Source organism: Micromonospora sp. CPCC 205546 (assembly GCF_036902715.1).
Classification (GTDB): domain Bacteria; phylum Actinomycetota; class Actinomycetes; order Mycobacteriales; family Micromonosporaceae; genus Micromonospora.
The window spans coordinates 1-46,187 of sequence record NZ_JBAKHL010000052.1; the positions used below are offsets into that span (position 1 = coordinate 1).

The 46,187-nt window shown below is 71.5% G+C and carries 47 protein-coding genes; 21 read left to right on the forward strand and 26 right to left on the reverse strand.

Annotated elements, in window-relative coordinates:
• Positions 1 to 36: 36 nt before the first annotated feature.
• Positions 37 to 888 (reverse strand): DUF4158 domain-containing protein, encoded by an 852-nt coding sequence (locus V6U77_RS22020; RefSeq protein WP_334608438.1) that lies wholly within the window; start codon positions 886 to 888, stop codon positions 37 to 39.
• 105 nt (positions 889 to 993) lie between these two features.
• Here V6U77_RS22020 and V6U77_RS22025 point away from each other — a divergent pair, with 105 nt between their 5' ends.
• On the forward strand, positions 994 to 1,365 hold the full coding sequence (locus tag V6U77_RS22025; RefSeq protein WP_334608440.1) for a hypothetical protein: 372 nt from the start codon (positions 994 to 996) through the stop codon (positions 1,363 to 1,365).
• Positions 1,366 to 1,481: 116 nt separating this feature from the next.
• On the opposite strand, the gene V6U77_RS22030 is transcribed toward V6U77_RS22025, so the two are convergent.
• From V6U77_RS22030 to V6U77_RS22040, 3 genes are all read right to left on the reverse strand, one after another.
• On the reverse strand, positions 1,482 to 1,976 hold the full coding sequence (locus V6U77_RS22030; RefSeq protein WP_334608443.1) for a phosphotransferase: 495 nt from the start codon (positions 1,974 to 1,976) through the stop codon (positions 1,482 to 1,484).
• Between the two features lie 125 nt (positions 1,977 to 2,101).
• The gene (locus V6U77_RS22035) at positions 2,102 to 2,605 is read right to left on the reverse strand and encodes an NUDIX domain-containing protein (RefSeq protein ID WP_334608444.1); all 504 of its coding nucleotides are present in this window, start codon (positions 2,603 to 2,605) and stop codon (positions 2,102 to 2,104) included.
• Positions 2,606 to 2,739: 134 nt separating this feature from the next.
• On the reverse strand, positions 2,740 to 3,108 hold the full coding sequence (locus tag V6U77_RS22040) for a winged helix-turn-helix transcriptional regulator (RefSeq protein ID WP_334608446.1): 369 nt from the start codon (positions 3,106 to 3,108) through the stop codon (positions 2,740 to 2,742).
• 99 nt (positions 3,109 to 3,207) lie between these two features.
• Between V6U77_RS22040 and V6U77_RS22045 the strand changes: the two genes are divergently transcribed.
• A complete protein-coding gene (locus tag V6U77_RS22045) occupies positions 3,208 to 3,819 on the forward strand; it encodes a malonic semialdehyde reductase (protein WP_334608448.1) in 612 nt (203 codons plus the stop codon).
• Between the two features lie 38 nt (positions 3,820 to 3,857).
• On the opposite strand, the gene V6U77_RS22050 is transcribed toward V6U77_RS22045, so the two are convergent.
• Positions 3,858 to 4,631 carry a sulfite exporter TauE/SafE family protein gene (locus V6U77_RS22050; protein WP_442934483.1) on the reverse strand — a complete coding sequence of 258 codons (774 nt, stop codon included), beginning with the start codon at positions 4,629 to 4,631 and terminating at the stop codon, positions 3,858 to 3,860.
• 197 nt (positions 4,632 to 4,828) lie between these two features.
• Here V6U77_RS22050 and V6U77_RS22055 point away from each other — a divergent pair, with 197 nt between their 5' ends.
• Both V6U77_RS22055 and V6U77_RS22060 read left to right on the forward strand, forming a co-directional pair.
• Positions 4,829 to 5,608 (forward strand): endonuclease/exonuclease/phosphatase family protein, encoded by a 780-nt coding sequence (locus tag V6U77_RS22055; protein WP_334608452.1) that lies wholly within the window; start codon positions 4,829 to 4,831, stop codon positions 5,606 to 5,608.
• A 146-nt stretch (positions 5,609 to 5,754) separates the two neighbouring features.
• A complete protein-coding gene (locus tag V6U77_RS22060; RefSeq protein WP_334608454.1) occupies positions 5,755 to 6,621 on the forward strand; it encodes a bifunctional 5,10-methylenetetrahydrofolate dehydrogenase/5,10-methenyltetrahydrofolate cyclohydrolase in 867 nt (288 codons plus the stop codon).
• A gap of 190 nt (positions 6,622 to 6,811) precedes the next feature.
• On the opposite strand, the gene V6U77_RS22065 is transcribed toward V6U77_RS22060, so the two are convergent.
• Positions 6,812 to 7,822 (reverse strand): tyrosine-type recombinase/integrase, encoded by a 1,011-nt coding sequence (locus V6U77_RS22065; RefSeq protein WP_334608455.1) that lies wholly within the window; start codon positions 7,820 to 7,822, stop codon positions 6,812 to 6,814.
• Positions 7,823 to 7,879: 57 nt separating this feature from the next.
• Here V6U77_RS22065 and V6U77_RS22070 point away from each other — a divergent pair, with 57 nt between their 5' ends.
• Positions 7,880 to 8,473 (forward strand): AAA family ATPase, encoded by a 594-nt coding sequence (locus V6U77_RS22070; protein WP_334608456.1) that lies wholly within the window; start codon positions 7,880 to 7,882, stop codon positions 8,471 to 8,473.
• A gap of 363 nt (positions 8,474 to 8,836) precedes the next feature.
• Here V6U77_RS22070 and V6U77_RS22075 read toward each other — a convergent pair whose 3' ends face one another.
• From V6U77_RS22075 to V6U77_RS22095, 5 genes are all read right to left on the reverse strand, one after another.
• Positions 8,837 to 11,215, reverse strand: coding sequence for an excinuclease ABC subunit UvrA (locus V6U77_RS22075; protein WP_334608458.1), 2,379 nt, complete (start codon positions 11,213 to 11,215; stop codon positions 8,837 to 8,839).
• A gap of 74 nt (positions 11,216 to 11,289) precedes the next feature.
• The gene (locus V6U77_RS22080; RefSeq protein WP_334608460.1) at positions 11,290 to 11,700 is read right to left on the reverse strand and encodes a VOC family protein; all 411 of its coding nucleotides are present in this window, start codon (positions 11,698 to 11,700) and stop codon (positions 11,290 to 11,292) included.
• A 5-nt stretch (positions 11,701 to 11,705) separates the two neighbouring features.
• A complete protein-coding gene (locus V6U77_RS22085; RefSeq protein WP_334608507.1) occupies positions 11,706 to 12,155 on the reverse strand; it encodes a helix-turn-helix transcriptional regulator in 450 nt (149 codons plus the stop codon).
• Positions 12,156 to 12,545: 390 nt separating this feature from the next.
• Positions 12,546 to 13,292, reverse strand: a complete 747-nt coding sequence (locus V6U77_RS22090) for a class I SAM-dependent methyltransferase (RefSeq protein WP_334608462.1) — start codon at positions 13,290 to 13,292, stop codon at positions 12,546 to 12,548.
• 50 nt (positions 13,293 to 13,342) lie between these two features.
• On the reverse strand, positions 13,343 to 14,071 hold the full coding sequence (locus tag V6U77_RS22095) for an SDR family NAD(P)-dependent oxidoreductase (RefSeq protein ID WP_334608464.1): 729 nt from the start codon (positions 14,069 to 14,071) through the stop codon (positions 13,343 to 13,345).
• Positions 14,072 to 14,179: 108 nt separating this feature from the next.
• Between V6U77_RS22095 and V6U77_RS22100 the strand changes: the two genes are divergently transcribed.
• Complete coding sequence (locus V6U77_RS22100; RefSeq protein WP_334608466.1) at positions 14,180 to 14,641, forward strand: peroxiredoxin; 462 nt, start codon at positions 14,180 to 14,182, stop codon at positions 14,639 to 14,641.
• Positions 14,642 to 14,712: 71 nt separating this feature from the next.
• The gene (locus tag V6U77_RS22105; protein ID WP_334608467.1) at positions 14,713 to 15,408 is read left to right on the forward strand and encodes a hypothetical protein; all 696 of its coding nucleotides are present in this window, start codon (positions 14,713 to 14,715) and stop codon (positions 15,406 to 15,408) included.
• A gap of 97 nt (positions 15,409 to 15,505) precedes the next feature.
• On the opposite strand, the gene cydB is transcribed toward V6U77_RS22105, so the two are convergent.
• A complete protein-coding gene (gene cydB / locus V6U77_RS22110) occupies positions 15,506 to 16,504 on the reverse strand; it encodes a cytochrome d ubiquinol oxidase subunit II (RefSeq protein WP_334608469.1) in 999 nt (332 codons plus the stop codon).
• A gap of 16 nt (positions 16,505 to 16,520) precedes the next feature.
• Positions 16,521 to 17,936, reverse strand: a complete 1,416-nt coding sequence (locus tag V6U77_RS22115; protein WP_334608471.1) for a cytochrome ubiquinol oxidase subunit I — start codon at positions 17,934 to 17,936, stop codon at positions 16,521 to 16,523.
• A gap of 187 nt (positions 17,937 to 18,123) precedes the next feature.
• On the opposite strand from V6U77_RS22115, the gene V6U77_RS22120 reads away from it, so the two are divergent.
• From V6U77_RS22120 to V6U77_RS22140, 5 genes are read left to right on the forward strand one after another with little or no spacing between them, the layout of a single operon-like run.
• Positions 18,124 to 18,897: a lysophospholipid acyltransferase family protein gene (locus V6U77_RS22120; RefSeq protein ID WP_334608473.1), complete on the forward strand. Its 774-nt coding sequence runs from the start codon at positions 18,124 to 18,126 to the stop codon at positions 18,895 to 18,897.
• Between the two features lie 25 nt (positions 18,898 to 18,922).
• Positions 18,923 to 19,501 carry a hypothetical protein gene (locus V6U77_RS22125; RefSeq protein ID WP_334608475.1) on the forward strand — a complete coding sequence of 193 codons (579 nt, stop codon included), beginning with the start codon at positions 18,923 to 18,925 and terminating at the stop codon, positions 19,499 to 19,501.
• A 58-nt stretch (positions 19,502 to 19,559) separates the two neighbouring features.
• The gene (locus tag V6U77_RS22130; RefSeq protein ID WP_334608476.1) at positions 19,560 to 20,321 is read left to right on the forward strand and encodes a glycerophosphodiester phosphodiesterase; all 762 of its coding nucleotides are present in this window, start codon (positions 19,560 to 19,562) and stop codon (positions 20,319 to 20,321) included.
• Between the two features lie 18 nt (positions 20,322 to 20,339).
• Positions 20,340 to 21,728 (forward strand): MFS transporter, encoded by a 1,389-nt coding sequence (locus V6U77_RS22135; RefSeq protein ID WP_334608477.1) that lies wholly within the window; start codon positions 20,340 to 20,342, stop codon positions 21,726 to 21,728.
• A gap of 56 nt (positions 21,729 to 21,784) precedes the next feature.
• On the forward strand, positions 21,785 to 22,498 hold the full coding sequence (locus V6U77_RS22140) for a thymidine kinase (protein WP_442934482.1): 714 nt from the start codon (positions 21,785 to 21,787) through the stop codon (positions 22,496 to 22,498).
• A gap of 43 nt (positions 22,499 to 22,541) precedes the next feature.
• Here the strand turns inward: V6U77_RS22140 and V6U77_RS22145 are convergent, their stop codons facing one another.
• From V6U77_RS22145 to V6U77_RS22155, 3 genes are all read right to left on the reverse strand, one after another.
• Positions 22,542 to 23,000: an Rv0361 family membrane protein gene (locus tag V6U77_RS22145; RefSeq protein ID WP_334608478.1), complete on the reverse strand. Its 459-nt coding sequence runs from the start codon at positions 22,998 to 23,000 to the stop codon at positions 22,542 to 22,544.
• Positions 23,001 to 23,095: 95 nt separating this feature from the next.
• Entirely contained in the window at positions 23,096 to 23,743 is a 648-nt protein-coding gene (locus V6U77_RS22150) for a response regulator transcription factor (RefSeq protein ID WP_334608480.1), read from the reverse strand.
• Positions 23,740 to 24,696, reverse strand: a complete 957-nt coding sequence (locus V6U77_RS22155; RefSeq protein WP_334608482.1) for a HAMP domain-containing sensor histidine kinase — start codon at positions 24,694 to 24,696, stop codon at positions 23,740 to 23,742. Before V6U77_RS22155 ends, V6U77_RS22150 begins: the two co-directional genes overlap by 4 nt.
• Positions 24,697 to 25,148: 452 nt before the next feature.
• Here V6U77_RS22155 and V6U77_RS22160 point away from each other — a divergent pair, with 452 nt between their 5' ends.
• Together V6U77_RS22160 and V6U77_RS22165 are read left to right on the forward strand one after the other, a co-directional pair.
• A complete protein-coding gene (locus V6U77_RS22160) occupies positions 25,149 to 26,447 on the forward strand; it encodes an ArsB/NhaD family transporter (protein WP_334608483.1) in 1,299 nt (432 codons plus the stop codon).
• Positions 26,448 to 26,484: 37 nt separating this feature from the next.
• A complete protein-coding gene (locus tag V6U77_RS22165) occupies positions 26,485 to 26,970 on the forward strand; it encodes a cation:proton antiporter regulatory subunit (RefSeq protein WP_334608485.1) in 486 nt (161 codons plus the stop codon).
• A gap of 30 nt (positions 26,971 to 27,000) precedes the next feature.
• Here V6U77_RS22165 and V6U77_RS22170 read toward each other — a convergent pair whose 3' ends face one another.
• From V6U77_RS22170 to V6U77_RS22185, 4 genes are all read right to left on the reverse strand, one after another.
• Positions 27,001 to 27,999: a tyrosine-type recombinase/integrase gene (locus V6U77_RS22170; protein WP_334608487.1), complete on the reverse strand. Its 999-nt coding sequence runs from the start codon at positions 27,997 to 27,999 to the stop codon at positions 27,001 to 27,003.
• A gap of 182 nt (positions 28,000 to 28,181) precedes the next feature.
• The gene (locus tag V6U77_RS22175) at positions 28,182 to 28,625 is read right to left on the reverse strand and encodes an Hsp20/alpha crystallin family protein (RefSeq protein ID WP_334608488.1); all 444 of its coding nucleotides are present in this window, start codon (positions 28,623 to 28,625) and stop codon (positions 28,182 to 28,184) included.
• Between the two features lie 96 nt (positions 28,626 to 28,721).
• Positions 28,722 to 28,970: a hypothetical protein gene (locus V6U77_RS22180; protein WP_334608490.1), complete on the reverse strand. Its 249-nt coding sequence runs from the start codon at positions 28,968 to 28,970 to the stop codon at positions 28,722 to 28,724.
• A gap of 69 nt (positions 28,971 to 29,039) precedes the next feature.
• Entirely contained in the window at positions 29,040 to 29,558 is a 519-nt protein-coding gene (locus tag V6U77_RS22185; protein WP_334608491.1) for a DUF2087 domain-containing protein, read from the reverse strand.
• A gap of 292 nt (positions 29,559 to 29,850) precedes the next feature.
• Here V6U77_RS22185 and V6U77_RS22190 point away from each other — a divergent pair, with 292 nt between their 5' ends.
• From V6U77_RS22190 to V6U77_RS22205, 4 genes are all read left to right on the forward strand, one after another.
• Positions 29,851 to 31,404, forward strand: coding sequence for an ArnT family glycosyltransferase (locus V6U77_RS22190; RefSeq protein ID WP_334608492.1), 1,554 nt, complete (start codon positions 29,851 to 29,853; stop codon positions 31,402 to 31,404).
• A 306-nt stretch (positions 31,405 to 31,710) separates the two neighbouring features.
• Positions 31,711 to 32,319: a recombinase family protein gene (locus V6U77_RS22195; protein WP_334608494.1), complete on the forward strand. Its 609-nt coding sequence runs from the start codon at positions 31,711 to 31,713 to the stop codon at positions 32,317 to 32,319.
• 424 nt (positions 32,320 to 32,743) lie between these two features.
• A complete protein-coding gene (locus V6U77_RS22200) occupies positions 32,744 to 33,103 on the forward strand; it encodes a hypothetical protein (protein ID WP_334608496.1) in 360 nt (119 codons plus the stop codon).
• Between the two features lie 74 nt (positions 33,104 to 33,177).
• On the forward strand, positions 33,178 to 33,381 hold the full coding sequence (locus V6U77_RS22205; protein WP_334608510.1) for an ATP-binding cassette domain-containing protein: 204 nt from the start codon (positions 33,178 to 33,180) through the stop codon (positions 33,379 to 33,381).
• Here the strand turns inward: V6U77_RS22205 and V6U77_RS22210 are convergent.
• From V6U77_RS22210 to V6U77_RS22230, 5 genes are all read right to left on the reverse strand, one after another.
• Positions 33,349 to 33,987: a recombinase family protein gene (locus tag V6U77_RS22210; RefSeq protein ID WP_089000378.1), complete on the reverse strand. Its 639-nt coding sequence runs from the start codon at positions 33,985 to 33,987 to the stop codon at positions 33,349 to 33,351. The genes V6U77_RS22205 and V6U77_RS22210 overlap by 33 nt on opposite strands.
• A gap of 221 nt (positions 33,988 to 34,208) precedes the next feature.
• Positions 34,209 to 36,503: an FtsX-like permease family protein gene (locus tag V6U77_RS22215; RefSeq protein ID WP_089000377.1), complete on the reverse strand. Its 2,295-nt coding sequence runs from the start codon at positions 36,501 to 36,503 to the stop codon at positions 34,209 to 34,211.
• On the reverse strand, positions 36,500 to 37,177 hold the full coding sequence (locus tag V6U77_RS22220; protein WP_334608498.1) for an ABC transporter ATP-binding protein: 678 nt from the start codon (positions 37,175 to 37,177) through the stop codon (positions 36,500 to 36,502). Before V6U77_RS22220 ends, V6U77_RS22215 begins: the two co-directional genes overlap by 4 nt.
• Positions 37,178 to 37,270: 93 nt before the next feature.
• The gene (locus tag V6U77_RS22225) at positions 37,271 to 37,657 is read right to left on the reverse strand and encodes a peptidase inhibitor family I36 protein (RefSeq protein WP_157747150.1); all 387 of its coding nucleotides are present in this window, start codon (positions 37,655 to 37,657) and stop codon (positions 37,271 to 37,273) included.
• A gap of 484 nt (positions 37,658 to 38,141) precedes the next feature.
• Complete coding sequence (locus V6U77_RS22230; protein ID WP_334608500.1) at positions 38,142 to 41,195, reverse strand: Tn3 family transposase; 3,054 nt, start codon at positions 41,193 to 41,195, stop codon at positions 38,142 to 38,144.
• Positions 41,196 to 41,291: 96 nt separating this feature from the next.
• Here V6U77_RS22230 and V6U77_RS22235 point away from each other — a divergent pair, with 96 nt between their 5' ends.
• The 3 genes from V6U77_RS22235 to V6U77_RS22245 are packed head-to-tail and all read left to right on the forward strand — an operon-like array spanning position 41,292 to position 44,307.
• A complete protein-coding gene (locus V6U77_RS22235; RefSeq protein WP_334608501.1) occupies positions 41,292 to 42,047 on the forward strand; it encodes a hypothetical protein in 756 nt (251 codons plus the stop codon).
• The gene (locus tag V6U77_RS22240) at positions 42,044 to 43,825 is read left to right on the forward strand and encodes a type IV secretory system conjugative DNA transfer family protein (RefSeq protein ID WP_334608502.1); all 1,782 of its coding nucleotides are present in this window, start codon (positions 42,044 to 42,046) and stop codon (positions 43,823 to 43,825) included. Before V6U77_RS22235 ends, V6U77_RS22240 begins: the two co-directional genes overlap by 4 nt.
• Positions 43,822 to 44,307, forward strand: coding sequence for a DUF4913 domain-containing protein (locus V6U77_RS22245; RefSeq protein ID WP_334608503.1), 486 nt, complete (start codon positions 43,822 to 43,824; stop codon positions 44,305 to 44,307). The genes V6U77_RS22240 and V6U77_RS22245 overlap by 4 nt, the downstream gene beginning before the upstream one ends.
• A gap of 251 nt (positions 44,308 to 44,558) precedes the next feature.
• Here the strand turns inward: V6U77_RS22245 and V6U77_RS22250 are convergent, their stop codons facing one another.
• Entirely contained in the window at positions 44,559 to 45,173 is a 615-nt protein-coding gene (locus V6U77_RS22250) for a hypothetical protein (RefSeq protein WP_334608505.1), read from the reverse strand.
• Positions 45,174 to 46,187: the final 1,014 nt, after the last annotated feature.

Genomic DNA, 46,187 nt, shown 5'->3' on the forward strand with positions numbered 1-46,187 from the left:
CCAGTACCGCACCGACCTACTCGACGGGTTCCTCGCTCACACCGGACTGACACTCGAACCCGACACAACCTGACCATTCAAGATCTGTAGCAGCGTCAGAGACACCTCCGGCGGGTGGTCGCGGCGCAGCGTCGACGGGTACTCCGCCGCCGCCCGCGCCCTCCACCGGGCGACCCGCTTCTCCGCAATGTCGGCGAACAGCCCGGCCGGAAGCCCGATCGCCCGCACCCGGCGCAGCTTCGTGATCTCACCCAGCAGGGTCTCCAGGCCCAGCTTGCCCGGGTCCGCCTTCAACTCGTTGAAGAAACTCACCCCGCCAACGCCGTCGGCGTCCGCCTCGGCGTCCTGGCCGTCGCCGAGGACCGCCCACAACGCCGCCGTCACGTCAGCGGGCAGCCGGCCCACGGTGTCCTCGCAGAACCGGGCGTCAGCGATCCGGTTCGCCGCCCCGACGATCCGGTCCATCCGGCCCGGCGGCTCCACCTTCTCCGCCCGGCACCGGGCCAACACCGCCTCACGCTGCCGGTCCTCGTTCAACTCGCTCGGGCAGACCTGCTCGGCCAACCACGCGATCATCTTGTCCTCGTCGCCCCGAGAGAACATCCGGAACCCGAACGCGTCACGGATCTGAACCCGATACCGTTCAACGCCGCGCCCCGTCACCTCGAACTCGGCGTCCGGCACGCCGAGCTGCCGCACGAGGTAGTCCACCGCGGCCGGCGGGACCTCGCCGACGTGACGCGGGAACCGGCCCTCGATCTCGAAGAACTTCACCATCACCGCGAAGCTCAACCGGCGGCCGCCGTGCAGCCGCGCCATCAGCTCATGATCAGCATCGACCAGCGTCCACGACGCGATCAGGTCATCGAGTTCCCACTCCCGGCGCACCGCAACACCCTGACAGACGACGATCACCGGTTGACGGCGACCCGGAACCCGACGTCGATACGCTGAACGCCGACCCCAACGCCCGGCGAACACGAAGGACAGACCATGCGCAGGTGGGTACGGTACGAAGCTCCGATCATGGTCTGCGTCGACTTCGGCGACGACGGCTACACCGGCAAAGTCGTCACCGTCGCCCTCGGCGACGACCACGACGACGTCCGCCTCGCCCGCGACCACCGTGGTCACTTCCTGGTCTACGACGACACGATGGAACCCGTCTCCAGCGGTGAGCAGCAGGCGATCCGGGCCATCACCATCGCCGAGTACCGCGAATGGCCCGAACGCCTCGACTGGGAAGAAGGCCCCGACGTCCTGCGCTACCCCGACCTCTACGGACCCGCCGAAGCCGCCGACGACCAGGACGAAGACGACGACCTCGAACCACTCGACCTCCACGAGCGCGGTGCCGTCCACTGACGCCCGTACCCCAACAGCTAAACCGGCCCCGCCAGCACGAAACAACGCTGCGCGGGGCCGATCCGTCTCCTACGACACCCGAACACCAAGATCAAGTATTTGTGTTCGTGGGGCAGCTACCCAAGCGTGGGGCCCTCATCGACGGCCACCTGGGCGAGGATCACCGCAGAGAGCGCCACATCCAGGTCTGCAGGCCCCTCCGTGGCGTTTCGCCAGTCGATGACGAGCGGCCCCCGTGACGTCAGCATCACGTTCTCAGGGTGCAGATCGAGGTGCAGTACGCGGACGTCCTCGCGCTTGCTCAGCCTGGGCGGTAGCGCGTGGAGTCGATCGTGAAGATCAGCCAGACAGCGGGCTGCTTCCACGGCGTCGAGTTCACCGGCGATCAACGCCGACAGCATGGTGCGCCCGTGGATCCGTTCCATGACGAGGTCGGCGCCGTGAGCTTCGTACACTGCGGGCACAGGGAAGCCGAGGTCGGCCACGTAGGCCATGACCCTGGCCTCGGCCGCGACGTCGCCGCCAGCGCGGTAGCGGCGAAGGACACGTCGATCGTCGATGGCGTAGACGTCAGCGTCCCGGCCCGACGCCAGCGGGGCCGCAATCACCACCCTGCGACAGTAGCGGAACCCTCGACTGCACGTGTCGAGAGACGCTCGCCCACAGGTGACCTGGTGGCCACCGTCAAAGTGGTGGCCAGCAACTCACCCGTCGCGTTGGCGGTCGCCGCAACTTGCTAGAGGCCGAGTGGGACCGGCTGGTCCGGCGCCCCCGCGGTGAGAAGCGCCCTCAAGGGTGTGCTGAGGTCGCGGGGCGAGAACAGCTCAGGTCCCGAATGAGCAGCGATCTCCGAGAGCTGCCACCACCGGAACGCCGCCAGGTTCTCCGCGGCGAGTTGGGCGTCCGTCAGCTCGCCGCGAGGCTGGAAGTGCTTCGCGCGGATGAGGAAGTAGTCGTTGACGATGCCGTCGAAGCCCGGCGCATGGTCGGCGGCCACGACTTCCTGGTGCCAGACGTGCGGGGGATGGGCGGTGATCGTCAGACCGGTCTCCTCACGCAGTTCACGGCGCAAGGCCGTCAGCCGGTCCTCACCGGGTTCGATGCCGCCGCCCGGGGCCGCCCAAACGGCCTTCGCCTGCGCTGGCACCACCGGATGGGGAAAGACGAGCCGGCAGAGCAGGATGCGGTCGTCCTCATCAAGGATGATCGCGCGCACGGAGTGGCGCAGATTCGGCGTCACGGCAGGTCGTTCGCGGCGGCGAGGCGGATGACGATCGGCACCGCCGCAGGCTATCAACCGCCCGCTCGCACCCCGGTCAGCCGTGGCGGCCGGCACCGGTCGGTGGTCACACACCCGGCCCGCCGCGGCGCTGCTCAGCAACCCGGCGACGCGCCCGCCTGCCGCTCGGCGGGAAGGTTCTCGTGCGCCCACCGACCCAACGCGTCGAGCACCGGCAGCACCGCCGCGCCCGGCCCGGTGAGCTCGTAGCTCACCCCCACCGGGGGCCCCTGCCGGACCGTGCGGCTGACCAACCCCAGCCGCACGAGCTCGCCCAGCCGGTCGGAGAGCACCGACTCGCTGATCCCGGGCAGGGCACGGCTCAGCTCCGCGAAACCGGCCGGCCCGTCGGCGAGGGTGCTCAGGAGCATGCCGTTCCACCGCTTGCCGAGCAGCGCGAAGGCCCTGGCGACGCCCCCGTCGCACATGCGGGGCGTGCCACCCACCTCAGGCCTGACCGTCATGCCCCCAGGATACGGGGGCACCGCCGCGGCAATGGGCTACTAAAAAGCTAGCTGCTACCGTTGCCGAAGCCACGTCAGCCCGAGCATCCGGAGACACCCGTGACCGACGTCCACGCACCCCTGATCGACCTCGACCCCCACGCCCAGGCACTGCTGTTCACCGACGCCCGCACCGCCAACACCTTCACCGACGAACCGGTCACCGACGAACACCTGCGCGCCATCCACGAACTCGCCAAGTACCCGCCCACCGCCGCCAACACCCAACCCCTGCGCATCCTCTACATCCGCCCCGGCGAGGCCCGCACCCGCCTCGTGACCCACATGAGCGAAGGCAACCAGGCCAAGACCGCCACCGCACCCATGGTCGCCGTACTCGCCGCCGACACCGACTTCCACGAACACATCCCGCAGGTGTTCCCCATCCGACCCCAGATGCGCGACGACCTCGCCGCCAACCCCACCGCCCGCGAGCACATGGCCCGCTTCAACGCCACCCTGCAGATCGGCTACTACCTGCTCGCCGTACGCGCCGCCGGCCTCGCCGCCGGCCCCATGGCCGGCTTCGACGCCGACGCCGTCGACCGCGAGTTCTTCGCCGACAGCACCTGGAAGACCCTGCTCGTGGTCAACATCGGCCGCCCCGGCGACAACGCCTGGTTCCCGCGCCTGCCCCGCCTCGACTACACCGACGTCGTCCGGCACGCCTGAACGACCAGCCACCCCCGAGACCAGTGGGTGGCGACCCGTCAGGCCGCCACCCACTGGTCGAAACCCAACTTGCCGACCAACGCCAGCACCACCACCAACAGCACCACCCGCACGAAACCCGAGCCCCGCCGCAACGCCATCCGCGCCCCCAACGCCGCCCCCGCGATGTTGCACACCGCCATCGCCGCCCCCAACAGCCACCACACGTGCCCCGTCGCCGCGAACACCGCCAACGCCCCCAGGTTCGTACCCACGTTCACGACCTTCGCCATCGCCGAACCGTGCACGAAGTCCGCCCCCACCAACGCCGTGAACGCCACCACCAGAAACGTCCCCGTACCCGGCCCCACCAACCCGTCGTACAAGCCGATACCCACCCCCGCCACCACGACCGCCACACCCACCCGCACCCGCGTCCGCCGATGCGGCTGCGCCACCACCCCCAACCGCGGCCGCAACACCACGAACGCCGCCACCGACACCAACACCACCAACACCACCGGCCGGTACGCCGACGCCGGCACCGCCCCCGCCAACGCCGCACCCACCCCCGCACAACACATCGCCAACCCCGCCGCCGGCCCCGCCACCGCCCAATCGATCTTCGTACGGCGCGCATACGTCACCGCCGCCGTCGCCGTACCCGCGATCGCCGTCAACTTGTTCGTGCCCAACGCCGACGCCACCGGCATCCCCGGCACCGCCACCAGCAACACCGGCAACAGCAACAACCCACCACCACCCACCACCGCGTCGATCCAACCGGCCATCGCGGCCGCGGCGAGCAGGGTCGTCAACGACAGGGGATCCACATCCACGGGCCGCCATTCTTCCCACCGCCACCCACCCCACGACCCACCCTGTGGCCAGCCTCACCAGCGCCGCCGCTCACCGCCCCGCATCCGACGCAGCCACAGCCCCACCCCCGCCAACGCCACGAACAACAGCACCGAGCACAACAACACCTTCAACACCCGGCAACCCTCCCACGCCCACGTAGGGTGCAAGCGTGCGCCTGGCCACCTTCAACCTGCTGCACGGCCGGTCCCTCGCCGACGGACTCGTCGACCCCGACCGGCTCACCGCCGCCGTCACCGCCCTCGACGCCGACGTCCTCGCCCTGCAGGAAGTCGACCGCGACCAGAGCCGCAGCGGCAAACTCGACCTCACCGCCATCGCCGCACGCGCCCTCGACGCCGACGAACACCGCTTCGCCGCCGCCGTCGTCGGCACCCCCGGCGAACAGTTCCGACCCCTCACCCACGACGACGACGGACACGGCGAACCCTGCTACGGCGTCGGCCTCGTCACCCGCCACCGCGTCCACACCTGGCAGGTCACCCGACTACAACCCGCCCCCGTACGCTCACCCGTCTACGTCCCCGGCCCCCGCGGCGGACTCATCCTCCTGCGCGACGAACCCCGCGTCGTCCTCGCCGCCGTCATCGACACCCCACACGGCCGGCTCACCGTCGCCGCCACCCACCTGTCCTTCGTCCCCGGCTGGAACGCCCACCAACTCCGCCAGACCGTCCGCGCCCTGCGCACCCTGCCCGCCCCGCGCATCCTCCTCGGCGACCTCAACCTGCCCGCCGGCCCCGCCCGACTCCTCACCGGCTGGCGCCCCCTCGGCCGCCGCCCCACCTACCCCGCCGGGCAGCCCCGCGTCCAACTCGACCACATCCTCGCCGACCGCCACGGCCTCGACCGGCTGCCACCCGTCACCGCCGTACACACCCCGCTGTCCACCATCTCCGACCACCGCCCCCTCCTGGTCGACCTCGGCTGACTGCCCACACACCGGGACACACCGCACCCGCACCACTGTGGCAAGCTGACCCCAGACGCGACTGGCGGCCAGGGGATGGACACCAAACCATCGGGGAGCTCCACGCGCGGGGTCGACCGCCTGGGCCCCGCCGGCAGAGGAGCACCATGCCCACCGCCCGACTCCTGCCCGGCACCCCCGTCGCCGACCGCATCCTCACCGACGTCGCCGCAGGCGTCACCGCGCTACGCGCCACCGGCACCACCCCCGGCCTCGCCACCATCCTCGTCGGCGACGACGACGCCAGCGCCGGCTACATCCGCATCAAGCAACGCCAAGCCACCGAACTCGGCTTCACCTCGCCCCACGTCCACCTGCCCGCCACCGCCACCCAGGCCGACCTGCACCGCGCCATCGCCGACTTCAACACCGCACCCGACGTGCACGGCCTGCTCATCCAGCACCCCATCCCCGCACACCTCGACTACGACCGGGCCCTGCAGACCATGGACCCCGACCTCGACGTCGACGGCATGCACCCGCTCAACATGGGACGCCTCGCCCTCGGCCTGCCCGGCCCCCTGCCCTGCACCCCCGCCGGCATCGAAGCCCTGCTCGCCTTCCACGACATCCCCGTCGCCGGCCGCGACGTCGTCATCCTCGGCCGCGGCGCCACCCTCGGGCGCCCCCTCGCCCTCCTGCTCACCCAGAAACGACCCACCGCCAACGCCGCCGTCACCGTCGTGCACACCGGCGTCCCCGACTGGGCCACCCACACCCGACGCGCCGACATCCTCATCGCCGCCGCCGGCGTGCCCGGCATCATCCAACCCGAACACGTCCGTCCCGGCGCCGTCGTCATCGGCGGCGGCGTCCGCTACGAAGGCCGACGCCTCCTGCCCGACGTCGCCGAAACCTGCGCCGACGTCGCCGGCGCCATCACCCCCCGCGTCGGCGGAGTCGGCCCCACCACCGTCGCCATGCTCTTCCGCAACGCGCTCGACGCCGCCCGTCGCGCCACCGGCCACGCCTGACCGGCCTGGGAGCGGGTGGTCGGCGCGGAGGCGGCCCAGCACAGCCGCCCGGCCCGGCGTCGAGGACCCCGACGCCGGGCCACCCCGACCGCCCCTCGGCGGCCACGCCCGACACCCGCACGGGGGCGGGCCCGATCCGACACGGCCCCCCGCCAGCCAGCCGGGGCGCCGCGCCCCGCCGCGTACCGACTTACGGCCCCGCGTCGCCCCGGGCCGCCACCAACCCCGCCAACGCCCGATTGGTGCGGTTGGACCGCACCGCCGCGCGCTGCTGCCCGGCCGTCACCTCGATGTACGTCTGCGACGACGCCAACGACGCGTGACCCAGCAACCGCATGATCTCCGCCGCACTCGCCCCGTCCTCCGCCAACCGGGTCGCGAAGGTGTGCCGCAGCGCGTGCAACCGCGCCCCGCGCGGCACCCGGTCGGTGATGCCCGCCCGCCGGTAGCAGGACTCCACCAGGTACTGCAGCCCACCCCGGCGCAGCGGCTCACCCTGCCGGTCCACCAGCAGCGGCGCGTCCGGGCGCACCGTGCGCGATCCGAACCGGCGCACCCGGCTGTCCAGGTAGCCCACCAGCACCCCGTCGAGTTCCGGCTCGATCGGCACCACCCGCGGCCGCCCGCCCTTGCCGGCCACGTCGACCCGCCGCTCGCCCGCACGGCCCGTCAACGACCCCACCCGCAGCGCCAGCAGCTCCGACAGCCGCAACCCCGCGCAGAGCGCCAACGCCAGCACCGCCAGGTCGCGCTCGGGCCACGGGTCGCGTTGCCGGCCCTCCTGCCGGGCCACCGAGGCGAGCAGCTGCTCGGGGGTGTCCGCGCCGCGTAGCGGCTTGGGCTGGGGGAGAGGTGCCCGGGGGCGACCGACCGCCGGCATCGGGTTGCCGGCGACCACCCCGTCGGCGACCAGAAAGGAGAAGAAACTGTTCCAGGTGGACCACGCCCGGTGCACCGACGCGGCCGCGCGGGGAGCGGCGTACCGGGCGAATGCCGCGCGCATGACGCGGGCGGTGAGGGAGGCGACGGGCAGCGCGTCGAGGGGGAGGGGAGGGGTGCTCTCCTCGGCCGCCAGTTCGGCGACGGCGCGCAGGTCCCGCCGGTACGCCTCCAGGGTGTGGGGGGAGGGCTTGCGGGTCGCGCGGGCCGTCAGGAACTCCTCGATGAGCTGCCGTACCGATTCGTCCTGTTTGTCATGCATAAGGGATATTATGCAGCATTTTCGGGTTCGCCGGCAACGGCGGGAGAGGGGGAGAGCATGCGGCGGTACGTACTGACAGGTGCGCCGGGGGCGGGCAAGACGACACTCGCCGACGCGCTGCGCCGACGCGGGTGGGACGTCGTCGCCGAGGCGGCCACCGACGTCATCGCGGCCCAGCAGGGGCGGGGTGTCGCCGAACCGTGGCGGGAGGCTGGGTTCGTCGACGCCGTCACGCGGCTCCAGCGGGAGCGCCGCGAGGCGCCCGGGGCGTACGGGTCGGTGCAGATCCACGACCGGTCGCCGCTGTGCACGTTGGCCCTCGCGCAATATCTGGGACGCCCGCCGGGGCGCTTGCTCACCGGGGAGGTGCGGCGGGTGCTGCGCGACGGCGCCTACCAGCGGCAGGTGTTCCTGGTCGAGCCGCTGGGCTTCGTGACACCGAGTGCCGCCCGCCGGATCGGCTACGCCGAGTCGCTGACGTTCGCCCGCGTGCACGAGGAGGTCTACCGGGCGCGCGGGCACCACCTGATCGCGGTGCCGCCCGCGCCGGTACGGGCGCGGGTAGCACTGGTGGAGGCGCACCTGCGTCGCCTCGTCGACCTGCCGTCCGAGCGGGCCGAGGGAGTGCCCGATCCCGCTTACTTGACATAATGTACATTATCGAACCTAGGACGTGAGCGCTGACATCCGTGTAGAGGGCTCTTCGGGCCCCTTGCGACGGGGCGTGCGCGTTCGGTCCGGCGCGCGCACGCCGCTGGCGTCGTGGACGCGCCTCCGCGCCACGGAACGCGTCCGCAGTCGGCGCGCCCACGACGCCAGCGGCACGTGGCGGTGTCCGCGCCTCGGCGGGACGCCTCGTTCTTCAGTGGTGCTCCACGCCGACGAGGGCTCCCGTCGGCAGCGTGGGCCCGTACCTGCGCCGCGCTGTGGCACTCCCCTGGTGTGCCCTGACCGCCCCGGTGCCGCGGGCCTGCTCGCTGTCGCCGAGGTCGCCCGCAGCCGCTGGGCGTCGCGTCAGGCGCCGACGTAGGCGGCTAGGTGCTTGCCGGTGAGGGTGGAGGGGTTGGCGACGAGGTCGGCGGGGGTGCCCTCGAAGACGATGCGGCCGCCGTCGTGGCCCGCGCCGGGGCCGAGGTCGATGATCCAGTCGGCGTGGGCCATGACCGCCTGGTGGTGCTCGATGACGATGACCGACTTGCCGGATTCGACGAGCCGGTCGAGCAGGGCGAGCAGCTGTTCGACGTCGGCGAGGTGCAGGCCGGTGGTCGGCTCGTCGAGCACGTAGACGCCGCCCTTCTCGGCCATGTGGGTGGCCAGCTTGAGCCGCTGCCGTTCGCCGCCGGAGAGTGTGGTGAGGGGCTGGCCGAGGCTGAGGTAGCCGAGGCCGACGTCGGCGAGGCGGGTCAGGATCGTGTGGGCGGCGGGGATGCGGGCGTCGCCGGAGCCGAGGAACTCCTCGGCCTCGGCGACGGACATGGCGAGCACGTCGGCGATGTTGCGGCCACCCAGTGTGTATTCGAGTACGGCTGCCTGGAACCGCTTGCCGCCGCACTCCTCGCACGTGGTCTCGACGGTCGCCATGACGCCCAGGTCGGTGTAGATGACGCCGGCGCCGTTGCAGGTGGGGCAGGCGCCCTCGGAGTTGGCGCTGAACAGTGCCGGTTTCACGCCGTTGGCCTTGGCGAACGCCTTGCGGATCGGGTCGAGCAGGCCGGTGTAGGTGGCCGGGTTGCTGCGTCGCGAGCCGCGGATGGCGCCCTGGTCGATGACGACCACGCCGTCGCGGCCGGCGACGGATCCGTGGATCAGTGAGCTCTTGCCGGAGCCGGCGACGCCGGTGATGGCGCAGAGGACGCCGAGTGGGATGTCGACGTCGACGTCGCGAAGGTTGTGTGCGTCTGCGCCGCGGATCTCCAGGGCGCCGGTGGGGGTGCGTACGGCCTTCTTGACGGTGGCGCGGTCGTCGAGGTGGCGGCCGGTGACGGTGCCGCTGCCCCGCAGTTGCTCCACGGTGCCCTCGAAGCAGATCGTTCCGCCCTGGGTGCCGGCGCCGGGGCCGAGGTCGACGACGTGGTCGGCGATGGTGATGGTCTCGGGTTTGTGTTCGACGACGAGGACGGTGTTGCCCTTGTCCCTGAGTTGCCGCAGCAGGTTGTTCATCCGTGCGATGTCGTGCGGGTGCAGGCCGATGGTGGGTTCGTCGAAGACGTAGGTGACGTCGGTGAGCGACGAGCCGAGGTGGCGGATCATCTTGGTGCGTTGCGCCTCTCCCCCGGACAGGGTGCCTGACGGGCGGTCGAGGGAGAGGTAGCCCAGGCCGATCTCCTCGAAGGAGTCGAGGAGGTGTTGCAGTCCCTTGAGCAGTGGGGCGACGGAGGGTTCGTCGAGGTCGCGTACCCAGCTGGCGAGGTCGCTGATCTGCATGGCGCAGACGTCGGCGATGCTCTTGCCGTTGATCTTCGAGGAGCGGGCTTCGGGGCTGAGGCGGGTGCCGTCGCAGTCCGGGCAGGTCTGGAAGGTGACGGCCCGTTCGACGAAGGCCCGGATGTGGGGTTGCAGGGCGTCGACGTCCTTGGCGAGGAAGGACTTCTGGATCTGCGGGATGAGGCCGGCGTACGTCAGGTTGATGCCGTCGATTTTGATCTTGGTGGGTTCGCGGTGGAGCAGGTCGTGCAGTTCCTTCTTGGTGAACTTGCTGATCGGCTTGTCGGGATCGAAGTAGCCACAGCCGCGGAAGATGCGCCCGTACCAGCCGTCCATGCTGTAGCCGGGGATGGTGATCGCGCCCTCGTTGAGTGACTTGTCGGCGTCGTAGAGGGCGGTCAGGTCGATGTCGTTGACGGTGCCCATGCCCTCGCAGCGGGGGCACATGCCGCCGAGGCGGTGGAAGGTCGCCTTCTCGGCCTTGGTCTTGTTGCCGCGCTCGACGGTGATCGCGCCGCTGGCCCGCACGGTGGGGATGTTGAAGGAGTACGCGTTGGGCGAGCCGATGTGGGGCTGGCCGAGGCGGCTGAACAGGATGCGCAGCATGGCGTTGGCGTCGGTGGCGGTGCCGACGGTGGATCGGGGGTTGGCGCCCATCCGTTCCTGGTCGACGATGATCGCCGTCGTCAGCCCTTCCAGCAGGTCGACCTCGGGTCGGGTGAGCGACGGCATGAAGCCCTGCAGGAAGGCGCTGTAGGTTTCGTTGATCATCCGCTGTGACTCGGCGGCGATGGTGCCGAACACGAGCGAGCTCTTGCCGGAGCCGGAGACGCCGGTGAAGACCGTGAGGCGGCGTTTCGGGATCTCGACGCTGACGTCCTTGAGGTTGTTCACGCGTGCGCCCTGCACGCGGAGCAGGTCGTGGGTGTCGGCGACGTGCGGGGTGTGCGTCCTCGTGGCCGTGCTCATGGTGTCTCCATCTGTTACGCGGGGGCCGGCTGTGCGGTCTCCGTCGGGCGTCCTGCTCTGCTGGTGGCGGGGGCTCAGCGCAGCTCGTTGATGCGGACCAGGTTGCCCGTGGGGTCGCGGAAGGCGCAGTCGCGCACGCCGTACGGCTGTTCGGTCGGTTCCTGGACGACGTCGGCGCCGCTGGCCTGCAGCCGGTCGAAGAGGCCGTCGAGGTCGTCGGTGGCCAGGGTGATGGCGCCGTAGCTGCCCTTGGCGATGAGTTCGAGGATGGTCTGGCGCTCGGCGTCGGTGATGCCGGGGTCGGCGGCCGGCGGGTGCAGGACGATGGAGGTGCCGGGCTGGCCGGGTGGGCCGACGGTGAGCCAGCGCATGCCGTCGTATCCGACGTCGTTGCGGACCTCGAAGCCGAGGGTGTCGCGGTAGAAGGTGAGGGCGGCGTCGGCGTCGGTGTGCGGGAGGAAGGCGTAGTGGATGGTGATGTCCATGGCGGTCACGCTAGTTGTGGCTGGGTGGCCCGTGCTTCTCGATTCCTGATCGGTCTGGTCACCTGTCGGGTGATGCACGACGGCAGCTCCCCCGTGGCGTGGGCGGCGCGGGCGCGGTAGGTGCTCGGTGGGACGCCGACGAGTTCGGTGAAGCGGGTGCTGAAGGTGCCCAGGGAGGAGCAGCCGACGGTGAAGCAGACTTCGGTGACGCTGAGGTCGCCGCGACGCAGCAGGGCCATGGCGCGTTCGATGCGGCGCGTCATGAGGTAGGCGTACGGGGACTCGCCGTAGGCGAGGCGGAACTGGCGGCTGAGGTGCCCGGCGGACATGTTCACGCCGCGGGCGAGGGCCTCGACGTCGAGCGGTTTGGCGTACTCGCGGTCGATGCGGTCGCGGACGCGGCGCAGCCGGGCGAGGTCGCGTAGGTGCTGTTCGGCGGCGGCTCTGCTGGTCACCTGCGCGATCGTGCCACGTGGCGCCGGGGTTGCCCAGCAGGACCGGCGGCGTGCCGTCGCGGCGCCGCGACGGCGCACCGTGCGCCCCAGGTGGGTCCGCCGGCGGACCCGGTAGACCTGGTCGCCGCTGCGGACGGTGGCGGTCGTCGCGTCGGGTTCGACGGCTCCGACGTCGAGCGGCGTCGGGCGGGGGTTGTCGCGTGCGGCGCGGCCCGCGTCGTAGGGCATGTCCCGGAGGAGGTACGCGGCTTCGGAGACGACGTGGCCGATGCGGCCGGCGGTGCCGAGTTGGGCGAGCGCGGCGCGGACGCGGGTCCTGCGTCGAGGCCGGCGGGTCGCGCGGCCCGGCGGGATGCGCCGCTGGGGTGCCGGGCGCGACGGTCGGCGGTATCAGGGTCGGCGGGTGCGGGGGCGGCGGGCGAGGACGAGGGTGGTGCGCAGGCGCAGCACGACGCTGCCGCCGAAGCCGTCCACGAGGGCGCGCATCGCGGTGGCCGCGCGGGTCTGCTGCGCGGCGGTGCGCTGCCGGTACGGGCCGAAGGTCCGCAGCAGGCGCAGGTAGCCGTCGGTGGTGAGGGTGAGGTCGCGGTGCAGGGTGTGGGCGCGTACGTCGGTGAACAGGCCGCTGTCGGTGATGTCCTGGTGAAACCAGTCGGTGCGGCGGCGGGTGGCGGTGGGGTCGACGCCGCGCAGCGTGGTGTCGACGGCGCGGGCGTGTTCGGGGTCGGCGTAGCCGTACTCGTGGCCGAACACGGCGAGGGTGCCGCCGGGGGTGAGCGCGTCGTGGGCGCGTGGGTTGCGGGTGGCCGGGTCGAGCCAGTGCCAGGCCAACGCGCAGGCGAGCAGGGGTACGCCGCGGGTGGGTGGCTGCCACTGCTCGAAGGTGTCGGTGACGGGGTGGATCTGCGGGAAGGTGGCGGTGAGTCGGGCGGTCATGCGGGGGTCGGGTTCGACGCAGGTGACGGGCGCGCCGAGGCGCAGCAGCACGGCGGTGCCCTTGCCGGTGCCGGCGCCGATCTCGGTGACGGCGGCGGGGGTGCCGCCGTGGTAGTCGCGGATGAGGTCGGCGAGGGCGCTCGGGTAGTCGGGACGTGCGTCGTCGTAGAGGTCGGCGACGTCGCCGAAGACACCGGTCACAGCGCGCATCGTCGCATGCACGGCGGTGGTTCGGGGCGCGGCGGGCGGGGTCAGAGGCCGCCGGCGACGCGCAGGACGGTGCCGGTGGTGTAGGTGGCGTCGGGGCCGAGTAGCCAGGCGATGGCGGCGGCGACCTCGTCGGGTTCGCCGGGGCGGCCCAGTGGGATGCGGGCGGCGGCCCGCTCGGGTCGGTCGGGTTGGCCGGAGAGGGCGTGGATGTCGGTGCGGATGATGCCGGGGGCGACGGCGTTGACGCGGATGCCGCGGGGGGCGAGTTCCTTGGCCAGGCCGGTGGTGAGGGTGTCGGTGGCGGCCTTGACGGCGGCGTAGTGGACGTATTCGCCGGGGCCGCCGAGGGTGGCGGCGACGGAGGAGACGTTGACGATGGCGGCGCCGCGGTGCATGCGGCGGGCGGCCTGCTGGGCGCAGAGGACGTAGCCGATGAGGTTGACGTCGACGACGTGGCGCAGGTCGGTGGGGTCGAGGTCGACGAAGGCGCCGATGGGGCTGGTGACGCCGGCGTTGTTGACCAGGCCGGTGATCGGGCCGAGGTCGGCGGCGGCGTCGAACAGGGCGGTGACCTGGTCGGGGTCTCGGGTGTCGGCGGGGACGGCGAGGCCGCGTACGCCGGTGGCTTCGATGTCGGCGAGCACGGCGGTGGCGGCGGTGCGGTCCTGGCGGTAGCTGAAGGCGACGTGGTGTCCGGCGTGGGCGAGGCGGCGGGCGGTGGCGGCGCCGATGCCGCGGCTGCCGCCGGTGATGACGGTGACCGGTTTCACTGTGCCTCTCCCCTGTCGTCCGGCTGCGCCGCCGACGCTACCGGGGCGGGTTCGTGGGGTGGCGCATAGGCTCGGGCGCGTCGGTGGACGGTGACGTGGAGGTGCGCGGTGGCGGGTGTGGGTGTCGGGGACGTGGTGGACGACTTCGAGTTGCCGGACGAGACGGGTACGCCGCGGCGGCTGTCGGAGTTCCTGGCCGTGGGGCCGGTGGTGTTGTTCTTCTATCCGGCGGCGATGACGCGGGGGTGCACGGCGCAGAGCTGCCACTTCCGGGACCTGGCGGCGGAGTTCGCGGCGGTGGGCGCGACCCGGGTGGGCGTCAGCCGGGATCCGGTGGCGAAGCAGGCGGAGTTCTCCCGGCGGCACGGGTTCGACTATCCGCTGCTGTCGGATGTCGACGGTGTGGTGGCGGGGCTGTTCGGGGTGCGGCGGCGGTTGCCGTTGGGTGCGTTGAGCACGCGGCGGATGACGTTCGTGATCGGCGTCGATCGGCGGGTGGTCGAGGTGATCCACAGTGAGCTGGACATGAACGACCACGCGGACGCGGCGTTGCGGGCCCTGGGGGGTTGATCTTCCGCTTGTCGGGGCGGGCTGGTATCAAGGCAGGCATCTGAACAGGTGTACGACGGAAGAGGTTGCTGATGGGTGCCGCTGGCCAGGGTTTGTCCACTGACGAGGTGCAGAGCATCCGGGAGGCGCTGGCGGCGGGCCGCAAGCCGAAGGTGGTGTTCACCGCCTCGGCGGGTCAGATCGCCGGGCAGGTGGGTCAGGTGGTGGAGCTGACCGATCCGGCCGTCTCCGACGAGTTCGTGGTGGTCCGGTTCGGGCGTGACGAGTTGCCCTTCTCCCCCGCCGACGTGGCGGTGGCGCCGCGCGGTGCCGGTCGTAAGGCTCCGGAGCCGCAGCCGCAGCCGCAGCCGCAGGAGCAGGTGGAGGCGGCGCCGGCGGAGCCGGAGTTCGTGCTGGACCAGGTGCCGCAGCAGCGGCGGGAGGAGCCGAAGGTGGAGACGGTGGAGGCGAAGCCGGCGCCGGCGCGCAAGGCGGTGAAGGCCGTGAAGCCGAAGGGTCCGGCGGGGTTGACGGTGACGTTGGCGTACGCCGACGGTGAGTGGACGGTGGCGGCGCAGCAGGGCAGCAAGTCCCTGGCGAAGCCGTACGTGGTGAAGCCGGCGGAGGCGCTGCGGATGGTGGCGCTGGTCGACGTGCCGGGGGTGCAGGAGGCGGTGGAGCAGATCATGGCCGCCGAGCGGGCCGAGGCGGAGCAGCAGGCGGAGAAGCTGCGCGCGGAGCTGGCGGAGATCGAGGCGCGCCTGGCGGAGCTGCGCGAGGCGCACTGACGCGGCGACGGGGCCGGCGCGGCGGGTGTGTCGCGTCGGCCCCGTGGCCGGTGCGGGTGGCGGCGGAGGGGGGCCGCGGCCACCCGGCGGGGGTGGGTCAGTGCCGCGGGATGTGGGCCACCCCGATGCGCTTGCGGAACACCCAGTAGGTCCAGCCCTGGTAGGCCAGCACGATCGGGGTGAACACCACCGCCACCCAGGTCATGATCTTCAGGGTGTAGGGGGTGGAGGCGGCGTTGGTGGCGGTCAGTGTGCCGGCGACGTCGGCGGTGGAGGGCAGCACGTTCGGAAACAGCGCCGCGAAGAGTGTCGCCACGGCCAGCGCGATCGCCGCGGCGGTGCCGGTGAACGCCCAGCCCTCCCGGCGCACCCGGGCGGCGGCCAGGCCGCCGAGCAGGGCGAGGGCCGCGCCGGCGGCGAGCACGACGGCGGCGGTGCTGGAGCGGATGGTCAGCGTCCAGGTCAGGAACGCCACCGCGAGGGTGGCGGCGGCCACGCCCAGGCGTACCGCGAGGGCGGCGGCGCGTTCGCGTACCTCGCCGACGGTCTTGAGGGCGATGAAGAAGGCGCCGTGGGTGAGGAACAGGGCCGCGGTGGTCGCGCCGCCGAGCAGGGCGTACGGGTTGAGCAGGTCGAGCAGGCCGCCGATGTACTCGTGGTCGGCGTCGAGCGGTACGCCGCGCAGGATGTTGGCGAACGCGACGCCCCACAGTACGGCGGGTACGACGGAGCCGACGAAGATGGCGGTGTCCCAGCGGCGTTTCCAGGAGGCCTCGGGGCGCTTGTGTCGGTATTCGAAGGCGACGCCGCGGATGATCAGGGCGAGCAGGATCAGCAGTAGCGGCAGGTAGAAGCCGGAGAACAGGGTGGCGTACCACTCGGGGAACGCGGCGAACATGGCGCCGCCGGCGGTGATGAGCCAGACCTCGTTGCCGTCCCAGACGGGGCCGATGGTGTTGATCAGGACGCGGCGTTCGCGGTCGTCGCGGCCGAGTACGGGCAGCAGCATGCCGACGCCGAAGTCGAATCCCTCGAGGATGAAGTAGCCGGTGAACAGGACCGCGACGAGCAGGAACCAGATGGTGGTGAGTTCCACGGTGTGTCTCCGGTGATCAGTAGGCGAACGCGAGCGGGCGCTCGGCGTCGTCGTGGGTGTCGTCGATGTCGGGGTTCGGGGTGAGGTCGGGTACGCCGGCCTTGGCGTAGCGCAGCAGCAGCTTGACCTCGACGACGGCGAGGGCGGCGTAGATGAGGGTGAAGGCGGTGAACGAGGTGAGCACCTCGGTCAGCGACACGCTGCGGGAGACGCCGTCGCGGGTGAGCATCTCGCCGAAGACGATCCACGGCTGGCGGCCCATCTCGGTGAAGATCCAGCCGAAGGAGTTCGCGGCCAGCGGCAGCAGGGGCATGAGCAGGCCGGCGCGCAGCAGCCACTTGCTGGTGGGGGTGCGGCCCTTGCGTTGGCTCCAGAGCACCAGCAGGGCGATGGCGGCGGCGGCCATCCCGAAGCCGATCATGAAGCGGAAGCTCCAGTAGGTGACGGGGATGATCGGGGTGTAGCTGCCGGCGCCGTACTGGGCGGCGTACTGGGCCTGCAGGTCGTTGATGCCGTGCACGGTGCCGTTCGGGTCGCCGGTGCCGAGCCAGGACAGCAGGTGCGGGATCTTGAGGGCGAACAACTCGCGGCTGCCGTCGAGGCTGCCGACGGTCAGTACGGAGAACGAGGCGGGGCTCTCGGTGGTGTAGAGGCCCTCGGCGGCGGCCATCTTCATGGGCTGCACCTGGGTCATGATCTTGCCTTGGATGTCGCCGGTGATGGCGACGGCGGCGGCGGAGACCAGGGTGACCCAGGAGCCGAACTTCGCGGCGAAGCGGTAGGCGGGGGTGTCGGCGGAGTCGCGGTTGCGTACCAGGTGCCACATGGCGACGGCGACCAGCAGCGAGCCGGCCACGAGGAAGGCGCCGGCGATGGTGTGCGGGAAGGTGATCATGGCGACCTTGTTGGTCAGCACGGCCACGAAGTCGGTGAGTTCGGCGCGGCCGGTGTCGGGGTTGATGCGGTAGCCGACGGGGTTCTGCATGAACGAGTTCGCCGCGAGGATGAAGTACGCGCTGAGGTTGCTGCCGATCGCGGCGGCCCAGATGCTGGCCAGGTGCAGCCGCTTGGGCAGTCGGTCCCAGCCGAAGATCCACAGGCCGATGAAGGTCGACTCCAGGAAGAACGCGACGAGCGCCTCGATGGCCAGGGGGGCGCCGAAGATGTCGCCGACGAAGCGGGAGTAGTCGCTCCAGTTCATGCCGAACTGGAATTCCTGCACGATGCCGGTCACCACGCCCATGGCGAAGTTGATCAGGAAGAGCTTGCCGTAGAACTTGGTGAGCTTGAGGTACTTCTCGTCGCCGGTGCGGTGCCACATGGTCTGCAGGATCGCCACCAGCACGGACAGGCCGATGGTCAGCGGCACGAAGAGAAAGTGGTAGACGGTGGTGACACCGAACTGCCAGCGGGCGACGTCCAACGCGTCCACCAGTAACCCCCAGGGCTGTGCATACTACGAGACGTAGTAAATACTACTGCTCGTCGTAGAGGATCCGGCAGGGGCGAGGGACCCGAAGCCGCCCGGGACCAATGACCCTGATCACCCCCGCCGCAGGGCCCGGCGGCAGAGCCCCGCGCCGCGCGGGCGGGCCCCCGCGTGCGACCATTGCGCGCTGATGGACACCACCCGCCCGACCTGGCAGCCGCCGCTGATCTGGCGTGCCGCGCAACTGTTCGCCCGCCTCGTCGTCGCGCTCCTGGCCCGCCTCGAGGTCAGCGGCGACGTGCCCGAGGCGCTGCGCCGGGGGCCGCTGATCCTGGCCGCCAACCACATCAGCCCGTTCGACCCCGTCGCGCTCGCCGCCGCCTGCCACACCCGGGGCGTCTCCCCCCGGATCATGGCCACCGGCGGGCTGTTCCGTGCCCCCGTCGTCGGCGCCGCGATGCGCCGCGCCGGGCACCTGCGCGTCGACCGGGGCACCGCCGCCGTCGGCCGCGCCCTCGACGACGCCGCCGTGGCGGTCTCCGGCGGCTCCGTGATCCTGGTCTACCCGGAGGGCCGCATCGGACTGGACCCCGGCATGTGGCCCGAACGCGGCAAGACCGGCACCGCCCGCCTCGCCCTGGCCTGCGGCGCCCCGGTGATCCCGGTCGCCCAGTGGGGCTGCCACGAGGTGGTGCCCTACCGCGCGCCCAAGGGCCTGCTGAGGGGCGTCGCCCGCTCCCTGGTGCGTCGGCCTGTCGTGCGGGTGCACTTCGGCGACCCGGTGGACCTCGCCGACCTGACGCCGGCAGCCCCGGGCGCCGCCCTGCGCGCCACCGACCGGATCATCGACGCCATCACCGATGCCCTGGTGCCGTTGCGACCCGACGAGCCCGACAGGCCTCGCCACGTCGACCCGGGTCGACCGGTCGACACCAGTCGCTCCCAGCGCCGTGGGAGAGCCTGACCCCCGGCGCGGGCACAATGGCGAGGTGATCCGCCCCCGGGTGCCGCTGCTCGTCTGCGTCCTGCTCGTCCTCGTCTGCGCAGGCGGGTACGCCGCCCTGCGCTCGGCGCACCACGACGCGAAGGACCGCCGGGATCTCAGCGACCTGACCCGCTCCTCCCCCTGGCCTGCCGACAAGCTGCTGGTCCCCGACGACCTGCCCCCATCCGGCACCGTCGGCTGGCTGGACCGGCTCGGTCTCGACATCTCCTACCGGCTGCGCACCCGCGACGGCCGTGAGGTGCCCGTGGTGTGGCAGCAGCACCACCCGGCCCCCGACGGGTCGCTGGCCGACGGGGTCGACTGCGGCGTCCGGACGATCCACGTCTGCACCGACGCCGGCGACGGTCTCACCCTCGTCGTGACCCGGGACACCGACAACAGCGACCCCGCCACCGCGCTGTACCTCTTCGCCCGTGACCAGGTGCTCAGCGTCAGCGTTCAGGGTCCGGATCCGGTGACCGTCGACGACCTGCGTGCTGCGCTCACCCGCACCCACCACCCCTCCGACGGCGAGCTGCTCGCCCTGCTGCGCCGGCCCGGTCACCAGACGGACTGGAGTTGACCCGGTCCCGCCGCCGGCCGGTCACACGCCGGCCACCGCGCCCCGGCATACTCCCCGCGTGACCCACGCCTACCTCGACGGGCCCGCACCGCTGGCGTTCGCGCACCGCGGCGGCGCCGCCGAGGGCGACGAGAACACCGCCGCGGCGTTCGAACGCGCGATCGGGCTCGGCTACCGGTACGTCGAGACCGACGTGCACGCCACCGCCGACGGCGTCGCGGTGGTCTTCCACGACGCCACGCTGGCCCGCCTCACCGGCGAGCCGGGGCGCATCGCCGACCTGCGCTGGGCCGACCTGGCGTCGGTACGCGTCGGCGGCGCCGCCGTGGTCCCCCGCCTCGACGAGACCCTCGACGCCTGGCCGCAGGTGCGGTTCAACGTCGACGTCAAGGCCGACGGCGGCGTCGAGCCGACCGTGTCCACCATCGCCCGCGCCCGCGCCGGCGACCGGGTGCTGCTGGCCTCCTTCAGCGACGCCCGGCTGGCCCGGCTACGCGCCCTCACGCAGGGGCGCGTCGCCAGCAGCCTCGGCATGCGCGCGGTGGCGCGGCTGCGCATGGCCTCCCTGACCGGGCGGGCGCTGCGGCTGCCCCCGTCGGTGGTCGCCGCGCAGGTGCCGGTGCGCTACGGCCGTGTGCGGGTGGTGGACCGCCGGTTCCTGCGTCACGCCCACCGACTCGGACTGCACGTGCATGTCTGGACGATCGACGAACCTGCCGAGATGCACGAGTTACTCGACCTCGGAGTGGATGGCATCATGACCGATCACGTCGGCGTGCTGCGCGACGTCTACCGCAGCCGCGGCCACTGGGCCGCCTGAACCGTTCGAAGGACCCCGATGGCCGAGACCGTCACCCCCGCGACGGACGACACCCCCGCCCCGGCGAGCACCCGCCGCGAACGCAGCGGCTGGTACTTCTACGACTGGGCGATGTCCGCCTTCTCCACCACCGTCATCACCGTCTTCCTCGGCCCGTTCCTGACCACCGTCACCGAACTCGCCGCCGGCTGCGAACTCGGCGCCGACACCTGCGACGGCTACGTCTACCCGCTGGGCGTCAAGGTCGCCGCCGGCTCGTACTTCCCGTACCTGGTGTCGCTGTCGGTGTTCCTCACCGTGTTCGCGCTGCCGGTCGTCGGGGCGATCGCCGACCGGTCGGCACACAAGAAGCGGCTGCTCGCCGTCGCCGCCTTCATCGGCGCCGGCGCGACCGTCGGGATGCTCTTCGTCACCGGCGACCGGTACCTGCTCGGCGGGGCGCTGTTCATGGTCGCCAACATCGCCTTCGGCGCCGGTGTCGTGGTCTACAACTCGTTCCTGCCGCAACTCGGCGGCCCCGACGACCGCGATGGCATCTCCAGCCGCGGCTGGGCGCTGGGCTACCTGGGCGGCGGCCTGCTGCTGGCGCTCAACCTCGTCGCGGTCAGCATGCTCGGCGAGGAGGGCAACCACCAGCGCACCCTGGACCTGGCCCGCTGGTCGATCGTGTCCGCCGGCATCTGGTGGGCGGTGTTCACCCTGATCCCGCTGCACTGGCTGCGCGAGCACCCCACCGCCGCCGCGTTGTCCGGCGGCAACCCCGTCACCGACGGGTTCCGGCAGCTCGGCCGCACGCTGCGCGAGATCAAGGCGTACCCGCTGACACTGTTCTTCCTGCTCGCGTTCCTGGTCTACAACGACGGCATCCAGACCGTCATCGCCCTGGCCAGCCAGTACGGCACCGAGGAGCTGAAGCTCGGGCAGAGCACCCTGATCGTCACGATCCTGCTGGTGCAGTTCCTCGCCTTCGGCGGCGCCCTGCTGCTCGGCGCCCTCGCCAAGCGCATCGGCGCCTGGAAGACCGTGCTGATCAGCCTGGTGCTGTGGACCGGGGTGATCCTCGGCGCGTTCCGGCTGCCCGCCGAGGCGCCGGTGCCGTTCATGGTCCTCGGCGCCGCCATCGGCCTGGTGCTCGGAGGCAGCCAGGCCCTGAGCCGCTCGCTGTTCAGCCAGCTCATCCCGGCCGGCAAGGAGGGCGAGTACTACGGCTTCTACGAGATCAGCGACAAGGGCACCAGCTGGCTCGGCCCGCTGGCCTTCGGCATCGTGTTCCAGCTCACCAACTCCTACCGGGTGGGCCTGGTCTCCCTGCTGATCTTCTTCGTCGTCGGGTTCCTGCTGCTGCTCGCGGTGCCGATGCGCCGGGCGATCATCGCCGCCGGCAACACTCCGCCCCGGGTGCTCTGAGGCGCGCCCGTCCGCCGACCGGATCGGGCACCGTCGATCGGCTAGGCTGCCCGACCGTGACCGACGACGCCGCCGCCCCGACCTGTCTGGCGCGCCCGCCGCTGGGCCCCGACGACTCTGCCGCCGGGTGCGCCGCGGCGCGGGGCGTCAACGGGCGCCCGCTGCACGCGGCGGCGTTGAAGTTCTTCTGGGGGCCGATGGACTGCGGCAAGTCCACGATGGCGTTGCAGATGAACCACAACCACGCCCGGCAGGGCCGCCGCGGGCTCGTCACCACCCGCATCGACCGGTCGCTCGGCCCGCAGGTCACCACCCGCATCGGCCTGGCCCACGAGGCCGTCGAGGTCACCGACGAGCTGGACCTGCGCACGCTGGTACGCGACACCTGGGACGAGGGCGTCCGGGTCGACTACCTGATCTGCGACGAGGCGTCGTTCTACAACCTGGAGCACATCGAGCAGATGGCCGAGCTGGTCGACAGCTACGACGTCGACGTGTACGCGTTCGGGCTGGCCACCGACTTCCGCTCGTGCCTGTTCCCGGCCGCGCAGCGGCTGTTCGAACTGGCCGACGAGGTGGCCCGCATCCAGATCGAGGTGCTCTGCTGGTGCGGCCGCGAGGGGCTGCTCAACGCCCGGGTGGTCGACGGCCGGGTGGTCCGCGAGGGCCTGCAGGTCGTCATCGGCGACACCGTCGACAGCGCCGAGGTGCGCTACCAGGTGCTCTGCCGCCGGCACTACCGCGCGGGCGAACTCGGCCCCCGCCGTTGACGCGCGCCCCGGGCTTCTCCCGCGCGACATGGCAGTACGGCGGTCAGTACGGGTCACCGCACACCCGCCAGTCCCCGTCCTCGCGCACCACCGACAGCTCGCGTTGCTCGGTGAGGCCGCTGTCGCGGGTCAGCCGCACCGTGACCGTGCCGCGCGGGCGGCCACCCCGGGTCGCCACGGACACGTCGACGATCTCGTAGCCGTCGACCACCGGCGGGGTGCGCAGCCAGCTGGTGAACCCGATCGGGCTCCACCTGCTGCGCGCGTCGGCGCAGAGCCGGTCGTACGCGCCGTCGGTGTCGCCGGCCGCCACCGACCGCAGGAACCCGTCGGCGGTCTCCCGCACCGGGCCGCTGGCCTGCGTGACCACCTGCACGTTCCAGGCGCCCAGTCCGGCCACCCCGACGCAGCACAGCAGGACGGTCACGCCCGCGAACACCAACCCGGTACGCATCGGGCGGCCCCGTCGGGCCGGCCGGCTCCACGGCTGCTCAGCGCCCACCCGTCGACCGTAGAGAACCGATGGGCCCGCGCGCAGGAAAGTCGGCCCCGCCGCCCGACCGCCGTGCCCGCCCGGTCGGCGCCGGCGGCGCGCGGTCACGGCTCGATGAGCCCGGCCCGGATGGCGTAGCGGGTCAGTTCCAGCCGGTCCCTGAGGCCGAGCTTCTGCAGCAGGTTGGCCCGGTGCCGCTCCACGGTCTTGACGCTGATGAACAGCAGGCGGGCGATCTCCTTGGAGGAGTGGCCCTCGGCGACGAGCTTGAGGATCTCCTCCTCCCGCTCGGTGATGGCCCTGGCCGGCAGGCTCTCGCCCCGGGCGCTGCGTTCCAGGTAGGTGCGGATGAGCGCGTTGATGGCGCCGGGATAGAGGAACGGCTCGTCGCGCACGGCGGCGCGGCAGGCCTCCACCAGGTCGCGGTCGGCGACGGACTTGAGCACGTAGCCGTTGGCGCCGACCTTGAGCGCCTCGAAGAAGTACTGCTCGTTGTCGTACATGGTCAGGATGAGGATGCGCAGGCCCGGCTGCTGCCGCGACAGCTCCCGGGCGGCCTGCAGGCCGGTCAGCCGGGGCATGGCGATGTCGAGGATGGCCAGGTCGGGGCGCTCGGTCTGGGCCAGGGCGATGGCCTGCGCGCCGTCGCCGGCCTCGGCGACGACGCTCAGGTCCGGTTCGCTGTCGAGGATGAGGCGTACGCCACGGCGCACCAGGGCGTGGTCGTCGGCGAGCAGGATGCGGGTGGTCACGCCCGGGCCTCCAGGTTGCCCAGCGGCACCCGCAGCCGCACCTCGGTGCCGCCGCCGGGGCCGGGCGCCACGCCGAGCTGGGCGCCGATGAGCAGCGCCCGCTCGCGCATGCCGCGTACGCCGGCCCCCTCGGCGGCGTCGCCGATGCCCCGGCCGTCGTCGCGGATACGCAGCTGCACGTGGTCCGGCTGACGGGCCAGGGACACCTCGACGGTGCTGGCCCGGGCGTGCCGGACGGTGTTGGTGAGCGCCTCCTGCGCCACCCGGTAGATCACCAGTTCGGCCTCGCCGTCGAGGGTGGGCAGGTCCGCGTCGAGGTGCTGGCGCACGGACAGGTCCGTGTGCCCGGTGACCTCCGTGACGAGCGCCTTGAGGGCACTGGTCAGGCCGAGCTCCTCCAGCACGCCGGGGCGCAGCCGACGCGCGATGCGGCGGATCTCGTCGAGGCTGTCCCGGGTCGTCTCCTGCACCTGGGCGAGCTGGGCGCGTACGGGTTCGGGCGCGTGCCGGGCGACCTGCTTGAGCTCCAGCAGGACGGCGGTCAGCGTCTGACCGACCTCGTCGTGCAGTTCCTGGGCGACCCGCCGGCGCTCGGCCTCCTGGGCGGACAGGGCGCTGGCGGCGCTGGTCGCCCGCTCCGCCTCCAGCCGGTCGATCATGGCGTTGAAGGCACGGATCAGGTCCGCGATGCCGGCCTGCCCGGCTGGCACCGGGCGAGGTTCGGGCTGGAGCAGGTCGATGGTGGTCATGGCCCGCGTCAGCCGGTGCAGCGGCGCGAGGCCGACGCGCAGCAGCGCGGCGTTGGCCACCAGCATCGCGGCCAGGCCCACGGTCAGCACGACGGCCTCGGTCAGCAGCACGGGGGTGGACACCGTGACCGGACCGAGCAGCAGCAACGTGGCGGCGACGAGCACGGCCGCGTTGAGCATGAAGATCCGCCAGAACAGCGACACGACGGCGCCTCCCCTCCCGAGCCGTTCCCGACGCCGCCCGGCGCCGGCGGTTGCCGGCGGTCCGGGACGTGGGCCGGTACGCCCCGCGGCGGTGATCACCCTCATCATGGTCAGCCTGTCGGCCGGGGCGCGTGCTGTAAATGCGTGCCCGCACCCATTATCCGCCGCCCCGGGTCGCGGGCCCGGCGGCAAATGGGTGTCAGCCCCGATGTCGACCCGCACCGCACCGATGACCATGAACGCGAGTCCGGGACCGGAGCCACCGCGGACTCCGGTTCCCCGTGCCCGGCTCCGCCCGCGCGGGCCGTCGCCCGCGCGCACCGTCGTCGAACCCGGGAGGACCCCGTGAACCGTCATCCGTTGGCGAGCGAACCCACGCCACCGGAGGTCGCCGGGGGCGCCCGAACGCGCCGGTCCGCCGGGGCGGGGCACGGCCCGCCGGGCAGCCGCCGGTGAGCGCGTGGCCTCCCCTCGCCGCGATCGTCATCTTCACGGTCGCCTTCATCTTCATCGCCACCGAGAAGATCAACCGGGTCGCGGTGGTGCTGGGCGCCGCCGGCCTGATGGCCGCGCTCGGGCTGGTGCCCGGATCGGACGTGTTCTACTCGCACCACGCCGGCATCGACTGGGACGTCATCTTCCTGCTGCTGGGCATGATGGTCATCGTCGGGGTGATCAAACAGACCGGCGTGTTCGAGTCCATGGCGATCTGGGCCGCGCAGCGCTCGCAGGGCCGGCCGTACCGGCTGATGGTGCTGCTGGTCGCGATCACCGGTGTCGCCTCACCGGTGCTGGACAACGTCACCACGGTCATGCTCGTCGCCCCGATCACCATCTCGGTGTGCCGCCGGTTGGGCATCCCGGCCGCGCCGTACCTGATCGCCGAGGTGCTCGCCGCCAACATCGGCGGCGCGGCCACCCTGATCGGCGACCCTCCCAACATCATCATCGGCAGCCGGGCCGGCCTGAGTTTCAACGACTTCCTGTGGCACATGGCCCCGGTCACGGTGCTGATGTTCCTGGCGTTCCTGGTGCTGGCGCGGGTCATGTTCCGCCGCGCGTTCGTGCACCGTCCGGAGCGGTTCGAGGCCGTACGCGACATGGACGCCCGCGCCGCCATCACCGATGCGGGGATGCTGATCCGCTGCCTGGTCGTGCTCGGCCTGGTGATCATCGCCTTCACGCTGCACACGGTGATCCACATAGACGTGGCCGTCGTCGCGCTGCTCGGCGCCGGGCTGATGGTCCTGGTGTCCCGGGCCGACAAGTCGGCCTACCTGGGCGAGGTGGAGTGGCCGACGCTGGTGTTCTTCACCGGCCTGTTCGTGATGGTGGCCGGCCTCACCGAGACCGGGGTGGTCAGCCGGATCGGCGAATGGGCCAGCGCCGCGGTCGGCGACGACTACCTCGCGGCGGCCACGGGCCTGATCTTCGGCTCGGCGGTGCTCGGCGCGTTCTTCGACAACATCCCGTACACGGCCACCATGGCACCGATCGTCGAGGGCCTCGTCGCGGGGGCCCCGGACCCGGCCACCGGCCAGGCGCTGTGGTGGTCCTTCGCCCTGGGCGCCGACCTGAGCGGAAACGGCACGGCCGTGGCGGCCAGCGCCAACATCGTCGTGCTGGGCATCGCCGCCCGCGCCAAGGAGCCCATCAGCTTCTGGCAGTTCACCCGCTACGGCATCGTCACCACGATCATGACCACCCTGATCGCCTGGGTGTACGTGTGGCTGCGCTACTTCGCCGCGTAGCCGCCATCGCGCTTCGCAACACGACAGGAGGCAAGGAATGCAGATAGAACGAGTGCCGCTGCCCGGCATCGGCGTCGGCTACACCCTGCACACCGGGGAAGGGCAGGCGATCGGGGTCGTCTGCCACCGCGGCGGCCGACGCGACGTCGTCGTCTACGCGCCCGGCGACCCGGACACCGTGGAACGGTCCGTGACCCTGAGCCCGGCGGAGGCGCAGGAGGTGGCCGAACTGCTGCACCCCATCGCCACCATCGACCACGTCACGCACCTGGAACGACACCGGGAGGCGATCAGCGTCGCCGAACTTCCGGTCACGGCCACGTCGCCCTACGACGGCCGCAGCATCGCCGAGGCCGTCGCGCGTACCCACGGGGTGAGCGTCATCGCCGTCGTCCGCGAGGGACGGACGATCACCGCCCCGGGGCTGGGCCACGTGCTGGCCCACGGCGACGTGCTGATCGTCGCCGGGGCCCAGCCGAGCATCGGCGCGCTGAGCCGCGCGCTGGTGCACACCGACCCGTAGGCGGCACCGACGCCCTCCCCCGGCGGCACCTCAGCCGCGGCGGCGGGCCCGCGCCGCCCAGATGGTGTACGCGGGGTCGCGGTCGAGGTTGTGCCGGTCCCGGTCGTAGCGGCGGGTGGTGCGCGGATCGGCGTGCCCCATGGCGTCCTGCACGTCCTCAAGGGGTACGCCCTCGGCGCGGGCGGTGGTGGCGAACGCGTGCCGCAGCGAGTGGGGCGACAGCCGTGCCCAGGCCGGGATGCCGGCCGTGCGGGCCAGCCGCCGCACCAGCCGGAACATGGCGTGCCGGTCCAGGCGGGCCCCGCTGGCGGTGACCAGCAGCGGCCCGGTCAGCTCGTGCACCGCCACGCCCTGCGCGGCGGCCCGCTCGGCCAGGTAGGCGTCGACCGCGTACGCGGTGCCGGGGGTCAGGGCGCGGCGGCGGGACTTGCCGCCCTTGCCGACGAACCGCACGCTGCGGTGGCCCCGCTCGGCGCCGAGATCGGCCAGGTCGAGCGAGACCAGCTCCCCCACGCGCAGCCCGAGGTCGGCCAGCAGGGCGATCGCGGCCCGGTTACGTGCGGCGGTCGGTCCGGTGTCGGCCTCGGCGGCCGCGAGCAGCGCGTCGACCTCCTCGGGGGTGAGGCCCACCGTCGCCGAGTGGTCCCGGTCGATGCGGGGACGGTCGGCGCCGGCGACCGGGTTGGACTCCACCGCGCGCAGCTTGACCAGGAAGTCGTACCAGCTGGACAGGGCGGAGAGCCGACGGGCGACGGTGGCCGGCGTGAGCGGCTTGCCGGTGCGCGCGCCGAGGGTGGCCTCCAGCGTCCGGGCGTACTCGTTGACGTGCAGGAAGTTCGCCTGCAGCGGGTCCAGTTCGCCGGCGGCGCACCAGGCGAGCCAGCCGGCGACGTCGCGCCGGTACGCGTCGCGGGTGTGCTCGGACAGCCGCCGGTTGCGCAGCCACGCCTCGGTGAAGTCGACGGGTCCCCCGGGCAGGGCCAGCGGGGTGGGCCGGCTCGGCCGCGCCGGAGCATTCGGGGAAAGCATGTGAAAAAGGTTCTCAGCTTCGGGTCGGCAACGGAGGGAGGCGCGCCCTACGCGATCGTGCCGGACCGCCGGCCGGTTGCGTGACGCCCGCCTGGGCCACCCCGGCGTTGGGGCGCGACCGGCGGGAAAGCGCGAGGGGCGGGACGACCGGCACCGGTCGCCCCGCCCCTCGTACGCCCGGATCAGGCGTTGATCTCCTTGCGGCCGTTGCCGTTGCCGTTGCCGTTGGCGGTGGCCGTGACGGTGACCCGGCGGGGCTTGGCCCGCTCCGCGACGGGGATCCGCAGGGTCAGCACGCCGTTGTCGTAGCCGGCCTCGAGCTTGTCGGTGTCGAGGGTGTCGCCGAGGAACAGCCGCCGGGTGAAGGTGCCCATCGGGCGTTCGGCGGCGACGAGCTCGACGGTGTCGCCGGTCGGCCGGCGGCGCTCGGCGCGCACGGTCAGCACGTTGCGCTCGACGGTGCAGTCGATGCTGTCCGGGTCGACGCCGGGCAGGTCGAACGCCGCGTAGAACCAGTCGCCGTCGCGGTAGGCGTCCAGGGGCATGACCGCGGGGCGCGCGGCGGTGCCGAAGAACTGCTCGGTGATCCGGTCGATCTCACGGAACGGGTCGGTACGCATCAACATGGTCCTGCCTCCTCGGTTCTCCTGGCCGAAGGTCCTCGAGTTGAGCCGAGTCGACTCAACTTCCTCCTCTGTATTTAGCGCGTCGCGGCCTCGTCGTCAACTCAGGACCTTCTCGAACCAGTGCTCGGCGTAGGGGCCGTCGTGGTACGCCGGGATCTCCCGGTAGCCGTGCCGGGCGTACAGGGCGCGGGCCTCGACCAGGTCACCACGGGTGTCCAGCCGGATCCGGTCGACCCCGGCGGCACGGCCCGCTCCGCCACGGCGGCGAGCAGGACCGCCCCGCAGGATCCCGGTGGGCGCGGCCAGGTCGTCGCTCGGATCGTCGGCCATCGCCGCCGCGCTCACCCGTCGATCCTCGCCGTCGGGTCAACGGGATATCCGCCGGTCGTCAGGGGGCGAGCCCGGCGCGGCCGGTCAGTCGCCGATGCGCCAGTAGACGCCCTGCTCACGGGCCAGCAGTTGCTCGTCGATCAGGTACCGGCGCAGTGCCGCGTGGTCGGTGCCGCCGTTCTCGCACCAGCGCCGCAACACCTCGTCCACCTTCCGCTCCGGGTAGCGCACCCCCGGCTCGAAGGACTTCGCCACGTGCGCCAGCACCACCCGCCGCCGGCCGCGCTGCGCCGGCAGGCCGGTCAGCCTGTCGTCGCGTACGAAGATGCGCAGCACCCGGTCCACGGGGTCGTCGGACGGACGGGGCGCCGCCGGCGTCCGGGCCGCCTCCCGCAGCCGCTCGGCGTCGACCCGCAGGTCACCGTCGCCGCCGGCCACCAGGCCCGCGTCGACGAGCCGGCGGATCGCGGTCAGCACCTGCCGCGCCGGCAGGCCCGTGCGGTCGGCCACCGCCGGGGCGTCGGCATCGCCCAGCACGATCGCCGCGAAGACCTGCCGCCGTACGTCGTCGGCGAGTGCCCCGGCCAGAGCCTGCGCTGTCATGTGGCCACCCTGCCAGCCGTCGTACGCGGGCCGCACCCCCATTTCCGCCCCGGCAAGGCGCGCCGCCGCGAGCCCGGTGGGTCTGCTCGCCGGCCGCCTCGGCGCGCAGCACCACGCGGCGCAGCAGGTCGGACAGCTGCCGCCGCTCGTGCGGGGCGAGCGCGGCCAGCAGCGCGCTGGACCACGAGCGCGGTGCGGTGATCGTCGAGCTGGTCGCCGACCTCACCCGGCAGCGCGGCACCGCCACCGTCCTGGTCACCCACGACCGGCCTTCACGGGCGATGATGGAGAGGTGACCGAACCCGTCGCCGACCTCGCCGCGCCGGCGCGGCGGCGTGCGACGCCCACGGATGAGCGGCCTACTGCCGCCGGCCCCCGCGCCACCAGCCCGTGGGCGGTCGCCGCGACGACGACGGCGGTGCTGCTCCTGCTCTCCGGCCGCTACGGTCATCACCGCGACGAGCTGTACTTCCTGCTCTGCGGCCAGCACCTCGACTGGGGCTACGTGGACCAGGGCCCCCTGGTGCCGGCGCTGGCCCGGCTGGCCGACACGGTCGCCCCGGGCAGCCTGGTGGCGTTGCGCACCCCGTCGGCGGTGGTCGGCGGCGTGGCGGTTCTGCTGGTCGCCGCGATCGCCCGCGAGTTCGGCGCCGGTCGCGGCGCGCAGACCTGGGCCGCCTTCCTCGCGGCCACCGCCGGCATCGTGCTCGCCGGCGGGCACCTGCTCAGCACCACCACCGTCGACCTGCTGGTCTGGCTGACGGCCGCATTCTGCGTGGTGCGGCTGCTGCGCACCGCCGACAGCCGGTGGGCGCTCGGCGTCGGGCTCGCGCTCGGCGTCGGGATGCTCAACAAGCTGCTGCCGGCACTGCTCGCCGTGGGCCTGCTGGCCGGCATCACCATCGCCGGGCCGAGGCGGCTGCTGCGCGACCGGTGGGTGCTCGTGGCCGCCGCCGTCTTCCTGCTGCTCGCCGCGCCGAGCCTGATCTGGCAGGCAACGCACGACTTCCCGCAGCTGTCGGTGGCCGCCGCGATCGCCGACGGCGACAGCTCCTACAGTGGCCGGCTCGACGCGCTTGTCCTCCAGTTCGTCATCATCAGCCCGTTCACGGTCCCGATCTGGGTCGCCGGGTTGGTGGCGCTGCTGCGGCGGCCGGCCTGGCGCGCCTGGCGGTCCGTCGCATGGGCCTGGCTGGTGGTCATCGGCATCGTGCTGCTCGCCGGCGGCAAGGGCTACTACGACGCCCCGCTGCTGCTGGTGCTCACCGCCGCCGGAGCCGTCGTCGCCTCAGGCTGGGCGTCGCGAGGTCGCGCCGTCGCCCGCCGAGGCCTGCTGGTGGTCGGCGCCGTGCTCACCGCCGCCAGCAGCATGGTGCTGCTGCTGCCCGTCCTGCCGGCCGACCGGCTTCCCGGCTTCGTCGTCGCCGCCAACTACGACGCCGGCGAGACCATCGGCTGGCCCGCCTTCGCGGACTCGCTCGCCGCCGTCCATCGTGGTCTGCCCGCCGACCAGCGGCAGCGCGCCGTGATCCTCGCCGGCAACTACGGCGAGGCCGGCGCCGTGGCGCGGTACGGTCCGGCGCGTGGACTCCCGCGCGCGTACTCGGGCCACAACAGCATGGTGGACTTCGGCCGTCCGCCGCAGGACGCGGACGTGGTGATCGCGGTCGGGTTCGCGCGACCGGACCGGCTGCGGGGCTGGTTCACCGAGGTCACCCTCGCCGGGCGGGTGGACCAGCGCGTCGCCGTCGACAACGACGAGAACGGCGGCCCGATCTGGGTCTGCCGCGGCCTGCGACGTCCGTGGGCCGAGATCTGGGACACCGAGGTACGCCACCGAGGCTGACCGCCTCCACGGCCGCTGCCGGCGAGATCGGCCGCCCGGCCCGGGGAGGAGCCGGGTCACTCCCCGACCGGGCCCCCGGCGAGTTGGGGTGTTGGTAAGAACGGCGACACCGGGGGCCAATTAGTTGATCTTCACGGGCGGTCTCGGGCGGTCGGTGGTCTTGAGCTGGTGTCCCGTTAGGGGATCGTCTATCGGGCAACGGCCGGACCACTCGACGCCGCCGTTACGGCCCTGGTCGGCGAGTCCCGTAAGACCCGCCCGGTAAAGTGCCCGGTCAACGGGGGCTAAGCGGTACAGTGACGCCTCATGATCGGCCTCAAGATCGGCTACGCCCGGGTGTCCACCGACGAGCAGGACCTGAGTGCGCAACTGGCGGCGCTAACCGAGCTCGGCGTCGGCGCCGACCGGATCTACGTCGACAAAGGCTTGACCGGAACCAACCGAGCCCGGCCGGGACTGCGCGAGGCCCTCGCGGCGTGCCGGGCCGGCGACCAGCTGGTGGTGACGAAGCTGGACCGGCTCGCCCGATCGGTCTCCGACGCGCACGACATCGCCAAGGAGCTGACCGCTCGCGAGGTGAAGCTCAACCTCGGCGGCTCCAGCCACGACCCAACCGACGCGATGGGCAAATTGCTGTTCACCACCCTGGCGATGATTGCCGAGTTCGAGGCGGACCTGACCCGGATGCGAACCCGCGAGGGCATGAAGATCGCCAAGGCCAAAGGCCGGCTGCGGGGCAAGGCGCCCAAACTCAGCGTCAAGCAGGAAGCGCACCTGGTGGCCCTGCACAAGGCCGGCGAGCACACCAGCGCGGAGTTGGCCGAACTGTTCGGCGTGGCTCGCTCGACGGTTTACCGGGCGATCGAGCGGGCCGCTGCTGTAGTGCCGGCAGGGTCTTCCAGAGCCGGGGCGTAGCAGGGTCAGCAAAGGGGGCGGTGGCACCGCGGTGGTCTTGGCGAGTCGCTGGGCCTGCGCGTACAGCTCGTCGCGGATCAGCGAGGGCAGCACGAAGCCGTCGGCCCAGGTGGGCCTCCCGGTAGCTTCCGGACCAAAGCAACTCCAGCGCTGGTCGAACACCGGCTCGCCGTTGAGCGACAGCCGAGCCGGCAGCCGGGATGACGATCCCGACTTGAGGCAGCCCGCCCCAGCGCTGGAGTTTGTTTTCTCGTGCGGCGAGGCAAATGAATATGAGTCATGTCGGGAGGTTCATCTTTCGTGAGACTGGGCGGCAGCAAGTTCATTGACCGCTTGCAATGAGCAAACTACGTTCCGCGCATGCGAGTTGGTGTCCGGTGGTCGCGCCGAGGCCGCCGGACTCGAGGAGGGAGGGTGCATGGGCGTGAAGAAGCTGCTGCTGGTGGGGGCGGTGATCGCGGCTGGAGGTCTGGCGTTCCCGGCCGCCGCGTCAGCCGGAAACCCGGGATTGTGCGGAGGTACCTGGGTCTGCATCTACGATGGAAACAACTGGGTAGGATTACTGGGTTCCCGTGATCCGGGCGGAGGCCTCGTCAATGTGAGCGCCTCGGCGAACGATCACATGGACTCGTGGGAGAACAAGACGAACACCAATGCCGCCTGGTGCTACGACCACGATGGTGGAGGGAATTGCCGAACCATGGGCAAGCTGGCCGAGGACCCCAACGTCAACTTCCTCAACAGCGATGAGCTGTCGTCGTGGCGGACTGACCGCGGGTGCTGACCTCACCGGCCGGTGCCGCTGAGACCCTGCTCGCCGTCGAGGGTGTCAGCCGATCCTTCGCCACCCATTCGGAGATGGTGTGGGCCGTGCGGGATGCGGACCTGCGGGCGCGCGCGGGCGAGTTCGTCTGCGTCTTCGGTGCCAGTGGGTCTGGCAAGTCGACGCTGATCAACCTCGTCGCGGGGCTGGACCACGCGGACGCGGGCCGGATCGGCCCTGGGGGACCAATGGCAGTGGATCCGGCGCTAAGCCGTAATCGCCTGGTCGGGGGGTTGTAGTGCCCGGTAGAGGGTGGAGCGGCCGACGCTGAGGTGTCTGGCGATGGTGGTGACGGATTCGCCGCGGGCCTGGCGGGCGCGGGCGATGGCGAGAATGTCATCGGTGACGGTGGTGGGGCGTCCGCCGTGTCGGCCGGCGGCGGCTGCGGCGCGTAGTCCGTCGAGGGTGCGGTCGCGGATGAGTTCGCGTTCCATCTCGGCGGCGAGGGCGGCGACGGCGAACAGGAGCCGGTCGGCGAGGGTGGCGCCGCCGGGGCGGTGCACGCCGGCGCAGATGCCGGTGAGGATTTCCAGGGTGATGTCGCGGGCGTGGAGTTCGTCTTCGAGGAAGACGAGCAGTTCCTTCATGGAGCGGGCGACCCGGTCGGGGCGGTGGATGACGAGGGTGTCGCCGGGGCGCAGGGCGTCCAGGGCGGCGCGCAGTTTGGGGCGGTCGCCGCGGGTGCTCGCGGTCTCGATGATGATCTCGCGGCAGTGTGCGGCGTTGAGGTCGTCGAGTTGAGAGTCGTGGTCTTGCTCGCGGGTGCTGACCCGGGCGTAGCCGACGCGGATCCGGTTGTGCGGGCGTGGCGGCGCGGCGGCGGCGCGGGCGGGGGCTTCGGTCATGTCGCCGATCGTCCCGGAAACGTCCCGTAATCCCGGCTCGGACACGCCGGTTCTGGGACGGGTTTCGGGACTCGCCGTCCTGGGCGAACGCCTCGCAGAGTTGATCTCGATGGGTCGTCCCGGAAAGGAGCGTTTACGGGACGCGGTGGCTCCATCATCATCAGCCGCTCGGGCTGCCGCTGGAACGCCGGATCGAGACAGCTCCCAAGAGCTTCCCGCTGTTACTCGCGCCTCAGGTCTTCGCTGCTGGTTCTGAGCAGGGTGCCGACGTAGACGACCGCGGTGAGCAGCACGACGGCGGTTGCGGTGAGTCCAACCTGTATGAGCAGGACCTCCCCGAACCGGCGCGTGGTGACCCCGGTGATGTCGATGGCGACATGGACGGCACCCGCGGTCGCCGCCATCGCCAATCCTGCCGAGATGACCAGCGGAAGGGCCACTTCTGCCATGTCGGCTGCGGCTTCTGTCCGGCGGGGCACTCCAACGACCCGTAGGGCCGCAGTGAGCCGGCGGCGTTCGATCAGCCGGTCGACGGCGACGACGACGAGTGCGGCGAGGCACAGCAGGAGGGTGATGGCCATCAGCGCGCCGATGATCACGGTGACGGTGGCACCTCCGAGGCCCTGCGTGGTGCCGAGGAAGCCTTGAACGTTGGATGCGGGAGCTTGTGTGGCGAGGATCTGGCGGGCCCGTTCCAGGACGGGTGGTTCGTTGCGCAGGAGAACGGTGGTGGTCTGCGCTGCGGTGCAGTTCGCAGCGGTGGTGATGAGCAGTTGGTACGGCCGGTCGGCGTACAGCTTCGGGGTCAGCTCAAGCTTGTCGGCGGGCGCCACGACGGTCCGCGCCGCGGGACAGTCGGTTTCTGCGGCCGGCGTCAGGCGCAGAGTGGTGCCGGCCGGGAGTTGCGGCTCGCCGGCGAAGTCGGGCGAGTTGATGTGCAACCGGTAGACGCGCTCAGGACTGCATGCTTCCGCGCCGTCGAACAGTCCGCGGACGTCGGCGCAGGAGGCGATCATGACGTCGGCCCGCTGCTCAGCGCCCAGTTCCGCCGAGGCGTATTCGTACTGGGAGGCTCCGCGTATGCCCGGGGTGGCGCGCAGAGCGTCGAGCACGGTGGGGTTCACGGCGCCATCGAGAGTGAGCTTGAGCTGGGCTGGCGCGGACGGTGTGGCCAACGACTCCGCGAGACGGACGTGCTCCGCAGCGCCGAGGCCGATTCCCGCAGCGAAGAGGGTGACACCTACCGTCGCGACGAGGCGGGCCGCAGCGCCGTCTGAGGCCAGGGCGCGCCGCCCGGCGATACGCAGCGCCGGCGGGAGACCGGGACGCCGGTTGAGGCGCTGCCACATGGTCTGCACTAGCAGCGGCGTGACCAGCGGCAGTCCCACGGCTGTCAGAACGAGGCCGGCGGCGAAGGCCAACAGCGCCCAGTAGGCCCTTGTCGCGGGCAGTGCCGCAGCGCCGGCCAGGAGGGCGACTCCGCAGGTGATAGGTGCAATCCGCAGCAGCGCCGGCCGTCGACTGGCCGCGTTGCGGAAGGCGTGGAGGGGATTGCCGCGCAGGCGGGCGAACGCGCCGGTGGCCACGGCGACGGCATACAGCGGCAGCCCCACTGTGGTCATCGCGACAGTGAACGGCGACAGCGCGAGGTCTTCGGCGAACCAGTGCAGGTGACCAAGATTCAACTGTTCGGTTCCACCGCGGGCGGCCAGCCAGCCGGCGGTCCCGATCGCGGCGCCGACGGCCGCCACCGCCCCGGTCTCGACGGCGTTGACAACCTGCGTCTGGCGGGCGTCGGCCCCGAGTAGGCGAAGAGCGGCCAGCCGCCGTTCCCGGGTGGCCGCCGACAACCGTGCCGACGCCGCCAGGAAGATGCCCAGAGGAATGAGAACGAACACGGCCATGCCGACCGGCACGAGCACAGCCGGCCGCAGCACCTCCTCGACAGCCCCAGTCCATGAAGCACCCCGATGCCTGATCTGCGTACCGATCCGTTCGACGCACTGCGCGCCGCCCGCCCGATCCGCTTCGGCAGCGGGCACGCCGACGTAGGCCAACAGCTCGTCCGGCGCAACCAAGCCCGCGGGGCCAACGACGCCGACGACACGCTGCGGGAACCTCGCGGCAGCGCGCGCGTCATCGCCGATGAGCTCTGCCAGGGCGGGTGACACCACGATCTCACCGGCCGCTGGCCAAGCCAGTACGCCGGGCGGCCGAGGCGACTGCGCGGTGGCGTTCCACACGGCGACACGGCGTAACGGGCGGGAGCCGACGTTGTCCTCGACGGTGCGTAGCTTGAAACACCCCGCCGTGCCGGCTGATGCCGCCAGGACGGGCTCTCGATCACCGATGCGGCCGTCCTGCCGCTCGGCGACACCTGGAGCGGCGAGGGTGGCCAGGAGCACGAACGCGCCGAAGGCGACCGCTGCTGCCTGCAGCACCAGACGGACCAATCCAGCGGGGCCGCCGCCGCGGCACAGCCGCAACCCCAACCGCACGAACGGGAGGTAGCTCATGCCTGCAGCACGCCATCTCGCATCGTCAGGACCCGGTCTGCCGTGGCGGCGACCTCGGCGGCGTGGGTGACCAGGATGAGAGCGCTGCCGCCAGCGCGAGCCAGGTCGAGCAGCGCTGACAGCGACTGCGCGGCTGAGTGGGAGTCCAGCGCGCCGCTCGGCTCGTCAGCGAAGACAACACTCGGCTGATGCACGAGCGCCCGCGCGATGGCGGCCCGCTGGGCCTGCCCACCGGATACCCGCGACGGCGTGCGATTCCGCTCACCGTCGAGGCCGAGGCGAGCCAGCAGTCCGTCCGCGGTCGCGCGGGCCTTGCGGGCGGAGACGCCGGTCAGGCGCAACGGCAGCTCCACATTCTCGGCCAGCGTCAGCTCCGGTATCAGGTCCCCGAACTGCATCACGAAGCCGCACTGGCGCAGCCGCAAACCGGCTCGTGCGCGGTCACTGACCGCGCCGAGGTCGACGCCGTTGAGATGCACCGACCCCTTGTCCGGGCTCAACACTCCCGCGAGCAGGAACAGCAGAGTGGATTTGCCCGAGCCGGACGGGCCCGTGATCGCGACGACCTCGCCCCTTGCCACACATACGCTGGCCTCGCGCACGGCGACCGTCTGGCCGACCGTGTAGGTCAGGCCGTCGCTCGAGACGACGTCAGCACCCACACCGATGCCCATCCTGAAGACCACCCCCGAAGTTGCTCACGACGCCGAGGATGCCAGCCATACGAATCTATGGCCAGCACCCTCGCCGCGCGTCGCTGTGATCGATCAGAGACAGTTGTTGGCGAGCTTGTAACTCTCCGCCTCATTGTCGAAGGCGCGCTCCGGCCCCAACTCCGCGACATATTCGCCAGCGTTCAGGCAGATTCGCGTGCCGGTGTAACCGTCGTTGTCGAAAATCGTCAGCTTCTGACCAGTGCGGTTCCAGACCGAACTGATCTCGTTGTCGCCGTCCCATCCGGGGATCTCGAACGTCGTCTGCGTGGAGTGCACGTACCGGTTACCAGCCTTGAACGGGTCCTCCCACATGCACACACGACCGCTGTCGCAGGCGGTGGTCTCGGTGAACGGCTGCACCGGAGCCGCTGCGGCGGGAGCGGCCAACGCCAGGGACATCACCACACCAGCACCAACAGAATAGAGTGATCGTCTCACTCAACTCTCCCTCGTCTTGGCATTCACTTCAGTGATTGTCAACCGACCCCGACGACGCTACCCAGGCGGCAACGCAGCGTCAATGCCTATTCACGTCAAGTGAATTCGAGGCCGGCGACGTTGCTCAATTGATCAATGAAATCGCGGGAAATATTGCACCTATCAGCGGACACTCCTACATGTTCCAGGCATGCAAGGCCGCAACCGAAATCAGATCCCGCAACTTCCGCCAGCGCCATCGGTCGCCACCGGGCGATCTGCACGGAGTTTCACCCCTGCGCGGCCTCGCGGTGGCGCTTCCGCCTTAGCGCCGATCTTCGTTCCGTTCTTCCTCGCTCCCCGGGGCCGGGTCGGCTGCGTCTTCAGCCCATCTCGGCTTCGGCGAGGGCCATACCGACCCGCTTACGTAGCTCGCCGGCGCCGGCGAGGTAGCTCGCCGGCGCCGGCGCCGGCGGCGCGGTCAACGCGGCGCGACGGTCAGGCGCTACTCCTCGAAGGCGTCGGGGTCGCGCAGCGGCCGGCGGGCGCCGTCCAGGTCGGGCAGGGCGAACGAGTAGTGGCCGTGCACGTTGATGTGTTTGTACTGGTACGCCGAGAGGCGGACGGCGTCGGCCTCCAGCACCGGGTACTCCTGGCTGCGTAGCGCGTCCAGGGCGTGGTTCAAGTAGAGGGTGTTCCACAGGGTGATGCAGTTCAGGACCAGGCCGAGTGCGCCGAGCTGGTCCTCCATCCCGGCGTGGTACGCCTGGTGCAGCTCGCCCTTGCGGCCGTGGAAGACGTGCCGGCCGACGCTGTGCCGGCCCTCCTGCAGGTTGCGCATCCCCTTGAGGTGCCGACGGTAGTCAGGGTCGTCGGCGAACGTCAGCACGTGCAGCGTCTTGAAGATCCGCCCGTAGTGCGCGACTGCCTCCCCGAGGTCCGTGAGCCGGCCGTCGTGCTGCAACACCCTGATCACGTCGTGCGCGGATATCTCCCGGGTGTGCACCGACGCGATCACTCGCAGCACGTCCGGCCAGTGCCGGCGGATCTTGTCCAGGTCGACCCGGCCCCGCGCTGTCTTGTCCAGCACGCCGTAGTCGGCGAGGGCGTCGACGCGCCACAGCTTCGCATCTGGCAGGTCCGCGAGCACTGGCCGGTAGTCGAACCCCAACAAGGTGACGATCCCGAAAACTACGTCGGAGTACGACCCGGCGTCGGTGATCAGCACCTCCGGCTGCGGGCCGCCGTCGGGGTTGTAGACCAGGTCGACGACGTTCAGGGTGTCGCGCGGGGTGCCGGACAGCACCTTGCCGGCCAACCCGATCGCTTGGTCGGAGACCATGTTCAGCCAGGTCACGCCCCGCTTGCGGGCGAAGTACTTCGGGTTCGCCCGAGCGTCCGCGGTCCGGACCGGCACCACGAACCGCATCCCGTCCACCGCAGCGACCAGCCCACCACCCCACAACCGGGCGAGGGGGATCGTGGCTTGCGCCTCGATCAGGACCGCGTTCGCCGCCGCGTAGTTCTCCGGCCGCAGGTAGTGCTGGTCGACGTGAGCGAGCCGGTCGCGGGTCAACGCCGGCAGGTCCGCCAGCACCGGTTTCAGGCCGACGTTGAGCGCGTGCGCGGTCAGCATCGCCGCGATCGACACGTGCAGGTCCTTGAGCCGGGTACCGCCGCCGGACACCGCGGTGAACGCCTCACCGAAGGCCGGGTACTCGGCCATCACTTCCAGGATCACCTCGGGCAGATCCACCCCGGGCAGCATCGCCCCCGTACGGTCGCGCAGGTCGATCAAGCTCGGCGGGAAATCCCGGGCGTCGTCCTTCGCGACGTGCAGCCGACCCTCGGCGTCGATGCTGACCGGACCGTCCGGCACGATCCCACCGCCGACCGCCCGCCACGCCCCGTCGAGATCCGCGGCATGCCCCGCCAGCAACTCGTCCGGGTCCTCCGGCAGTTGCAACGCCCCCAGCGCCGCGTCCTTCACCTCCGCCCAGCGCTGCCCGGTCAGCAGCCGCGCCCGCGGATCAGACCACCGGTCGGACGCCACCGCGAAGATGTCACGGTGCTTGAGCCCGGTGTGGAACAGCTCCAACACGCAAAACACGTACGCGTTACGGTCCACCGTGCCCTCCGGGCGGCCCTTCGGAAACACCAGCCGCTGCCACCACCCGCCCGGCACCAGATCGACGTCCACCTTCCGGGCGTCCGCCCAGCCCTTCGGGATCCGCTCACTGGGCCTCGTGTCCAGGATCTGCGGCAGAGACCGCATGGCATCCAAGACCCGCCGCGCATCCGCGGTTGCCCCGAACTCGATCACCTCGCTCAGCAGCCGCAGGAACGGGCGCACCGTGTTGAACCGCTCGACCACGGCAGCGCGCCACTGCCCGTCCGGGTCCGCGCCGGACGGCGGGATCATCTCCGCCACCCCGTCGACCGCCGCCCGCAGCCGGGCCCGCGAGCCAACCGCCGTCTCAATCGCGTCCCACACCACCTCGACCGGGATGCCCTCACCCCACCCGTCGGACTCCAGCAGCACCTCCACCGCCGCACGCAGCACCGCGGCGTGCCGCGCGTACCCCGGCTGCCGACGCAGCTTCTCCTTGTCCGACGCCTTCGACGCCCGCCCGATCAACTCGTTCGACATGAACACGTCGAACAGCTCCAACGCGTCGTCGGTGGCCGTCACCTCCAACCACCGCACCGTCGCCAACAACGTCGCCAACCGCCTGCGGTATGGATGCCGGGCCAGCTTCGGCGCCTTCGCCGCCATCCCGTACCGGGCCAACTCGATCACCCGCCGCGTCGGCACCCCCGCCACGTCCACCCGGCGCATCTCCAACCCAGCGATCGACGCCACCCGCGCCAACGCCGCCACCATGCCCCGACCCGACGTGGACCGCTCACCACGGCGCCACAGATCCAACTGCGAGCGCCGCTGACCCTCCGGCACCTGCAGCACCGACTCCAACAGCCCCGCCTGCTCGGCTGCCACCGCCCCCGCCAGCAGATCGAACAGCCGCGTCTCCGCCGCCTGCCGCACCTCGGCCACCAACTCGACCAACGGTGTCACTCCCGGCAGCAGCACCCGCCGCTCCCGCAGCCAGCCCACCGCCGCGACGAACAACGCCTTCGGCCCGTCACCCGTCGTGTAAGCCTGCCGGTCCAGCCACTCCACCAGCGAGTCCTGTGCCGACGCGAACGACACGAAGCCGCACACCTGCGCGATCTCCCACTGATGCTCCAGCCGGGTCTTCTCCCGCTCCGTGTACCGCTTCACACACGACGGATCACCCACACCGACCTGCGCCGCGACGTAATCCAGCACCACCAGCGGCACATCCAGCGGATCCGTCAGGAACGTCCCCAAGAACCGGACCGTCACCAACTGCAACGCGAACCCGAGCCGGTTGTGATCACCACGCCGGGTCGCCACCAACTCCCGGTCAGCGTCATCCAGGAAGAAGAACCGCTCCAACGCCTCCTGATCAGGAGGCACAGCCGCGAACCGGCCGAACTGCGCGATCTGGTCATCCGTCAAGAATCTGGTCGGCACGACCGATCACCGTACGGCACATCCACCGCCATCAACAGGTCCAGGGCTTAGCGCCGGATCCACTGCCGTTGGTCCTCAAGGGCCGCTCCGGCCGAGGTGCGCGCGGTCACGCTATGGCAGGAAGACGAGGACGTCCCCCGGTTCCGTGAGGACGTCGCCGGCCTGCACCGCACCCTGCTGGCGCTGCTGCACGGACCGCTCGGCGACACCTTCGAGGGGCAGACCACCACGGCGATCCGCCTCGACACCCCTGCGGTGTGCGTCGACATCTCCAGCATCGACGACACCGACGAGCTGCGCACCGCCGCGACCCTGCTGTCGACCTGGTCTTACGGCTTCGCCCAGGTGGAGGCCGCGCACCTGATGGCCGACCTCGGCCTGGCGCCGCCGAGAACGTTCTTCACCGTCCTCGACGAGTTGTGGCGGGCGCTGCGCGTCGGGCACGGCCTGGTCGACCGCGCCGACGGCCTCACCCGGTTGAACAGACAGAAGGGCACCGGCACCGCGTTCATCACCCACTCCCTGGCCGACCTGGAGGCGCTGCCCACCGCCCACGACCGGGCCAAGGCCCGCGGCTTCGCCGAACGCTCCGCGGTGCTGATGATCGGCCCGTGCTCGGAGCAGGAACTCGACGCGGTCGCGCGGGTCCGGCCGCTGTCGCAGGCCGAGCGGCGCGAGGTGTTGTCCTGGTCGGCGCCGCCGTCCTGGACAGCGGCTGAGGGCAGCGGCACCGTCGGTCGCGGGAACTTCCTGATCAAGGTCGGGTCTCGGCCGGGTATCCCGGTGCACCTGGAACCCACCGAGACGGAGATGCGGCTCGGCAACACCGACTTCCGCTGGACGATGACGTGAGCCGGCCCGCCGGGCCGCGCGGTGGCCACGACGACGCCGGCCTGATCGCTGGTGGCATCGCCGCCGGGGTCCTGGTCCTCGCCAGCGGCGCGTGGCTGCCCGTCGTGCTGGCCCGCCCATCCGGATACACCGGCGGCGGGCCGATCCAGGTCGCCGCCGCGGTGCTACGTGGCGACATCACCTGGACCACCACCTGCACCCTCATCGCCGTCGCCGAGGTGACCGTCCTGCTGCTCCTGGTCATCGGTGGGGCCGCCGCCTGGCGGTGGGCTCGCCGGCGCCGCACCCGCGTCGACCCGGCCGCCCGCCGCATGGCCAGCCGCCGAGACCTCGCGCACCTCGGGCCGAAGGGTGTCGCCGACAGCGGCCGGCGGCTGCGGCCCAGCCTCGCCGACGTCGACCGGCCCGACCCCGACCAGCTCGGCGTCCTGATCGCCCACACCGTCGCCGGCGGGATGCCGCTGCGCCAGTCCTGGGAGGACATGGCCGTCGACATCTGGGGCCCCCGCACCGGCAAGACCACCTGCCGGGCGATCCCCGCCGTCGTCGCCGCCCCCGGCCCGACCCTGGTCACCAGCGTCAAGGGCGACATCGTCGACGCCACCCGCGACATCCGCGCCGCACGCGGCACCGTGTGGGCGTTCGACCCGCAGCACATCCTCGGACCCAAGCAGGGCATGTGGTGGAACCCCCTGCGCGCCGTGGCCACCATCACCGACGCCCGCCGCCTGGCCGAGCACTTCGCCTCCGCCGAACGCGAGCCCGGCGTCAGCCGCGACGCCTTCTTCGACCCGAGCTCCGAGGAGCTGGTGGCGAACCTGCTCCTCGCGGCCGCCGTAGCCGGCAGGGACATCCTCGCCGCGTACCGGTGGGCCGTCAGCCCTCGCGACGACGAACCCGCGATGCTGCTGCGCGAGCACGGCTTCGACCTGCCCGCCGACGCGGTCGCCGGGGTGGTCAACATGCCCGACAAGACCCGCGGCGGCATCTACGCCGGCGCCCAGAAGATGCTCATGTGCCTCACCGAGCCCGCCGTCACCGCCTGGGTCACCCCACCCACCCGCGGCGGGATCCTCGAGTTCGACCCGGCCGCCTTCGCCGCCAGCACCGACGTGCTGTACCTGCTGTCCCAGGGAGGCCCCGGCTCCCCCGCCCCGCTGGTCGCCGCCCTCACCGACGCCGTCCTACGCGCCGGTGAGCTACGCGCCCGCACCTGCCCCGGCCGGCGCCTCGACCCACCGCTGCTGAGCATCCTCGACGAAGCCGCCAACATCTGCCGCCTCCGACAGCTCCCCAACCTCTACTCCTACTACGGCTCCCACGGCCTGCCCATCATCACGATCCTGCAGTCCTACCCCCAGGGCGTCGACGTATGGGGACGCGAGGGCATGCGCAAACTCTGGTCCGCAGCGAACGTCCGCACCTACGGCGGCGGCGTCGCCGACCCCGACTGGCTCGAAGAACTGTCCAAGCTCATCGGCGAGCACGACGTCACCACCCGCTCGACGAGCAGCAGCGGATCCGGGTGGGGCCAGCGGTCCGTATCCCACGCCACCCGCCGCCAGCGCATCCTCGACGTCTCCGACCTACACGCCCTGCCTCGCGGCCGAATGGTCGTCTACGCCTCCGGCGCCCCGCCCGCGCTCGCCCGCACCGCCCCCTGGCAGACCGGCCCCTACGCGGCGGCGATCCGCGCGTCGATCGCCCGCTGGGATCCCCACAAGCGCACCGACTGGACCCTCACCCCCGACGACGCCCCGCCGGAGCCGACCCCATGACCCTGCCCCAGCCCGGAGCGGCCGGCGACCCGATCGCCGACCTCAGTGCCCTGCTCGGCCAACTCGCCGCCGACCCGAGCGGCATCGCGCCGTCGGCCGCCGAGCCCACCGAGGCGGAGCCGGTCTACCGCAACGTGGAGGCGTTCGTCGGGGACTACCTCGCCCACGTCGTCGAGCGGCGCCTCGCCGCTGGGCCGACCTCTGGGGTGAACTGGTGTCCCCGCTGGTGGGCGCACCCGGAGGCAATCTCCCGCCTGTACGCGCTGTGGCGAGCCTGGGAAACACTGCGGGTCAGCGACCCACAGACCGGCATGAGCATCTGGTGGCGCGACCACCTCGACCCGCACCTCGCCGCGCTCGCCGCCGAGTACGGGCCATTCAGCCGGTGCAACCCGGACAAGCACACCGAACCTCGACCCCTGCCCGTCGAACCAGCCCCGCCAGAAGTGCTCGCCCAACTCCCCGACGCCGATGCCCTCTGATTCCATGGCATCGCCAGTCACAGCCCAACACCCCGCTCAGATGAGGAGGCCCGTGTCGGTGACATCGGTCATCATGCCGCCGCCTCGATCCCGCCGAGTGTCGGCCGAACGGCGGCTCCGTAACACCTTAGATGTACTGCCCAGGGACGCCAGGAAGGAGCCGACGGACTTGAGCTAGCCCGCTGAGCGGCAGCCGGCCGGAGGCCGGTCGCCTCGGTTGACCAGTTCGCTGGCCGGCGCCGCAGGCTTGGTCAGCCGAATTCGTTAATCTGGTCGATGATCTGCGGGTTGGTGGCCCGCCACTCGCTACTTTTGAGGGCGCGGGTTTGTTCGGCCAGCCGGCGAAGGGCTGCTACCGCCTCCTCGTCTGGCTGTGGGCCGCTGTAGCCGACGTAGGCCACGATCCCCGGTGCTGGCTCCCACGCGAGGGTGGCATTGCCTCGGAATCCGAGCGATACGACAGCCTGCCTACCTCGAACCGACCCCGCGTCCTCGGTTCGCGCGGCGTAGAGCTGGTCTTCGAACCCGCCGCCGCTGGTCATTCCGGTGTAGGTCATGCCGGTGCCGAGCGCTTCCTGCTCTCCAACCCTGGCGCTGCCGTAGCGGATCTGATGGTCGGTCGGCGACCGGTACGGCCCCGAAGACACCACCGCATACCCCGCCGGTTGACGCACGACCGGCCGGCCGGCCACGATCGTGGTACGGGCAGCGATCGCAATCAGCTCGGCTTCGCTCAGGTCACCCCGGATTCGCGCGTAGGCCCCGGCAATCGGCCACGTGATCATTCCGTCTTCCGCCCTGCCGATCACCCCGCCCACACCGACGCTGTGGCCAACTCTCGGCGCCTCAACCGGGAACGTCACCACCGCCCCGTTTCTCCCGAGTGAGCCGTCCGGTCGACGCACAACCACAGTCCACGGGCCTTCTACTGCCGTACGGTCACATCGCTCTAGGGTTGAACCAGGCCCGGCCGAGACTCGTGTGATAAGCAGGCCGGCCGCCGGGTCTACCACTGCGGGGCTCTGGGACCAACCGACCGGCATGCACGGCGGGCCTGCTGATGTGGAGGTGTGCACCGGCACCGCCGGGCTCGGGCTCACATGCGTTACCGCCGGGCTCGGGCTCACGCGCGCTTCGCGCCGCACCCCATGATCGCCGAGAAGGGCGACGGTCGCCGCGAGGACAGCAGCCGACACCACGACAACCTTGACCACGATCGGCCACCTCGGTGGCGGCTGCCGAGGGCTGTCGGAGCCGATGGTAACAATGTTCACGCGGCCATCATCAATCGCAAGCCTGCCGGGTGTCCACTTCTCTGCTACTCGCATTATTTGCCTGCGCGCCTATCAGGGTGCTGCGAGAGACGCCGAGCAGCTTGGCGTGCCGCTCAGGTCGTCGACCGTCGCCCGGGGTAGTACATGGGCCGGGCTGCGGCGAGTCGGTCTCTTCGAGCGTCCGCCACCCACCTCGGCGGGCGACCTGCGACATAGGTCTGTTCCTCGCTGGCGCGGGCGGCTCGTCCTAGAGCGGTGCGAACGTCCAATAAGCATTCGCGCTAGTTGGCCGACAGCCTGAACCGCTGCAGCGACCGCAGCGGTGCCCACTGATGGATCTTAGCTACCTCGTCGCCTTCGGCTACCTCGCAACGAGCCAGCCCGAGTTGATCCACTAGCTCCCTGACCACCCTTCGTCAAGACATTGACCAGATCCACTACCAGATGATAGGAATGCGGTCTAGCGTTACCGACTCAACACCAAGAGCGATCGTCGCCCATTGGTCCTCTAGCTTGGGGCTGTCTCGCTAACGGTGTTTCCGGCGATCTTGGTTAGTAGGTTTCAGCGGCTGGGAAGCGGTCGCTGAAGGTGATGGCGAAGGCGTT

Excerpts from the sequence above, each read along its gene's own strand:
- V6U77_RS22245 (WP_334608503.1), top strand. The coding sequence starts at position 43,822 with ATGACCCTGCCCCAGCCCGGAGCGGCCGGCGACCCGATCGCCGACCTC.
- V6U77_RS22135 (WP_334608477.1), top strand. The coding sequence starts at position 20,340 with ATGGCCGAGACCGTCACCCCCGCGACGGACGACACCCCCGCCCCGGCG.
- V6U77_RS22215 (WP_089000377.1), bottom strand. The coding sequence starts at position 36,503 with ATGAGCTACCTCCCGTTCGTGCGGTTGGGGTTGCGGCTGTGCCGCGGC.
- V6U77_RS22220 (WP_334608498.1), bottom strand. The coding sequence starts at position 37,177 with ATGGGCATCGGTGTGGGTGCTGACGTCGTCTCGAGCGACGGCCTGACC.
- V6U77_RS22080 (WP_334608460.1), bottom strand. The coding sequence starts at position 11,700 with ATGGACATCACCATCCACTACGCCTTCCTCCCGCACACCGACGCCGAC.
- V6U77_RS22025 (WP_334608440.1), top strand. The coding sequence starts at position 994 with ATGCGCAGGTGGGTACGGTACGAAGCTCCGATCATGGTCTGCGTCGAC.
- V6U77_RS22040 (WP_334608446.1), bottom strand. The coding sequence starts at position 3,108 with ATGACGGTCAGGCCTGAGGTGGGTGGCACGCCCCGCATGTGCGACGGG.
- V6U77_RS22210 (WP_089000378.1), bottom strand. The coding sequence starts at position 33,987 with ATGACCGAAGCCCCCGCCCGCGCCGCCGCCGCGCCGCCACGCCCGCAC.
- V6U77_RS22195 (WP_334608494.1), top strand. The coding sequence starts at position 31,711 with ATGATCGGCCTCAAGATCGGCTACGCCCGGGTGTCCACCGACGAGCAG.
- V6U77_RS22175 (WP_334608488.1), bottom strand. The coding sequence starts at position 28,625 with ATGTTGATGCGTACCGACCCGTTCCGTGAGATCGACCGGATCACCGAG.
- V6U77_RS22185 (WP_334608491.1), bottom strand. The coding sequence starts at position 29,558 with ATGACAGCGCAGGCTCTGGCCGGGGCACTCGCCGACGACGTACGGCGG.
- V6U77_RS22105 (WP_334608467.1), top strand. The coding sequence starts at position 14,713 with ATGGGTGCCGCTGGCCAGGGTTTGTCCACTGACGAGGTGCAGAGCATC.
- V6U77_RS22205 (WP_334608510.1), top strand. The coding sequence starts at position 33,178 with ATGGTGTGGGCCGTGCGGGATGCGGACCTGCGGGCGCGCGCGGGCGAG.
- V6U77_RS22075 (WP_334608458.1), bottom strand. The coding sequence starts at position 11,215 with ATGAGCACGGCCACGAGGACGCACACCCCGCACGTCGCCGACACCCAC.
- V6U77_RS22065 (WP_334608455.1), bottom strand. The coding sequence starts at position 7,822 with ATGCATGACAAACAGGACGAATCGGTACGGCAGCTCATCGAGGAGTTC.
- V6U77_RS22120 (WP_334608473.1), top strand. The coding sequence starts at position 18,124 with ATGGACACCACCCGCCCGACCTGGCAGCCGCCGCTGATCTGGCGTGCC.
- V6U77_RS22170 (WP_334608487.1), bottom strand. The coding sequence starts at position 27,999 with ATGCTTTCCCCGAATGCTCCGGCGCGGCCGAGCCGGCCCACCCCGCTG.
- V6U77_RS22060 (WP_334608454.1), top strand. The coding sequence starts at position 5,755 with ATGCCCACCGCCCGACTCCTGCCCGGCACCCCCGTCGCCGACCGCATC.
- V6U77_RS22165 (WP_334608485.1), top strand. The coding sequence starts at position 26,485 with ATGCAGATAGAACGAGTGCCGCTGCCCGGCATCGGCGTCGGCTACACC.
- V6U77_RS22070 (WP_334608456.1), top strand. The coding sequence starts at position 7,880 with ATGCGGCGGTACGTACTGACAGGTGCGCCGGGGGCGGGCAAGACGACA.